A 57,671-nucleotide genomic window follows, 5' to 3' on the forward strand; every position below is an offset into this window, starting at 1 on the left:
CGAATGACCGCGTTGCGAAAGCAATGATGGATAACCTATCTTCTGAAACAGTTATTAACCGTGATGGCGAAGAAGAACAGCAAGAATCGTTCAACAGTATCTACATGATGGCCGACTCGGGCGCACGTGGTTCTGCAGCTCAGATTCGTCAGCTAGCAGGTATGCGTGGTCTGATGGCGCGTCCAGATGGTTCAATCATCGAAACGCCGATCACAGCGAACTTTAAAGAAGGTCTAAACGTCCTTCAGTACTTTATCTCAACGCACGGTGCTCGTAAGGGTCTTGCGGATACAGCACTGAAAACAGCAAACTCGGGTTACCTAACTCGTCGTCTAGTAGACGTTGCTCAAGACGTTGTAGTACACGAACATGATTGTGGCACGCATGAAGGTATCGACATGATGCCTCACATCGAAGGTGGTGACGTTAAAGTTGCACTTTCTGAGCTTGCTCTTGGTCGTGTAGTAGCTGAAGACGTTCTTAAGCCTGGTACTGAAGATGTACTGATTCCACGTAATACTCTGATTGATGAGAAGTGGTGTCAAATCATGGAAGACAACTCTGTAGACAGCATGAAAGTGCGCTCAGTTGTTACCTGTGATGCAGACTTCGGTTGTTGTGCACAGTGTTACGGTCGTGACCTAGCACGTGGTCACCTAGTGAACCAAGGTGAAGCAGTTGGTGTTATCGCTGCACAATCTATCGGTGAACCGGGTACACAGCTAACGATGCGTACGTTCCACATCGGTGGTGCGGCATCTACTGCAGCAGCAGAGAACAGCATCCAAGCTAAGACAACTGGTACTGTGAAACTTCACAATGCTAAGTTCGTAGTGAACAAAGATAAGAAACTGGTTATCACTTCTCGTGCATCTGAGATGACGATTATTGATGAATTCGGCCGTACGAAAGAGAAGCACAAACTTCCTTACGGTTCGATGCTAACCAAAGGCGACAACGCAGCAGTTACTGCTGGTGAAGTTGTAGCTAACTGGGAAGCGCATACTATGCCAATCATCACTGAAGTGGCAGGTCGTATCCAATTCGTAGATATGATCGATGGTATTACAGTTTCTCGTAACACTGACGATCTAACGGGTCTTTCTTCAAGTGAAGTGACAGACGCAGCAGCTCGCCCAGCAGCAGGTAAAGATATGCGTCCAGCTATCAAACTTGTTGATGAGCAAGGTAACGACGTAATGATCCCTGGTACTGATATGCCAGCTCACTACTTCCTACCAGGCAAAGCGATTGTAAACATCGAAGATGGCGCTGAAGTTGGCATTGGTGACACACTATCTCGTATCCCTCAAAAATCGAGCGGAAACAAAGATATCACCGGTGGTCTACCACGCGTAGCTGACCTATTCGAAGCTCGTAAGCCTAAAGAGCCTGCGATCCTTGCTGAGCACACAGGTACTGTGTCTTTCGGTAAAGAAACGAAAGGTAAGCGTCGTCTAGTAATCACTCGTGAAGGCGGTGACGCTTACGAAGAGATGATTCCTAAGCATCGTCAATTGAACGTGTTCGAAGGTGAGAAGATTGAACGTGGTGATGTAATCGCCGACGGTCCTGAAACTCCACACGATATCTTGCGTCTACGTGGTATCCACGCAGTAACTCAGTACATCGCGAACGAAGTTCAAGAAGTTTACCGCTTACAAGGCGTAAAGATTAACGATAAGCACATCGAGACTATCGTTCGTCAAATGCTACGTAAGTGTACAATCACTCATTCTGGTGACTCTCCGTTCCTACCTGGCGAACAAGTTGAGTACCACAATGTTAAGATTGCTAACCGTAAGCTAGAAGCTGAAGGTAAAGAACTAGTACGTTTCGAACGTGATCTACTAGGTATTACTAAAGCATCTCTTGCAACTGAGTCATTCATCTCAGCTGCATCGTTCCAAGAAACGACTCGCGTACTAACAGAAGCTGCGGTTTCTGGTAAGCGTGATGACCTTCGCGGTCTGAAAGAGAACGTAATTGTTGGTCGTCTGATCCCAGCTGGTACTGGTTTCGCATACCACCAAGAGCGTCAAAAGCAACGTGAAGAAGAGCAAGAAGGTCCTTCAGCTGAACAAGCTACTGACAATCTAGCAGCACTTCTAAACGCTGGTTTCTCTTCAGAAGAGTAAGCTCTACGAGTAGTTTCTAAGAGATAAGAAAAAGGCACCTTCGGGTGCCTTTTTTGTATCTGTCGTTTGGCTTAAATCGGATTAATCTTGCAGGGGCAGACTTGTATCTTTGATACAAGTTTCAAGTGAGTTATGTGTTTCATTTCTGGAATGGAGTTAATGACGTTACTGTCTCTACGGATTTATATAGAGAACCGTAAGCTGGGTGTGTAGGTTGCTGAGGTGCAGGAATGTGTGCGGATAGATAGCGAAAAGAGAGTATCAATGTGTTGAATACTATCAAGCTCTAGGCTTCTGGAGGCTGATGATGCTTGTGATTTTTAGACAAAACAAAAAGCTTGCACAGAGGCAAGCTTAGAAGATGTTAAGCCATTACGCTCCTGGTGGAACCGCTAGGCTGTCGGCAATTTGTTGTATCAGTTGGTCTTCAACCGCAAACCTAGCCTCAAGAATCTCACCTACTAGTGATAGCTCACTATCAAAGCTTTCTAATGTATCGCTTGCTTTAATGGCAGCATATTTATCGGTGAAGTTGAGTAGTGGATCTGTGGTAAGAACGATATGACCATAAGATTGGTTAATTTCGTCTGTTGCTTTGAAGCCAGTGGACTGCCATTTGTCCATCACCATGTCATAGATTTTGAAATGACCTTCGGAGATGTAATCAACAAGATGTTGGCTGAATTTTTGGAGCTCTTCTGGAGAAGGCAGTTCGGTGATTGCCGTTGCTTTCGACGATGAAGGCTGTAGAGCGGCAAGCTTACAATACTCAACGATTAGAGACTGTCGAGTTTCGAGCCAATGATCGATGACCTCATTAGAGCCACCCCATTGTTCTTGTATTTGTTTGAATTTATTTAGCATGACCATGTCCTCATGATCTGATCACAACCTTGTGATCAAGTAATTGCCTAAGCAAGGTCCGTTTTATTGGTAGCTACTAAAAGTAATAGCTTGAAATATTCTCTGCTACAACTCTAGTATGAAATTAGATTGCCAGTAAAATGAACGAACTGCAAGCAATGAGGCATAGGGATGTTAAAAAAAAGTGATAACAAAATGACAGATCAAGCTTATTGGTGCGTCGTTTCTGGTAGTGATATTTGGGTTAATAATGATCAGTTTCCTTTTGGCTCTGCTGAAGAGCTAGGACTGAGTGTTGAGCATGCAATCTGTATTGGTCAGCATCAAGGTCGTAAGGTGTATTGGCTCAACGATTGCGATGTGGAGATTGAACTGAGCATGGTCAGCTTAAGAGATTTGCTTCACTGGCCTGAATCGAGTTTTCTGATCGCAAGCAAAGCTATCCAGTATGGGCACATGACACAAAGTATGCGTTTTTGTCCTCAGTGCGGCGGTCGTAATCATCTCAATCATAATCAGGTGGCGATGCAATGTGGCGACTGCCGAACGCTTCATTATCCTCGTATCTTCCCGTGCATCATTGTTGCTGTACGAAACGACAACAAGATATTACTTGCGCAGCACCCAAGGCATAAAACGGGTATGTACACCGTAATAGCGGGCTTCCTCGAGGTCGGAGAAACCCTAGAGCGGTGTGTGGCGCGCGAAGTCAAAGAAGAAACGGGGATCGATGTGAGTAATATCCGTTACTTTGGTAGCCAGCCATGGGCGTTTCCATCGAGTATGATGATGGCCTTTCTTGCTGATTATGCTGGTGGAACACTCAAACCTGATTACAGTGAACTGTCGGATGCTCAATGGTTTGACGTAACAAGCCTGCCTGATGTAGCTCCAGTCGGAACGATTGCGAGACAATTGATTGAGAATACAGTCGATGAGGTGAGGAAAGACGGCGTCGCGGAGTAGGAACTAGAACATTAAATTACCTGTGATAGTATTTGGCCTATGGGTGGTCAAATGCTAAAAAAAAACCCTCCACAAGTGGAGGGGGTAAGTAAGATGTCGTTATGAGATGCTGAGTAGTGACTACTCAGTTGTTATAATTGTAATTTTCGCTAGCAAACAAATTTTTAACATGCTCCTGTAATTGGGTGCAAATTAAGCATGGATTTAAAAGTTAATAACTTGATCTAGGTTGCAAAGCACACAGCTTTTACCCTTCAATCAGTGTTAGAATACTTGCCATCAAAACTAGACAAGATTGAATTGGAATTTAACGGAATGACCGAATTAAAAAACGATCGCTATTTACGCGCACTTTTAAAACAGCCTGTTGATTACACACCGGTATGGATGATGCGCCAAGCTGGCCGCTATCTTCCAGAGTACAAAGCAACGCGCGCTGAAGCGGGCGATTTCATGTCTTTGTGCAAAAACGCTGAACTAGCATCAGAAGTAACACTTCAACCTTTACGTCGTTTCCCGCTTGATGCGGCAATCTTGTTCTCAGACATCCTAACTATCCCTGATGCAATGGGCTTAGGCTTGTATTTTGAAACAGGTGAAGGTCCTAAGTTTGAACGTCCTATCACGTGTAAAGCTGACGTAGAGAAGATTGGTTTACCAGATCCTGAAGGCGAGCTTCAATACGTAATGAATGCCGTTCGTCAGATCCGTAAAGATCTGAAAGGCGAAGTGCCACTGATTGGTTTCTCTGGTAGCCCTTGGACACTGGCAACTTATATGGTTGAAGGCAGCAGCTCGAAGGCGTTTACTAAGATCAAGAAGATGATGTACGCAGAGCCACAAACGCTGCATTTACTTCTAGATAAGCTGGCTGACACCGTTATTGAATACCTGAACGCGCAAATTAAAGCGGGTGCACAATCAGTAATGGTATTTGATACATGGGGTGGTGTACTGACTCCGCGTGACTACAACCTGTTCTCACTGCAATACATGCACAAAATCGTTGATGGCTTAATCCGTGAAAACGAAGGTCGCCGTGTACCGGTTACTCTGTTCACTAAGAACGGTGGCATGTGGCTAGAATCTATCGCAGCGACTGGCTGTGATGCAGTTGGCCTCGACTGGACAATCAATATTGCTGATGCAAAAGCACGTATTGGCGATAAAGTGGCTCTACAAGGCAACATGGATCCATCAGTACTTTACGCACAACCTGAGCGTATTCGTGAAGAAGTCGGCACTATCCTTGAAGGTTTTGGTGACGGCGGTACTGGCCACGTATTTAACCTTGGCCATGGTATTCACCTAGATGTGCCACCAGAAAATGCTGGTGTATTTGTGGACGCAGTTCACGACCTATCTAAGCCATACCATAAGTAATTCAGTCTGTGTTTTTAGAAAAAGCGCTGTCGAGAAATCGGCAGCGCTTTTTTATTATCTGTTTATCTGTACCCAATATCGGCTTAATCGTCGTTGATGTGCAGCTAATTAGGTATTTGGATCATGGTAGGCCAAATGCTCTGATACGTGCTTTCTGATATAGGGAATAACTTCACGCTCGAACCATGGGTTTTTGTTGAGCCAGATATTATTACGTGGTGAAGGGTGGGGAAGTGGCAAAAATTCTGGAGCCCAAGCCTGCCAGTTACGTACCGTTTCAGTGAGTGTGCTGGTGGCTTTATCTTTTAGATAATAGTTTTGCGCATACTGACCAATCAGCAAGGTCATTTGGATGTTGGGCAGTGATTGCAGTACTTTTTGGTGCCATAGCGCAGCGCACTCCTTTCGAGGCGGTAGATCGCCACTTTTTCCCTTTCCTGGATAGCAAAAGCCCATCGGGACAATCGCGACTTTTTGTTCGTCATAAAACGTATCGCTATCCATCTCTAGCCATTCTCTCAATCGCTCGCCACTGGCGTCGTTCCAAGGGATAGATGATTCATGAACCTTGATACCGGGTGCTTGGCCTATGATTAACAAGCGCGCGTTTGGGTGTGCCTGAATCACTGGGTTTGCACCGTGTGATAAATGAGGTTCACAAGCGGTGCATTGTCGTATCTCGGTGAGCAGTGATGAGAACATTAGTAGCCTTTATCAAAATCAATGGTGTTATTCAGTGTAAAACCATCTCGCCATTGTTGGTAATTATTGGCGAAGATCTCCACGACCTGTCTTGGCTCACTGAGAGCCGCAATGTGTGGTGTGATGGTCACTTGCGGCAACGTCCAAAACGGATGTTCTTGTGTGAGAGGTTCGCATTCAAAGACATCTAAGAAAGCGTGTTCAACCCATTTATTCTTAATTGCAAGCAGTAACGCTTTATTGTCTATGCTTTCCCCGCGACCCACATTAAACAGCAATACGTTAGAGCAGTAGCTTAAGGTGGTTTGATTGAGTAGTTGGTAGGTCTCATCCGTTGATGGCAGGGTGTTCACTACAATATCCGCTTGCTTTAGGGCAGCTTCTAATTCATTAATGTGGAAAGAGTCTTTGAAGGTTTCTTGCTTTGATGGGATACCTGTCCGGTTGACACCTATAGTGTGAATACCAAAAGCAGCAGCGGTTTTCGCTAAATGGCTGCCAATTGACCCTGTTCCCAAAATCACCATGGTTTTGTCGGTTAGGCTGGTATAAAGCTGCGGCTGCCAGTTTCGCTGTTGTTGTTGCTGGTGGTAATGAGTGAAGTGCCTAAAGTGGCTGATTGTGTAACCCAATACGTATTCGGCAATAGCAGGACCGAAGATGCCTTTGACGTTGGTCAATGTGTAGTCCTGACGCAAATTCGGTTGGGTTAATTTGTTGATTCCTGCATAGGTACTTTGCATCCAGTCTAGATTTTTAAACTCATTAAGTCGCTCCGTTATTAAAGGAGGAGCTGCTAGTACGATCTCAGCTAATTCGGGGTTTTGAGTGATTTCGAGGTCAGGTAACCCTTGGTTTATAATCAGTTGCGTATAGGTATCGTCATGCTCGGTAAGAATATAGAGCTTATTCGTGAAATTGTTCATCGGCTTACCTTTTCCCCCCAGGGTTTATCAAGTACACTTTCGCTGTCTTTTTCTGCAATTATTGAGTGACTATGCTTCAGAATCCACTGCAGGTTCGTCTTGAAAAGTTAGAACCTTGGCAACAAATTACTTTTATGGCGTGTCTATGTGAGCGTATGTATCCTAACTATGCCATGTTTTGTGAGAATACAGAATTTGCGGAAGCTCGAATCTACCGTGATGTTTTGGATAGCATTTGGGAAATCCTAACCGTTAAAACGGCAAAGGTGAACTTTGAGCGTCAACTTGAGAAAGTAGAAGAGCTATTCCCTAGCGCAGATGATTTTGATTTCTATGGTGTTTACCCTGCAATGGACGCATGCCAAGGCTTAGCAACATTAATCCATGGTCTACTTGATCGTGAGCATATGTTGGAAGCGGTAATTAAAGTGAGTCAACAATCGGTGAAGACGGTTGCTGAGCTTGAGTTTGCTCAAGGCGCTGAAGAAGTGACGAACGAAAACCAGAAAGAAAACGAAGCGGTATGTGAAGAGTGGGACGTTCAGTGGGCTATTTTCCGACCTCTACGTGAAACGACTGAGCGTGACCTAGAGTTGATCAAAGATCTACGCCACGAGCTGCGTGAAGACCCAGTGAGCAACATTGGCGTTGCGTTATAACAGATGTTGAGTTGTAGCGAATAGAATAAAAAAACAAAGGCTCCTAGGGAGCCTTTGTTGTATCTGACGGTATCAAATTGAGATTAAGCGTCTTTCTTGTCTTCTTTTTGAACCTTGCTTTCATCCGCTGACTTTGAGTCTGAGGTGTCGTTGTCTGCTAGAGTCTTTTCCTCTAGATCGTCCTCTTCATCGCGGTTTTCGATAACACCGTGTGTCTCTTTCCACGTTTCCCAGCGTTGGAACGCTAGCTCTTGCATGTCTGTGGTTTTATCTGCTTCGTCGACGATCTCTTCACCAACTAAGTGCTCAAATATGTCTTCAAGGGTGATGATGCCCTGAATTGTGCCGTACTCGTCCACAACCAAAGAAAGTTGCAGGCGGTTTGCCATCATTTGGTCAAAGGCCTTAGCCAAACCCATGTTGTTTAGTAATACGTGGATAGGGCGCATCACTTCACCCAGAGCCTTCTCACCACAACCCGCTTGCTGCAATCTAAACAGCTCCAGACGGTGAACAAAACCAATGATATTGTCAGTTTGTTCGCTGTAGACCAATGGACGTGAGAACGGCGTATCTTTGTGTTGTTCTAGGAATACATTGACGCTCATTTCGGCATCGACGCGGAATACAACAGGGCGCGGTGTCATCACTTGCGTCACGGGTACATCTTGAATACCTAGTAGGTTGCTCAGGATTTTTGATTCGCCTTCTGCAAACTCACCGCTCTCTTTTGCCAAAATAGCCATCGCAGATAGCTCATCACGCATTTTTGGTGCTTGGTGTCCGCGAGCTAGACGCTTGGTAATTTGCTCTGAGAACCAAACAAATGGTGTTAGGAAGAAGACCATCCAACGAAGCACATTTGATGATGCTGGAGCAAGTTGACGCCAGTATGTCGCGCCAATGGTTTTTGGAACAATCTCAGACAAAACCAAAATACCCAAAGTCAGTACGGCAGAGAATACACCTAACCATTGGCTACCAAAAACGACAGCCGCTTGTGCACCTGCCGTCGCAGCACCGATGGTGTGCGCGATGGTGTTGAGCGTTAAAATTGACGCGAGCGGGCGGTCAATGTCTGTTTTCAGTTTGTCTAATGACTCTGCTGCAGGGTGCCCATTTTGTTTTAGTTGAGCAATGTAGCTCGGACTAATACTCAAAAGTACAGCTTCCAAAACAGAACAAATGAAAGAAACTCCAATAGCAATGGAGACGTAAATAGTTAGCAGCAGCATGTTTGCCCTTAAATTAATTTGTACGCTTTAGCAGCGATTTAGCGTGGATTATAGAGAATAAGTAGTGGCTAGGTCATCATTAATTTTGCTCTCAGCCCCTTTTAAACAAGGGCTTGCCACTGAAATTCAGTAACAATTTGTGAGTGATTACTCATATTATGGCTAAAACTACGGCATTAGAGCTAAAGATCGACGACAAACCTTTGCCAGATGGGGCATTTATGTTTTAGAGTGAATCGAATTCAAAAATACAAAGAAGGGAAACCTAAAATGAACAAGACTCAATTAATCGACTTTATTGCTGAAAAAGCGGACCTTTCTAAAGCACAAGCTAAAGCTGCTCTAGAAGCGACTCTTGACGGTGTTACAGATGCTCTTAAAGATGGCGATCAAGTTCAGCTAATTGGTTTTGGTACTTTTAAAGTAAACCACCGTGCAGCTCGCACTGGTCGTAACCCAAAAACTGGTGACGAGATCCAAATCGCTGCTGCAAATGTTCCAGCATTTGTTGCAGGTAAAGCGCTGAAAGATTCAGTGAAATAATCTAAACTGTACCGAGGTAGTCGTATTCCACCTCGGTACAGGTTTTTATGAAAAAAGCATTTCTTCTCGTTTCACTATTATCTACATTTCTCATTGGCTGTTCATCAACCAGCCCTCGCAAAAACCTAGAGCAATTTGAAACTCACACCGGCGGCCAAGTCATGGGCGACGCGACAAGTTTCTACTGGGTTACAAACAAGCTAACACAGCCTCATACTTCAGCTGACTACGTCACTGTAGGCGATTACGGCTGGTACCAAACGGACTATGCTTGGTCGGAAGGTATACTTCGTGAATTTATTCGTGAAGGTGAGCAACGTAATTCTTCTAATGAGCTGGTTCCGTATAGTGTCCATGTGCGTTTTAATAAGTCAGGCGAAGCTGTATATCAGCAGTATCGTATTGATAGTAAAATTTTGCCTATCCAAGTTAAGCAACTTGAAAGCTACCAGAAAGAAGCCAAGTCGGTTTTAGAAACTACGATGAAGCAGCATGACGAAGGGCTCAGACTGGTTCAGGGTTACTGGAATGGTCGTTCTTTTGAAACATGTGCTGCTGGTGGTGAGTTTGATCGCTTTGAATTTAATCAGACCTTGCCAAGCTTCGTGATCGATCGATTGGCGTCTGTGGAAAGCTATGCGGCGTTTCTTGGCAGTGATTCACTAGGTAAGATGAGCGTAGAAGAGTTACTGATGCTGGCTGAAGACAGCCATGATTGTGTCGTTAGGCCGTCATTGTTGAAAGAATAGCGATCAACTAAAGGATTGAGGGTATTTGGCTTGCTGTAGGCCAAGTGCTGATTTGTCTGTACAGGTACAGATTCCTAGAGAGATTGAGTGATAAAAAGGCGCCTATCGAGGCGCCTTTTCTGTTGTTATTTGCTTGCGGTCATTCGAACATAAGCGAGTCGTAGACTGATTACTGTTCTTGCTCGCGCGCAATCGCACGGTAACCGATGTCATTGCGGTGGAACATACCATTCCAGCTAACTTGCTTCGTCAACGCGTAAGCGCGCTCCTGAGCTTCAGAAACCGTATTGCCCAGTGCCGTTGCACAAAGTACACGGCCACCGTTTGTCACAACGTCGCCAGCTTCGTTATTTGTCGTACCCGCGTGGAAAACCTTTTGGCCTTCAATTTCGCTGGTTGGCAGTGAAATAACGTCACCTTTTGCGTAGTCAGCAGGGTAACCGCCAGCCGCAAGAACAACACCGATAGAAGCGCGTGGATCCCACTTTGATTCAGCTTCGTCTAGCTTCTCATCGATAGCCATTAGGCAAAGTTCAACAAGGTCTGATTCCATACGCATCATGATAGGCTGCGTTTCAGGGTCGCCAAAGCGGCAGTTGTATTCGATAACTTTAGGTGTGCCGTCAGCATCGATCATTAGACCTGCGTAAAGGAAACCTGTGTAAGGTGCGCCTTCTGCATCCATACCACGTACCGTTGGGTAGATAACTTCTTCAAGGATACGGTTATGGATTTCAGGCGTTACCACTGGAGCTGGAGAGTAAGCACCCATGCCGCCAGTATTAGGGCCAGTGTCTTTGTCGCCAACACGTTTGTGATCTTGGCTAGTAGCCATAGGAAGCACGCTAGAGCCGTCAACCATTACGATGAAGCTTGCTTCTTCGCCTTCAAGGAACTCTTCGATAACCACACGGCTGCCTGCTTCACCAAAGGCGTTGCCTGCTAGCATGTCTTTGATTGCGTCTTCTGCTTCTTCAAGGGTCATCGCAACGATAACGCCTTTACCCGCCGCAAGGCCGTCAGCTTTTACTACGATTGGAGCACCTTGCTCGCGTACGTAAGCGATAGCTGGCTCAATCTCAGTGAAGTTTGAGTAGTAACCTGTTGGGATATCATGACGAGCTAGGAAGTCTTTAGTGAATGCTTTAGAGCCTTCAAGCTGTGCTGCCGCTTGAGTTGGGCCGAAGATTGGTAGGCCAACTTCGCGGAATGCATCAACCACACCAATAACCAATGGTGCTTCAGGGCCAACGATAGTCAGCTCGATTTTTTTATCTTGAGCAAACGCGACTAAACCTGCGATGTCTTCAACGCCGATGTTTACGTTCTCAAGTTTAGGCTCAAGCGCAGTACCTGCGTTACCTGGAGCAATGAATACTGTTTCAACGTTTGGGTTTTGTGCCGCTTTCCAACCAAGTGCATGCTCACGACCGCCGGCACCGATAATCAATACATTCATGTTTTATCCTTACATCAAAAATCGTCATTCTCGAAGTTGAGGAACGAAACTATCGGGAATCTTCTTAGTTCGTTGAATAGAGAGATTCCGTATTACGCTCGTGCCTCACTATACGGAATGACGATATCGAAAATATTAAGCTTTTAAGTCATGTTGATAGTTGAACCAACATGAGTAATGAATTCTTAAACCAATAAAAAAGGCTCTAGGAAAACCTAGAGCCTGTTCTGATTAGTGGCGGAAGTGACGCATGCCAGTAAAGATCATCGCCATGCCGTGTTCGTCTGCTGCTGCGATAACTTCGTCATCACGCATAGAGCCGCCCGGTTGGATAACACACTTGATGCCCGCTTCTGCTGCCGCGTCGATACCGTCACGGAATGGGAAGAACGCGTCAGATGCCATCACACAACCTTCAACTTGTAGACCTTCGTCTGCCGCTTTGATACCTGCGATTTTCGCAGAGTAAACGCGGCTCATTTGGCCTGCGCCTACACCGATAGTCATGTCGCCTTTCGAGTAAACGATCGCGTTAGATTTAACGTATTTCGCTACTTTCCAGCAGAATAGCGCATCTTTTAGCTCTTCAGTTGTAGGTTGGCGCTTAGAAACCACTTTTAGGTCGTCTTCAGAAACCATGCCTTGGTCGCGGTCTTGAACTAGCAAACCACCGTTAACGCGTTTCACGTCAAAACCAGTTGTCTTAGTTGTCCACTTACCACACTCAAGTAGGCGAAGGTTTTTCTTAGCCGCTACGATTGCTACTGCTTCATCAGAAACTGATGGTGCAATGATAACTTCAACGAATTGACGTTCAGTGATAGCCGTTGCTGTTGCAGCGTCTAGTTCGCGGTTGAAAGCGATGATGCCGCCAAATGCAGACGTTGGGTCTGTTTTGAATGCACGGTCGTAAGCTTCTAGGATGTCTTCACCTAGTGCTACACCACATGGGTTAGCGTGCTTAACAATCACACATGCTGGCTGGTCGAACTCTTTCACACACTCAAGTGCTGCGTCAGTGTCAGCGATGTTGTTGTAAGAAAGTGCTTTACCTTGAATTTGGCGAGCAGTCGATACTGATGCTTCTTCAGGGTTTGCTTCAACGTAGAAAGCGGCTGCTTGGTGGCTGTTCTCACCGTAGCGCATGTCTTGTTTCTTCTCGAACTGTTGGTTGAACGTGCGAGGGAATTTAGACTCTTCATCAGCCTTCTTTCCTTCTTCATCAAGTAGAGAGGCACCGTAAGATGGAACCATAGTGCCGAAGTAGTTAGCGATCATGCCGTCGTAAGAAGCGGTGTGCTCGAATGCTGCGATAGCTAGATCGAAGCGAGTCTCTAGCGTTAGAGATTTCTCGTTCGCGTCCATTTCAGCCACAACGCGCTCGTAGTCGTGTGCGTTAACAACGATAGTCACGTCTTTGTGGTTTTTCGCTGCAGAGCGAACCATTGTAGGACCGCCGATGTCGATGTTCTCAACAGCGTCAGCAAGGGTACAACCTTCTTTAGCAACGGTTTCTGCGAATGGGTATAGGTTTACAACAACCATATCGATAGGGTTGATACCGTGAGTTTCCATCACGTCATCATCTTGGCCACGACGGCCTAGAACACCACCATGAACTTTTGGGTGCAGAGTCTTAACACGGCCATCCATCATTTCTGGGAAACCAGTGTAGTCAGATACTTCCGTAACAGAGATGCCTTTTTCAGCAAGCAGGCGAGCAGTGCCACCAGTAGATAAGATATCTACACCACGGTTAGCAAGAGCTTGTGCAAATTCAACGATACCAGTTTTGTCTGATACGCTGATTAGAGCGCGGCGAATTGGACGAGCGTTATTCATGCTTCCATTTCCTCAAATTCATGGGGTTAAAATAAAGATATTTGCCAAAAAAGAACTTGTTTCTATCTTCTTAGCGTGGATTATCTTAGATACCAGTAAGAGATAAAATATTGGCCAGTTTTGGTAAAGACCTTTTGGGTTAGTCTTATGATTAAGCTATAAGATAACCAACTCCAAATTTGATGGCGCAGATTCTAACTAATTTATTACAAAAAAGCTCGCGCAATCGTTTGGCATCTAAAAATTAATTATGAAAAGTGCCATTTCAGCCTGAAAAGTAACGATAAGGTTAATTGTGGAATGGACGGAACAGTAGGAAAAAACATGTTTCAGATCGGTGAATTAGCGAAAAGATGCGGTGTGACAGCCGATACCTTGCGGTTTTATGAAAAAAGTAACCTGATTGCTCCTGCCAGTCGCAGTGACTCAGGATATCGCTTATATGATGAAAACAATCAGAAACAGGTGACCTTTATTCTTAAATCTAAAGCGTTAGGGCTGAGTTTAGATGAAATTAAGGAATTGCTCGAGATTCGCTTGGAAGCAACGCAGCACAGTTGCTCGGAAGTGAAGGCCATCACAACGGCAAAGCTGACACTTATTGATGAAAAAATCAGTGAACTTGGCAGAATACGCATGGCATTAAAGAAGATTAATGATGCTTGCTGCGGTCATGTAGATGACGATGCGAGCCATTGTTCTATCTTAGGTGCTTTGGCGAGCGAAGATAAACAAAGCTCATGCTGTGCAGTTGATAGTAAATAGCTGAAAAGGTCCCCGTTAGGGAGAGAGGTTTACTACGGTTAATAACCCTAGGAAGCTTGCAGTATTTTGGCTCTTAGTTGAGCGTCAATTTTTAAAGTGGGTAGGTTATTGTGGTAAAGCGTGACTTGGTTGCGGCCAGTCTGCTTTGAAGAGTACATGGCTCTATCAGCTTGAGCCAATAGTTCTTTTATGGTTTTAAGGTGTGGTGTGTATTCAGCAACACCGATGCTGACTGTTGGGTAGATGATGTGGCCGTCTACGGTGCATGGCGTTGATTCAATCGTTTTACGAATCGTCTCCGCAACGTAATAAGCTTCAATGGCACTGGTGTGTGTGAGAATGACACCGAATTCTTCGCCACCCAAGCGACCTAGATAATCATCGCAGTCTATTGACTGTTGGCACAAACTCGCGACTTGAACGATTACCTCATCACCAGAAAGGTGGCCAACTTGATCATTGATCTCTTTGAAGTGGTCTATGTCTATCATCAAACACGTTAAGCTTTGCTTAGGCGATTGACTGAACTCTTTTTCCAACCCAAGTAAAAAGGCACGTCTATTTAAAATCCCAGTTAGCTCATCGATTTCAGCGAGTTCTATAAGCTCAGCTTCACGTTGCTGTGCTCTAGTAATGTCTCGCTCTTGCCACAGCACGTATTGCTTTTCTGGCGAGAGATACAATGGCTTTAATGTCGATTCAAAATATCGATCGTCTGATTCTGCAGATTCTTCCCCTTGAGCGAAAAGTTGTTCAATAGAAAGCTGAAGTTGCTGACAGGGCGCAAGAGAGTATCGAATGTATTGAATTTCGCGATTGGAATAAGCTTGCTTTGCCGCCTCTAACAGCTGCTTTTCAACCGCGGGAGGCAACAGTTCTGAAACTGTATGGTGATTTGGATTGTCAAAGTTTTCAACAATACGTCCGGATGTATCCAACAGAAGATGACGATCAGGCAGTTCACGGATCAGTGTGCTAAGCCATTCTTCCCTTTTCATATCAAGCATGTAGCTTCCAGACGATTAGATTAATGGGTCATTATATCGGTAGTGATTACGTTATCAATCGTTACATCTCATTAATTGATTGATAATTGTTCGCTTGTTGACATAAAACCCAAAAAAAAAGCCGAGTTCAATAAAGAGCTCGGCTTCTAATTCAATAAATTACGAAAGAACGATTAGTTCATGCCGTATTTTTTAAGTTTCTTGCGAAGAGTACCGCGGTTAATACCCATCATGGTTGCTGCGCGAGTTTGGTTACCGCGAGTGTACTGCATGATAGTGTCTAGTAGTGGCTGTTCAACTTCAGCTAATACTAATTCGTATAACTCGCTGACTTCTTGACCGTTTAATTGAGCAAGGTAATTTTTCAATGATGCTTTAACTGAGTCACGTAGTGGCTTCTGCGTGATTTGGTCTTGTGATGTAACTGTAGTTACTGTCAATGCTTCTGAAGTCAGATTTTGTTCGAACATATTCGGTCTAGCTCTTCTCGTAATTATGGTGCAACGTTATCAAAAAAACCTTCTAGCGCTTCAAGCTGCAGATCACCTGCTTCGAATGCGTTGAAGGTACGGCGAAACTCACTCGCTTGTTCATGCTCTTTTAGATACCAACCCACATGCTTACGAGCGATGCGAGGGCCTAAAAACTCTCCATAAAATTCATGTAGAGCGAGCACATGACCAAGCATGATATCTTTCACTTCCGAAATCGGGAGTGGGTCCATCGTGGTGCCGTTTTCCAAATAGTGTAGGATTTCGTTAAAAATCCAAGGACGTCCTTGGGCAGGTCGACCTATCATTAAAGCATCAGCGCCGGTGTACTCCAGCACAAACTTCGCTTTTTCCGGACTATCGATATCACCGTTAGCGATAACCGGAATAGATACTGCTTGTTTCGCTGCTTTAATGTGTTTGTATTCTGCCTCACCTTTGTACATACAAGCGCGAGTTCTCCCGTGAAGGGCAAGAGCTTGTATGCCGCAGTCTTCGGCTATTTTCGCGATTTGGACACAGTTTCTATTGTCTGTATCCCAGCCTGTGCGCGTTTTCAACGTTACTGGAACGTCGACAGCATTTACCACAGCCTTCAGAATATCTTCAATGAGTTCTGGATGCTGAAGTAGGGCTGAGCCCGCAAGCTTCTTATTCACTTTTTTGGCTGGGCAACCCATATTGATATCGATGATTTGCGCACCGTTAGCAACATTGAATTGAGCAGCCTCGGCCATAAGCTGTGGATCTGCACCAGCGATTTGTACTGAACGAATGCCCGATTCGCCTTCATGTACCATACGCTGCTGAGATTTTGACGTTTTCCAAACTTTCGGATTGGAGGACATCATTTCACTGACTGCCATCCCCGCACCGTAACGAAGACACAACTCACGGAATGGTCTATCCGTTACGCCAGCCATAGGAGCGACGATTAGATTGTTCTTAAGTTGATAATTTCCGATTTTCAAAAATGTCATCACAGTTCTGTACCAGCAAGGGCGCGCATTTTACGCATTTTTTCGCTGCGTGAAAAGACTAATATTTGAGCATTTACAATTTGTTTTTGTAATTTGTTTAAATTTCAGTCAATTAGCGCCCAAAGTCTTACCTAGCCTTGCTTGCGACCAGAGATTCGACACCATTCTTGTTGTTCAATGATCGGATCAATGTGAAGCTCATCACGATAATAAGTCGCAACATCTTCCGCTTGTGTATCTAAAACACCCGACATTGCAAGTACACCATTTGGCTTCACTAGGCCTTTAATGATGCCAGAAAGGTCGCGTAATGGACCGGCAAGAATGTTGGCAACAACAACGTCAGCAAGCAAACCTTCTGGTTGATCTTGTGGCAAGAACACCTCTAGTTGCTCAGCAACGCCATTGCGTTGTGCGTTGTCTTTTGATGCAAGCAAAGCTTGAGGATCAATGTCGATCCCGATAACTTTTGCCGCGCCTAGTTTGATCGCAGCGATCGCTAGGATGCCGGAGCCACAACCGAAGTCGATCACGGTTTTGCCTGCAAGGTCTAAGCCTTCCAGCCACTCAAGACACAATGCTGTTGTTGGGTGAGTACCCGTACCAAATGCAAGACCAGGGTCTAGCATGACGTTTACAGCGTCAGGTTCAGGGATATCGCGCCAGCTAGGGCAAATCCATAAACGCTCACCAAACTTCATTGGGTGGAAGTTGTCCATCCATTCACGTTCCCAATCCTTGTCTTCAATTTGCTCTACTTTGTGAGCAAAGTCTGCAGGGAACATGTTGCTTGCTTTAATCTGTGCTAGAACGACACCAGTGTCAGTCTCAGCGTCGTAAAGCGCGAGAATGTCAGTATCACCCCAAAGGCGAGTTTCGCCCGGCAGAGGCTCAAATACAGGGGTATCTTGTGCATCCAGGAAAGTTATAGAAAGAGCACCAGTCTCTTCCATTAACATGTCGCCGATTTGTTCGGCATTTTCATTGGTCGCATTAAGCTTGATTTGAATCCAAGGCATGGCTGCATCTTCTATATGAGAAAAATTGGATGGGGAGTCTAGCAGAAAATATGAGCAAATTCACCAAAACACCGCGGATTATAAGAGGGATTAGCGATTGATTTTTTACGAGTGTTTAAAAACAAAAATGCCCACCGAAGTGAGCATTTATTACTGTTCTACAGAGAACGTATTACGGAAGACTAGCTTCTATTGCAAACCAAGCTTCTTCTCAAGGTAGTGGATGTTTGCACCACCGTGTTGGAAGTTTTCGTCGTTCATAATCGCTAATTGCAGCTCAGTATTGACGTTGATACCTTCAACAATCATTTCTGCTAGTGCGTTCTTCATACGTGCAATCGCTACGTCACGGTTCTCACCGTAAGTGATCAGCTTGCCGATCATTGAATCGTAATGCGGTGGCACTGTGTAGCCAGTGTAGATATGAGATTCCCAACGAACACCCATGCCGCCTGGTGCGTGGAAGCGCGTAATCTTACCTGGAGAAGGTAGGAAGCGAACCGGATCTTCGGCGTTGATACGACATTCGATTGAGTGGCCGCGCAGTTTAATATCATCCTGTGTGAATGATAGAGGCTGACCAGCAGCAATGCGAAGTTGCTCTTTCACTAGGTCGATACCCGTTACCATTTCAGTAATCGTGTGCTCAACCTGGATACGAGTGTTCATTTCGATGAAGTAGAACTCACCGTTCTCGTATAGGAATTCAAATGTACCTGCGCCGCGGTAACCAATCTCAAGACATGCACGAGTACAACGGTCACCGATGTATTTACGCATTTCCTCAGTGATACCTGGTGCTGGCGCTTCTTCCACAACTTTCTGGTGACGACGCTGCATTGAACAGTCACGCTCACCTAGGTGGATAGCATTGCCTTGGCCATCTGCAAGCACTTGTACTTCAATGTGACGAGGGTTTTCTAGGAATTTTTCCATGTAAACCATGTCGTTATTGAAACATGCTTTTGCTTCAGCACGCGTCATTGCGATAGCTTCTGTTAGTTCTTTTTCAGTACGAACAACACGCATACCACGACCGCCGCCGCCGCCAGATGCCTTGATGATTACAGGAAAGCCAATGCGCTTAGCGTGCGCTTTGTTTTTTACTTCATCATCATCAAGAGGGCCGTCAGAACCTGGTACACAAGGTACGCCAGCTTTTTTCATTGACGTGATAGCTGACACTTTGTCACCCATCATGCGAATGGTTTCAGCTTTAGGGCCAACGAAGATAAAACCACTGCGCTCTACCTGTTCTGCAAAATCTGCATTTTCAGATAGGAAGCCGTAGCCTGGGTGGATAGCAACTGCACCCGTTACTTCAGCTGCGCTGATGATACGAGGGATGTTCAGGTAGCTATCGATACCACGAGCTGGACCGATACAAATTGTTTCGTCAGCAAGTAGTACGTGCTTAAGATCGCGGTCAGCGGTTGAGTGAACAGCTACCGTTTTGATGCCAAGCTCTTTACATGCTCGCAGAATACGCAGTGCAATTTCACCACGGTTCGCGATTACTAATTTATCTAACATAATGAGTGCTCTCTATTATTCGATAATTACTAGAGCTTGGTCGAATTCTACTGGTTGACCGTCTTCAACTAGGATAGCCGTTACAACACCAGATTTGTCAGCTTCGATTTGGTTCATCATTTTCATTGCTTCTACGATACATAGTGTTTCGCCAGCAGTTACAGATTGACCAACTTTAACGAACGGTTTTGCATCTGGGCTTGGAGCGCCGTAGAAAGTACCAACCATTGGAGAAAGAACTTGGTGACCAGCAGGAACCGCAGGAGCTGCCGCTTCTGCAGCTACAGGTGCCGCCGCAGGTGCTGCTGCCGCTACAGGAGCTGGAGCTGCTGCATATTGAATAGGTGCTGCAGATACAGGGCTGTTACGACTGATTCGTACTGACTCTTCACCTTCAGAGATCTCTAGCTCAGAAATGCCAGACTCTTCAACCAATTCGATTAGCTTCTTGATTTTGCGAATATCCATTGTTTCTTTCTCTTTATCTGTTGATTGAACTTACTCTTTGACTGAGTAGGTTAGTAATAGTTCGTTGTTTTATTTACTTTGCGTTGAGCTTGTTGAGCGCCGCTGTCAAAGCAAATTGATAACCTTGTGCACCTAAGCCACAAATCACACCTTCTGCTTTATCAGACAGGTAAGAGTGGTGACGGAATGGTTCACGTGCGTGAACATTCGATAGGTGAACCTCAATAAATGGGATAGCAACACCAAGTAGTGCATCACGCAGCGCCACACTGGTATGTGTAAAGGCCGCTGGGTTGATAATAATGAAATCAACATTTTGATAAGCACTATGGATAGCTTCAATCAGCTCATACTCACGATTTGACTGTAAGTGAGATAGCTCAACATCGTGTGTTTTCGCTTGCTCGGTCAATGAGCTAATAATCTGGTCAAGTGTTTGAGAACCGTAGTGTGCAGGCTCTCTAAGGCCTAACAGATTAAGGTTTGGTCCATTTAAAACTAGAATGCGAAACTTTGTAGACATTGTGGGGCTATCTTCCTTTATCGTGTTTACGAACGTGAATGTTGCCATTTTATTGAAAATTTGGGGATAATTTCCAGTAAGAAAAACCCAAATTTAAAAATTAGAACCAGATTATAGCTAATTCAGCGCAAATCGCAGCAATTTACTGGTCTAATCTCCTATTGAGAGAGTGTGAGATTGTTACCAACTTAACAAAAAAGCGCCTTAGCCTTAATTTTGTAGAGGATATTTGAGATCAAGATCAGCCATAAAAAAACCGCCACATAGGTGACGGTTTAGAAAGAAGCTGTTTTAAATAGTAATTACGTAATGTGACGGGTTGCTTATGCCAGTTCCGCTTTCTCTGCTATTAGTTTATCAACCACACTTGGGTCGGCTAGTGTCGATGTATCGCCTAGGTTGCCAGTATCGCCAGTGGCAATCTTACGCAGTATACGACGCATGATTTTACCCGAACGTGTTTTTGGTAATGAGTCGGTCCAGTGCAGTACATCTGGCGTTGCGATTGGGCCTATCTCTTTGCGTACCCAGTCTTTCACTTCTTTATGAAGCTCTGCGGTCGGGAATTCACCATCATTCAACGTGATGTAAGCGTAAATTGCTTGGCCTTTAATATCATGAGGGATACCTACAATCGCAGCCTCTGCAATCTTATCGAATGCGACTAGAGCCGATTCAATCTCAGCGGTACCCATACGGTGACCTGATACGTTCAGAACGTCATCAACACGGCCAGTAATCCAGTAGTAACCGTCTTCATCGCGACGAGCGCCATCACTGGTGAAGTACATGCCTTTAAAGGTAGAAAAGTAAGTCTGTTCGAAGCGGTCATGATCGCCATGAACGGTACGCATCTGGCCTGGCCAAGAGTCAAGAATCACTAGGTTGCCATCTGTTGCGCCCTCAATGATGTTACCCATGTTATCAACCAGCGCCGGTTGAACACCGAAGAATGGACGCGTCGCTGACCCTGGTTTTAGGTCTGTTGCGCCTGGTAGCGGTGCAATCAAGATGCCGCCCGTTTCTGTTTGCCACCACGTATCGACAATTGGAGACTGCTCATTACCGATTGTTTTGTAGTACCACTCCCACGCTTCAGGGTTGATAGGTTCACCTACCGAGCCCATGACTCTTAGGCTGTCACGAGAAGTCCCTTCAACCGCTTCATTGCCTTTTGCCATTAGGGCGCGAATCGCGGTTGGAGCCGTATAAAGAATATTAACTTGATGTTTATCAACCACTTCACTCATGCGGCTTGTGTTCGGGTAATTCGGCACGCCTTCAAACAGGATGGTTTTCGCACCATTGGCAAGCGGTCCGTAAACAAGGTAAGTGTGACCGGTAATCCAACCCACATCCGCAGTACACCAGAAGGTTTCGCCTTCTTGGTAATCGAATACGTATTTGAAGGTCATGGCTGCATAAACAAGGTAACCACCTGTGGTGTGCATTACACCCTTAGGTTTGCCTGTTGAGCCTGACGTATAAAGGATGAAGAGTGGATCTTCCGCATTCATCTCTTCAGGTGGGCAATCCGCTGATACGTTTGCGATAGCATCGTGCCACCATACATCACGGTGTTCGTGCCAAGCAACATCGCCGCCAGTGCGTTTGAATACGACCACCTTCTCGATGTTCTTCACTTCAGGGTTAGTCAGTGCTTCATCGACGTTTTTCTTCAGTGGAACCGCACGGCCGCCACGCACACCTTCATCGGCAGTGATCACGACTTTAGAATTTGAATCGATAATACGACCAGACAGTGCTTCAGGTGAGAAACCACCGAATACCACTGTGTGAACCGCACCGATACGGGTACATGCCAGCATCGCAACTGCAGCTTCTGGAACCATTGGCATGTATAAACAAACCACATCGCCTTTGCGCACGCCTTGCTCTTTTAGAGCATTCGAAAACAGGCACACTTCTTTGTGCAGTTCATTAAAAGTTAGCGTTTTGTCATCCGCCGGGTCATCGCCTTCCCAGATGATAGCGACTTCATCACCGCGTTCAGCGAGGTGACGGTCGATACAGTTAGCCGATACGTTAAGCGTACCATCTTCAAACCAGCGAATATCAATGTGGCCAGGGTCGAAAGAAGTATTTTTTACTTGTGTGAAAGGCTTGATCCAATCAACGATTTTTCCGTGTTCACCCCAAAAGCCTTCAGGGTCAGAAACAGATTGCTGGTACATGGCTAGGTAAGTGTCATTATCCGCGTGTGTGGTTGATTTAATATTTTCTTTTACCGGATAAACGTGGGCTTCACTCATTGCATCTCTCCTTGTGCCTACATTCCTAATGAACTGGCAACTTCCTTTGTGTTCAGTTTCTAGGTCTATTACAGGACCATCTTTGTGTTATCACTCTCGGCTAGGACGGCGATTTCCACAATTAGACTTTAGGATGAGACGTTGCTTTTCACTTACAAAATAGCGAGTTAAGTTCATTTTTGAGATGTTGCTCTCTATGTGAAGCACCAGTAGTTGAATTAAGAGTAAGAAGAGTTGAAGCGGGGTAGGTCGCCATGTTTTAGGCGTACAAAGATCAGCGCCGCGGAGATAGCATCTTGTAATGCATCATGTTTATTGATGGGAATGGGTAAATCGAGCTGGCGACAGATGGCGTCCATACTGAGATCGAAGTAGGCATTGGGCAGCTGCCTTTCGAGTTTTTCTTGGTAGAGCTGGCTCACTTCGACTAATCGGTTAGGCAGTGGAAATCCAAGCTGTTTTAAACAGGCGCGGTCGAGGATTTTTTTATCATAGCGGATGTGATAGCCGACTAAAGGACGATTTCCGATGAAGTTCAGTAGCTCAATTAGGGCTTGTTTCTCTTCTATACCGTACTTTAGATCTTGGTGGCGAATGCGGTGGATTTTGATGGAATTGCAATCGAGCGATTGAGGTGCTCTGAGTCGAACTTCAAAAGGTTGGCTGGTGATGATTCGGTTACCGATGATCTTTGTCGCGGCAATAGTGACTAATTCAGCCTGATTAGGGTCGAGGCTGGTGGTTTCACAATCAAGAGATACGTATTCGTGATCAACAGGCGCTGCAAACAGAGGCTGATAAGGAGAGCCTTTGAGTTTGTGATGCCAGTAATAACGAACCAATCTATTCATCGCTCAGTCGTCTAATCCCTGATCTGATAATGGTAGCCAAGCCATTGCTTGAATTTCTTGACCACATGCAGGCTATGACGAAGCAGGTCTCGGTCTGCTCGCTCCATCAGTTTGACGTTGATTTTGTTGCTACTGTGCTGCTGAGAAAGCCTTTGGGCTAAGCGCCACTTAAAGAATTGCTTGAGAGCTTCGCTGAGGTTATCGGCGGTGCTCTGTTCAAGCACTTTCTTACTGACTAACTGCTCAATGCGTTCGAAGGTGTTGTTGACCGTGACACCATGCTCAAGACAAAGTGCTCTTACACCATGCACGATAGGGAAAATACCACCTTGTTTGATATCGAGCCCTGACTTGGATTGTTTAACATTACCAAACAGGGTGAGGGGTACCGAAAAGTTAAGAGCAGGGCGGCAGAATTCAGTCAGAATCAATTCTTGTCCTAGCATCAAATCACTTAGGTGTTGTTTGACCGGATTTAATAGTTCTCTGTTACCCGCAACGGCATGTGCATCCGCCATGATGGCAATATCTATCACGGTATCGGGCGTGGCTTTTTTTACCCAACGGGTGAGCGTTTGTTTCCACTCTTGTTGTGAATGAACCCATTTCGGGTTGTTAACCATCACGTTGCCTGGGCAGAGTGGGTAGCCCAATTGCTGCAATGTATGAGTTAGGTCGTTCATGGCGCTCTGGCATTGGTGCCACTCCAAGCCATCCTGAATTATCAGCGCATTATCTTGGTCGGTTTTAAGGATTTGCTCTCCGCGACCTTCAGACCCCAATACGATCAGGCAGCAGTGATTCTGTAATGCTGGTGGAATAACCAACTCAAAAGCCTTCTCTATGATCTGTTCATTTACGGCTGAAATTAGCTCCATGATGAAGCGCGTGCGAATGCCGTTACTGAGTAGGCTTTCGACCAGTTGACGTTGTTTGTTGGAGGCTAATGCCAGTTCTTCAATGCTGGTGGCTCGCGCAATACGCAAAGAAAGAACGTGAGAATGAGTAGAGAATGCACTCAAAATCTGCGTCATATCCACCATACCAACTGCATTTGGCCCGTCACAAACCATCAACCTTTTTACCCGGTTTCTGGTCATGGTAATCATGGCATTAAATAAGAAATCACCTTGGTTTACGTGCATTACCGGAAATGTTGCAATCTCGCCGACGGGCGCGTCCTGTGGGAAGTTCTCGAGCATTACAGCGTGCAATAAATTGGTTCGCGTGACGATCCCATACGGTAAGGAACCTGATCCAAAATCTTTTAGGCCTTGGTCGTCTAAATGCACCAGAGCCGAGTCTAAGCCTTGCTCTTTTAGGATTTGAGTGACTTGGTTGATGGGTTGCCCCGGCTCAAGAATCAGTGGTGGGTGATAGATCGACTCGTCCACTTTGGTCAATATAAACTCGGCAAGGTTCTGTTGCTGTTGAGCGGCCTCAATCAGAGCTTTCCGTGTCGACAGGTTACTATCAAAGTAGGCGGCAAATTGACCATTGGCGTGGTAAAGATCGAGAAAAACATCGGTAGGCAGTAGGTAGCTTAAGGTGTCTTCAAGTGCGATATATTGATGTTTGGTGTGAGGTTCAAACTGGCTGCGCACATCAAAAATATCGTCATTGGCGTAATGTGCGTAAATCTCACCATCACTGCTCGCGCGCTCTTCAACGGCTCCTTTGATCAGGATGTGCAGGTGTCTGCTCGGCCTATCGGCTTCCAGTATTACTTCTTGAGAGCGGTAATACACCACGTCTAATGAAGAGCGAAGCTTCAATTGCTCCGTATCGGACAGGCTATCGAAGGGTGGGTGCTGCATATTAAATTTATCAGGCATAAGCATCACAAGATGTGGGAGTCTTTAATCAGTCTGACAAAATACCAGCGAAGCTCCAGACGACTTTAGTCTAAATGCAGGCTAGATATCCTAGGCCAATTCAATATAGGAATGCTATCTCAGTAATAATTCCCTTTTTCATCGTATGCGAGATAGGCATAATTAGTGCCGCCTTTTCCGCACACTTTATAGGTTATTTATGTTTAGCCCTTCTCCTTACGGATGGATATCTCAGTATTTTCTTGGTTTCTTTTTTGCTTATGGCGTGTATTTGCCGTTTTGGGCGTTATGGTTTGAAGACCAAGGCGTTTCTGCGGGAGACATTGGTGTATTGATTGGTATTGGTTTTGCGACTCGCTGTGTTGCTAACCTTGTGATTACGCCGCGCATTCATAAAGTAGAGAATCTTTTGCCAGCTCTGCGCTGGTTGAGTTTCGCCTCATTGTTATTTGTTGGCTTCCACTTTTTCACTGGAGGCAGCTTTCTATTGATGCTGTTGGCAACAGTACTGTTTAACCTGTGCTGTGGGCCGGTTATCCCTCTTTCTGACGCAATGGCTAACCATTACAGTCGTCTTAAGATGCTTGATTATGGACGCACCCGTTTATGGGGATCGATTGCATTTATCGCGGGCTCTACCGTGGTGGGTTTTTTGGTTGCCAAGTTTGGCACAGACATGATTTTGTATACCGCGTTTGCTGGTGTGCTGATGTCATTATTATTGGCGATGAGAAATCCTAATGTGATGCCGGTGACAGACTCGGAGCAACAAGCGGTACGACCAAAATTAGGTGAGCTGCTACGTGAGTCTTCAGTGGTTAAATTTTTGGCCTTGATGGCGTTGCTGCAAGGTAGCCATGCGGCTTACTACAGTTTTAGTGCGATTTACTGGAAAGAAGCCGGTCACTCAGAAGCGATTATTGGTTATTTATGGAGCCTAGGTGTTGTTGCCGAGGTAGCTGTGTTTGCTCTCAGTAAGCGCTTATTTTCAGGCTGGTCAATGCGCACTCTGTTCGTGGTAGCCGCAATCGGTGTGATGGCTCGTTGGGGTATTACGGCATCAACAACGGCGATTTTCGCCTTAGTTATGGTGCAACTGCTGCATGGCGTGACGTTTGCTATGGCGCACATTGCAGCCATTCAATACATTCAATCAGAAGAACAGAATAAAATGGTCGCGCTGCAAGCTCTGTATAACGCGATCCCATTAGGTGCTGTTATCGCACTAATGACGACCTTAAGTGGTTGGGGCTATGAGCTTTGGGGGGCAAACATCTTCTGGGGTATGGCCGCGATGGGTGCTCTTGCTCTGTTCATTAAGTTGGACGAGAGAAGTTCAGTGGTTGAGATGAATCAATCAGGTTCGGAACAATTAGAATCTAACAGCAAATGCTGATAATTAGAGTCTGAAGCACAAAATTTAAGCGATTAGATTGAGTTAATGACCCATCCTTAGTTAAATGAAACCTCTCCCTTATGGAGAGGTTTTTTTATGGATGAAAAAAGGGTTTTTAATGCAAGGATGGATAGTAATTCCAGTCTCTTTAGCCTATTTGGGCGTGTTATTTCTGATCGCTTGGTATGGAGACCGGCAGGTTCGTTGGCTATCGCGTTGGCGTCCATGGATCTATAGCCTTTCGATTGCAGTGTATTGTACTTCTTGGACTTTTTATGGAACGGTCGGGCAGGCGAGCAATAACCCATGGTCCTTTTTACCCATTTATCTCGCCCCCATTCTGGTTTTTACACTGGGGTGGCGGATCTTGGCGCGGTTGATCCTGATTGCGAAGCGTGAACACATCACTTCAATTGCCGACTTTATCGCGGCTCGCTATGGAAAATCTCAAGGCTTAGCGGTGGCGGTGACCGTGATCGCTGTGGTCGGTATTCTTCCTTATATCGCGCTGCAACTGCGTGGTATCACCATGGGGCTAGATATTGTTGCGCCAAACCTAGCGGCTGATTTCGGTTATCAGGATTATCACGTGTCTTGGTTTGTGGTCGGTGCTTTGGCCATTTTTACCATGCTGTTTGGTACTCGGCACATCGATAACACTGAGCATCACCGTGGCATGATGATGGCTGTAGCGTTTGAATCCATCGTTAAGCTTGCAGCATTCCTGATTGTTGGCCTGTTTATTATCTACCTGGCGATGAGCAGTGACAAAATTGATTTGTTTGATGTAGCGGCTTCCACCTACGAATCGCCCAATATTCCGACCTTAATTATTCATACCGTTTTGACCATGTTGGCGATTGTCTGTCTGCCACGCCAATTCCACACCATGGTGGTTGAGAACGAACGTCCTCAAGATTTGCATACTGCTCGCTGGTTGTTTCCACTTTATCTGATTTTAATGGGCCTGTTTGTGCTGCCAATTGCTTGGGCAGGACAAGGGCTGCTTACCGACATGCCAGCTGATACTTACGTGATCAGTGTGCCAATGGCAGAAGGTGCTAATCACATAGCTTTGTTGGCTTTCCTCGGAGGTACTTCGGCGGCGAGTGGAATGGTGATTGTCTCAACCATCGCATTAGCGATCATGGTATCAAATGATTTAGTGATGCCACTGTTATTGCGCCGTATGCGCCTAACTCAAAGAACCCATCGACATTTTTCAGGCCTGTTATTGGTGATTAGACGCGGGTTGATTTTACTGCTGTTACTGGGGGCTTGGCTGTTCTATCAAGCGCTCGATACCATTCACTCCCTGTCGGCGATTGGCTTTCTTTCCTTTGCGGCGATTGCTCAATTCGCGCCAGCACTTATTGGTGGTTTGTACTGGCGTCCGGGTAACCGCAAGGGGGTTTATGTTGGCTTAATGGTGGGCTCGTTGATTTGGCTTATCACCCTGATGAGCCAAACCAGTATGCTGGCAGGCGATAGCGAAAGTAACTTACTGCTGTGGATTATCACGCCGCCGGAACTGCTGAGAAGTTGGGATGTTAGCAGCTCAAATTGGGGCATAGTGCTGAGTATTTTACTCAATACCTTGTGCTATGCCGTGGTTTCGATGGTGACCAGACCAAGCTTAAGTGAGCGTTTACAATCGGCTGCTTTTATTGGCACACCATTACCAGAGAATGAGAACATCAGCCTCTATCAGAGCCGTGTGACGGTCGCTGAATTAGAGATGCTGGCGTCACGTTTTGTGGGGCGTAAGCGTGCTAAAAGTGCTTTGCAGAGTTATTGGCAGCAGCACGGACAGCCGCTACTTCCTAACCAACAAGCGCCCGCAAGCCTGATTCGACATGCAGAACGTGTGCTCGCTGGGGTATTCGGTGCATCTTCCGCTAAGTTAGTACTTACTTCCGCTCTACAGGGAAGAAATATGCAGCTTGAGGAAGTAGCAACCATCGTTGATGAAGCTTCGGAATTGTACGACTTCAGTCGTGGTTTACTTCAAGGAGCGATTGAACATATAGGCCAAGGCATTGCAGTAATAGACAAACAGATGAGGCTGGTGGCGTGGAATCAGCGTTACCTTGAACTGTTTGAGTTCCCTATGGGTCTGATTCAGGTTGGGCGACCCATTTCAGATGTGATTCGCCATAATGCTGAGCAAGGTTTGTGTGGCCCGGGCGACCCAGAAGATCACGTTCGACGCCGTGTTTATCACCTTGAACAAGGCACTCGGCACACCTCTTCTCGTATTCGTCCTGATGGTCGAGTGATTGAGGTGCAAGGTAACCCAATGCCAAGTGGTGGCTTCGTCATGAGCTTTACCGACATCACGGTTTTCAGACAAGCAGAGCAAGCGCTAAAAGATGCCAATGAAAGCTTGGAATCGAGAGTCCATGAGCGAACTCAAGAGCTCGAAAAGCTCAACCAACGCTTAGTTAAAGCGACGCAAGTCTCTGACCAAGAATCGCAGTCTAAGAGTCGTTTTCTTGCTGCCGTGAGTCACGATTTGATGCAGCCGCTCAATGCTGCGCGTCTATTTGCTTCTTCCCTTTCTGAGGTGGCAAAAGAGCAAGAGGAGAAGCAACTTTCCTCTCATATCGAAAGTGCGTTGGGTGCGGCTGAAGACCTGATTGGCGACTTGCTTGATATCTCTCGATTGGAGTCAGGAAAATTAGAAACCAACATTCACGCAATTGCTGTGCATGATGTGCTGACCAATTTGAATGCTGAATTTAGTGCTTTGGCAACGCAGCAGAAGATCCAATTCCAGATGATCCCTTCGTCATTGTTTATTCACTCGGATCCTAAATTATTGAGACGTGTGATTCAGAACTTTTTGACCAATGCCTTTCGCTACAACCCGGAGGGTAAAGTAGTCCTCGGTGCAAGACGAGTGAATGGTCAGGTTCGAATTGATGTGTGGGATAACGGAACCGGTATCGACGAAGACAAGCAACAAGAGATCTTCGAAGAATTTACTCGTGGTAGCCAAGTGCGTGCTGATCAGGGGTTAGGGCTAGGATTAGCCATCTCCAAAGGCATTGCCCATGTGCTTGGTCATCAAATATCGATGCGTTCATGGCCGGGTCAAGGCAGCGTATTTTCCATCACCTTAGCGAGAGCTGAAAAGGTGGCTCCGGTTGTGCAAGCTTCTACGCCAATGGCGACCAGCGACATCGAGCATCTGAAAATACTGTGTGTCGATAATGAGCGAGAAATCTTGGTCGGTATGGAGAACTTGATTGGTCGTTGGGGCTGTGAGGTTAAGACCGCCGTCGACTTAGTCGAAAGCTTGCAGTGTCTCGATGATGATTGGCAGCCTGATGTGATTTTCTCGGATTACCGTCTTGATAATGGCAGAACGGGGCTTGAAGTGTTGCAGCAGTGCCGCTTGCGCCTTGGTGACTCTTTTGAAGGTGTCATCATCAGCGCCGATAGAACCGATGATATGTTGGCTGCGATAAAGGCCAACAGCTTCAGCTTTATTGCCAAACCAGTGAAGCCGCTAAAACTCAGAGCGGTCTTAAATCGGGTGAGCTAATTAGGAATAATCAGCTCGAATTTCTAATTAATGAACGGATGTAGAAAAGGCCTCGGATGAGGCCTTTTTTGTTTCAGTAAGGATCGTTAATGCCTGTTCGCTTTTTAACTAACTAGATAAATAACTAGCTAGCTAACCTGCAATACCACCCTGCGTCAGTGTGGTTGGGTTGAGCAGTTTGCTGAGTTCTTCTCGGCTAAGATCGGTTTCTCTTTCTGCCACATCAAGAATCGGTAAGCCTTCTTTGTAGGCCTTCTTGGCAATATCTGCTGCTTTTAGGTAGCCAATCACAGGGTTGAGCGCCGTCACTAGAATTGGGTTCTTTGAAAGCGCTAAATCGAGATTGTCTTGGCGCACGGTGAAGGTAGCAATCGCTTTATCAGCCAGTGCGACTGAGCTGTTTGCTAACAACTCTATGCTTTCTAGAACGTTATGAGCAATAACCGGCAGCATCACATTCAATTGGAAGTTACCCGATTGGCCAGCAATCGTGATCGTGGTGTCATTACCAATCACTTGCGCTGCTGCCATGGCTGCAGCCTCTGGAATCACAGGGTTGACCTTTCCTGGCATGATAGACGAGCCCGGTTGCAGCGCTTGTAACTCAATTTCCCCTAAGCCAGCCAGCGGGCCTGAGTTCATCCAGCGAAGATCGTTTGAGATCTTGAGGATCGCAACTGCTGCAGTTTTAAGCTGACCAGAAAACGCAACGATCGCGTCTTGGCTGCTGAGGTTAAAAAAGAAGTTTTCACTCGAGGTAAAACTGATCTTTGTCGATTGAGACAGGTTACTTGCAAACTTATCGGCAAAGCGTGGGTCGGCATTGATCCCCGTACCAACCGCTGTGCCACCTTGAGCAAGCGCTTTGATTGCTGGCAAGCTGCTTTCTATCGCTTGCTTGGCATGTTCAATCTGAAATTTCCAACCGCCTAGCTCTTGAGCAAAGGTAATCGGCATCGCATCCATTAGATGAGTACGGCCAGTTTTGACTACCTCAGCAAGTTCATGTTGTTTGACGGTAAGTGCCGCAGAAAGGTGGGTAAGTGCAGGCAACAGCTTATTTTCTGCCATCAAAGCGACACTGACTTGGATTGCTGTTGGCACGACATCGTTACTGCTTTGACCCATGTTGACGTGATCATTGGGGTTCACGTCGCCTTGCAGGCTTCTTGAAGCGAGTGTCGCAATCACTTCGTTAGCATTCATGTTAGAGCTGGTGCCAGAGCCCGTCTGATAGACATCAATAGGGAATTGCTCGAGGTGTTTACCCTCAATGATCTCTTGGCTGGCTTCGGCAATTGCGTTCGCAATATCACCTTCTAATAAGCCTAATTGAGCATTGGTATCGGCTGCTGCCTGTTTAATCAGCGCCAATGCTTGAATAAAGCTGGTTGGCATCTTGTGTGAACTAAAAGCGAAGTTATCTGCTGCACGCTGAGTTTGTGCTTGGTATAGCGCCTCGGTAGGGACTTTAACTTCGCCCATGCTGTCTTTTTCAATCCGAAATTGTAGGGTCATCTTCTATCCTTGTTAGCCAAGTGGGGCTTGGACTTGTTGTAGTGTTTGACTGAGATTCAAAAAACGCGCTTGTCCTTGCGGTTGCTGGCAGTAGTGGCGTTTCAAATAAAATAACGGTGAGTGAATAGAGTCTAGGCAGATATGACGAAAGGCGAAACTACGGTCAGGAGACTCAATCGCTTCAATCAAATGAAAGAAAACTTGGCGCAGATACAGCTCGCACAACAAGATGTTTTCTTGGGCGGCATGCTTTTCATAGTAAGCCGAAAGCGTGAGTGCACACTCGATATACTCTCGAATTACAAACGGCTCATGGCCTTGAACTTGTTCTAATGAAGCAAAGCGATCTTGTGCTTTGTAAAACCTCGAATAGAGAACCTGCTGCTCTTTCATCATCTGCATCTCATTAATGGATGTTAATGATAATTATTATCAAATGAGATTTTAAAAACAACCCTTTGTTTCTTTTTTTTATAAAATGAGCAGGAAAAGAAAAAGCCGATACATGAAGTATCGGCTTTCTTAGAATCAGTACCTAATCCCTACAATGTAAGTACTGATTCTTTTTCTAAGTGCTTACTACCTAGTGACTAAGTAGCGAGCTTCTTAATGGTCGTGAGCTTCACCTGCACCTTTCGGGTAACGGATGTTCTCAACCATATCTTGTACATCTTGTGGTACTTCAGCCGTTACTTTGTTTACAGCAATTGATACTACGAAGTTTAGACACATACCTAGCGTACCGATGCCTTCTGGGCTGATACCAAACCACCAGTTTTCCGGTGTGCTTGCTGCTGGGTTAATGAACTTGAAGTAGATGATGTAGCTTGCTGTGAAGGCAATACCTGACAACATACCTGCAATTGCGCCTTCCTTGTTCATCTTCTTGTAGAAGATGCCTAGGATAATCGCTGGGAAGAAGGATGCTGCGGCTAAGCCGAAGGCAAACGCTACTACCTGTGCTACAAAGCCTGGTGGGTTAATACCCAAGTAACCTGCACCGACAATTGCGATCATGGCAGCCAAACGAGCGGCTAACAGCTCCTGCTTGTCGGTCATGTTTGGTCTGAAGCCTTTCTTCAACAAGTCATGTGAAATCGACGTTGAGATAACCAGTAGCAGACCTGCGGCTGTTGATAGTGCGGCTGCTAGGCCACCGGCTGCAAGCAGTGCTACAACCCAGTTTGGTAGTTTCGCTAGCTCTGGAGAAGCCAGTACGATGATGTCACGGTTAATCTTCATCTCGTTGCGCTCATCGCCCGAGTAGAACATTTTTCCATCGCCGTTCTTATCTTCCCAACCAACTAGGCCAGTGTTTTCCCAGTTTTTATACCAGCTTGGCGCATCTGTTGCTGCGACACCTTGCATGTCTGGGCCGTTAATCGTTTCGATCATGTTTACACGAGCGAAGGCTGCAACGCCTGGTGCTGTTGTGTATAGCAATGAGATGAACAGTAGTGCCCAACCTGCTGAGATACGAGCATCACGTACTTTTGGTACCGTGAAGAAACGAATGATTACGTGTGGAAGACCGGCAGTACCGACCATTAGAGCCGCACAGATGAAGAAGACATCTACCATGCTCTTGTTACCTTCGGTATAGGCGGTAAATCCGAGCTCTTCTGTTAGTCCATCCAGTTTATCAAGTAGGTATACATCTGTACCTGATAGCGTTGAGCCCATACCAACTTGTGGAAGTGGGTTACCCGTCATCATGATTGAGGTAAAGATTGCTGGAACAAGGAAGGCGAAAATGAGGACACAGAATTGAGCTACCTGCGTATAAGTGATGCCTTTCATGCCACCCAGTACTGCGTAGAAGAACACAATACCCATACCAATGATGATGCCTAGGTTAATATCAACTTCTAGGAAACGAGAGAATACAACGCCAACACCACGCATCTGGCCTGCAACGTACGTGAACGATACGAAGATTGCACAGAATACCGCTACCATACGTGCTGTTTTCGAGTAGTAACGTTCACCGATGAAATCAGGAACCGTAAACTGACCGAACTTACGTAGGTAAGGTGCTAAACATAGCGCAAGTAGTACATAACCACCTGTCCAACCCATTAGGTAAACCGCACCGTCGTAACCAACGAATGAGATGATACCTGCCATTGAGATGAATGATGCTGCCGACATCCAGTCAGCGGCTGTTGCCATGCCGTTTGCGACTGGGTGTACGCCGCCGCCTGCAACGTAGAATTCACTCGTTGTTCCAGCGCGAGCCCAGATTGCGATGCCGATATATACTGCAAAAGTAATACCGACGAGAATAAACGTCCAAGTTTGAATATCCATGTTCTAGCCTCTAGTCTTCCTGTACGTTGTATTTTTTGTCCAGCTTATTCATGCGAACAACGTAAATAAATATCAACGCCACGAAGGTATAAATTGAACCTTGTTGAGCGAACCAAAAACCTAGCTTAAATCCGCCAAATTGAATGGTATTTAGGACATCCACAAATAAGATGCCAGCGCCATAAGACACCACAAACCATATTGCGAGTAGTGTTCCCATTATTCCCAAGTTTTCCTTCCAATAGGCTTGAGCATGTTCCGTAGATTCGAACGCCATTGCCTTCTCCTTTATTCCGTTTCGTAGAAACCGTTTTTGTTAAACCGTTTATGTAAAATATCCGTGTTAACGTAATGTTACGACTTAGAATGTAGCAAGGATAAGTCAAGGGATCTGTGCAACTTTAGTCGGGATGGTATTAGCGCTAATCTACTGAAATATGGGAGCTAGGAGACATAACCATAGAAAAGCGTGATGTTGCAGTGATGTTAAATTAGCCAAAGGTCTAACAAAAATGGATGAATTAGAGTGCGAGTCATAAAATTTAACAACTAAATGACTGAGAAACGGTATTTAGTCCTGCCTATGACACGAAGCGAAACATAAGTTTGTTATAGTAACTGCGGTACTTTTAACGGCCGTGCCTTGCTTAACGGCAGAAGATCAACAAGCTAGTGGCAAAAGATCAATAGGCTTAAAGCTCGAGTTTTATTCTTTGGGGGAACGAATTGGACGCAATAACCATTAACCACTTATTTTTGACTGGTGCCGTACTCATCGCCATCAGTGTGCTTTTTTCACAAGTGTCCTCTCGATTGGGCGTTCCGATTCTTTTGATCTTTTTGTTCGTTGGTATGTTAGCGGGCGAAGATGGCCCTGGGGGCATTAATTTCGATGATTACTCACTGGCCTACTTGGTGAGTAACCTTGCGCTTGCTGTGATTCTGTTGGATGGCGGGATGCGAACCAAGGTCGCAAGCTTCAAAGTGGCTTTCTGGCCGTCACTATCACTAGCCACAATAGGTGTGGCATGTACCGCAACCCTAACGGGCTTAATGGCGGCTTGGCTGTTCGATCTGTCACTGATGCAGGGCATCTTGGTTGGCGCTATCGTCGGTTCGACTGATGCAGCTGCGGTATTTTCTCTGTTGAAAGGGCAGAGCCTCAATGAACGTGTTGGCTCAACCCTAGAGATCGAATCTGGTACCAACGACCCAATGGCGGTCTTCCTGACGGTCACTTTAATCGCGCTACTCGGAACCCCAGATGCCGAGATGGGAATGAACTTCCTACTGAAAAGTTTCACGATGCAGTTTGGTATCGGCACCCTTGTTGGCATCGGTGGTGGTTGGGTGTTATGGAGCCTAATCAATCGAGTGCAGCTGGCTGATGGTCTGTATTCGATTCTCGTGCTCAGCGGTGGTGTGGCTCTGTTTGCGTTCTCTAACATGCTTGGCGGCAGCGGTATCTTGTCGATTTATCTAGTGGGCTTGTTCATTGGTAATCGTCCGACGCGCTCTCGACACTCTATTCTCAATGTTCTTGATGGCATGACGTGGCTAAGCCAGATCGTGATGTTCTTGGTGTTGGGTTTGTTAGTGACGCCATCGACATTGATGGACATTGCACTTCCTGCGTTGGCATTGGCCTTCGGTATGATTTTATTTGCTCGCCCGCTGTCTGTTTGGTTAGGTTTACTGCCGTTCAGAAGCTTTACCACCAAAGAACGTTGGTTTGTTTCCTGGGTGGGTTTACGTGGCGCAGTACCGATCATTTTAGCGGTTTTCCCGATGATGGCTGGCCTACCTAATGCTCAGCTTTACTTCAATATCGCCTTCTTCGTGGTTATGGTTTCGCTGATTGTTCAGGGCGGCAGTCTAATGAAAGTCGCAAGACTCGCTAAAGTGACTCTACCACCGATGCCAACACCGATTTCTCGTACCGGTATGGAGATTTATCCGACCAGTGAGTGGGAGATGTTTGTCTACAAGCTGAAAGAGGAAAAGTGGTGTGTTGGTGAACCGCTCAAGCGTTTATCGATGCCTGAAGGGACGCGCATTACCGCACTGTTTCGACAAGATGCCATGCTCCACCCATCGGGCAGTACCGTGTTAGAGGCGAACGATATCTTATGTGTGCTTGGTCAAGACAAAGACCTAGACAGCTTAAGTGCGCTATTCAGTGAGGCACCTCTAGCAGAAGAAGCGGCACGATTCTTTGGTGATTTCTTCTTGGATGTTGAGCTATCGGTTGCTGCCGTGAGTGATTGTTATGGTATTGAACTAGGCTCGGAAGAAGAGCGAGAAATGACGCTAAAACAATTGGTGGATCAGGAGCTTGGTGCACACCCTGTCTTGGGTGATAGTTTTGAATGGCATGACATCACTTGGGTGGTTGCAGATATCGATGATCATAAAGTCGTCAGGTTGGGGTTATGTTTACCTAAGACGACTTTAGAAGAGGGTATCAATGAAGTTTAATTGTGGACTTCTTGTAGCAAGATAACCGCCTGAGTTCGGTTTTTCACATCCAGTTTACGGAAGATGGCCGTCATATGTGCCTTGATGGTCGCTTCCGAAACATTCAATTCATACGCGATTTGCTTGTTCAGCAGGCCGTCCGATAGCATCCCTAATACCTTGTACTGCTGAGGCGTCAGTGTGGAAAGCTTTTCCGCAAGGTCGCTACAGGCTGCGTTGTTGGTGATCAGGCCTTCTGGGAAGAACGGGTCGCCATTAAGCACTTGATTCAGTGCACTGACCAATTCTCGCATATCACTCGACTTAGGAATAAAGCCAAAGGCACCGTGGCTCTTCACCTGAGTGACCACGCTAGCATCCTCGCTGGCAGAGATCACTACAATCGGTAAATCTGGATATTCAGCGCGCAGCTGAATTAAGCCAGACATCCCATTGGCACCCGGCATTTTAAGGTCGAGAAGCAATAGGTCGGGTTCATCTTCTTTTTTTAGTAGGGTCAGTAAGGCATCGAGGGAATCAGCCTCAAGCAGGTTCGCACCGCTGATCGCCATGTGTACTGACTGAAACAGGGCGTTGCGAAAAAGAGGGTGGTCATCAGCAATGATGATGGTATAGGTCGAGTCCATGACGTTCATACTTTTAACAATTTAGTTAATATTTATTATCATCCTGATTGAGTATGTGAACAATATTTATGCATTAAAAGTCTGAACCATATCGACTTTTATCCCCAGAATAAGAAAGCGTTACTCTGAATAACAAAAAAGCCGCACAGCCATCTCGTTACGAAGGGGCGGTGCGGCTTTCGTTTAAGCGGATATTCTGTTGAATATTGCCGTTATAGCTGGTGGTCTTGCATGTGTTTTAAGAATACATCTGCAGGCATAAAACCGGTGACACGAGCATTTGGAACATGGTTGCCCTCGCCATCCCAGAACTCTATGGTTGGCAAGCCGAGTACCTGTAATTGTTTAAGCAGTTCAATATCTTGAGGCATGTTTCTTGTTACGTCAGCCTGAAGAAGAACAAAGTCAGAAAGCTTATTCTCGACATCAGCTTGATGGAAGGTGTACTTCTCAAACTCTTTACATGCGACACACCAATCAGCGTAGAAATCGAGCATCACTGGTTTGCCGAGTTTTCTTGCTTCGATGAGTTGGATTTCTAACTCTTCGACCGTGTTGACGCGAGCAAATTGGATTTGTTGTTCAATCACTACGCTCTTTTCTGCGAACCAGTAATTCAATGCAGGTTGCGCTGAAGCGAACAGGCCGAGCATTGCGATGATACCCACAGCGCTCTGTTTCCAACCACCGAATGGCAGTGCATTCTTGCTGTGGTAAAGCCAACCAAAGGCGATGAAGCCTAATCCAGACCAAAGCACGGTTGCCCACAATTCAGGAATAATTCGCTCTAGCAGGAAGATAGGCGCTGCCAGCAAGATAAAGCCGAATACGATCTTCACTTTGTCCATCCAACTGCCTGCTTTTGGCAGTAGCTTATTACCAAACACCGCAACCAAAATCAGCGGAATACCCATACCCATGGCTAACGCATAAAGAGCAATCGCTCCGGTTAATAGGTCGCCACTTTGAGCGACATACAGCAGCGCACCTGACAGTGGAGCAGTAGTACAAGGTGAGCACACCAAGCCCGAGATAGCCCCCATCGCGAACACGCCCAAGGTATTGCCACCTTGTTGCTTGTTACTTTGGTTGTTGAGCCAAGTTTGGATGCTGCTTGGCAGTTGTAGGTTATAAACGCCGAACATCGACATCGCCAACGTTACGAACAGAACACTCAGCGCGATTAATACGTAAGGATGCTGCATCGCAGCTTGGAACTGCATGCCTGCTGAAGCAACCACTAAACCCAATAAGGTGTAGGTCAGCGCCATGCCTTGCACGTAGATGAAGGACAGCATCAGCGCACGACCTTGGCTGAGCTTGCCGCCACCCAATACAATACCCGTCAGAATTGGATACATAGGCAGGACACACGGCGTAAAGGCTAAGCCAACACCCAGTGCTAAGAATAATAATGGCGTCCACCAACTGTCACCGAGTTTATCGGCTAAGCCTGCTTCTTTTGAAACGGGAGCATTGGTTTGTTGAGTGGTATTACTTGCTGTGTCAGCTGCAGGAGAAGAGGGGTGTACTGAATTATCAGCTTCACCAGCTGCATCATAAGAACCTTGTAAGACATCACTGTTTTGTACATCACCACTGCTTTGCTCATTACTGCTTTTTATATCCCCAGGATTCGTCGCAGTAAACGGTTCAATGTCGATTACTCGAGTCTCTGGTGGGTAGCAGAAACCAGCGTCCGCACAGCCTTGATACTTAACGATCAGCTGTGAACCATCTTGGTAACTCTGTAGAGGAACTTGCACGAATAACGGCTGAGTATAGATGCTCACCTCACCGAAGAATTCATCTTGGTGTGGTTGGCCATCTTCCATTTCAACATTGCCGATAGCGAGATTTTGGCCAGTGAACGAGAGGCTGTGTTGATAGAGGTAGTAGCCCTCTTTTACTTGCCAGTCGAGAAGGACCTTGCCGTCTTGCTGGTAGTAATTGAAAGGGAAAGCTTGGTCTACAGGGACAAAACCGTTGTTATTGCCTCCGAAGCTTGGCTCGGCGTTGTCGTTTCCAAAAAGCGCCCACGCAGGCTGAGTGAACAGGGAAACACAAACAAAAAGTAATGTGGCAAGTCGTCGCATACTATTAGTCATCAAAATGGAGTTGAAGGTATCTTAACTCAATCAGACCGTAATAGTTTGTGATTAGTTTCATCTGAAAACAAATATCCGCTAGGGCGGGTGGGCTATTTTCTGGGGCAATCGAGAGAGTGCGCGCCGCTCAACATGAGTTGTCAGTCCTTGCCAATAAGACATTTAAGCAACACCCAAGCGTGCTCTTACGACTTGTTCGCAAGCATCAATATTCGTAGTGTCTTTCGGAATAATTAACACCGTGTCGTTGCCACCAACAGTTCCGATAATCTCGGTATGTGGGTCGATATCAACCAATCTTGCGACTAATTGTGCGCAACCAGGGTTTGTTTTTACGATCACCATTGCTTGGTTGTGAGTAATTAATTCGATTTGTGATGAGATTGACGCATCGACACGTACCGGTGCGCTTTCTACGGTGATGCAGTAAACCTTTTTCCCACAGGCGTTCTGAATTTTGACAACACCTAGTTGTGACAAAATGCGAGACACAGTCGACTGGCTAATACCTGTATAGCCAATGTCGACGAGTTTCTCTCGCAGCTGGTTCTGGGTTGAGAAGCTTTGCTGTTGTAGTAAGCGTTTGCACGCTGCAGTCAGTGTTTTATCTTCAGCTGAATACAAGCAACCGTGCTCAGTGATTTGGTTCATGAACAACTCCTTTAAGGCCAACATGTGGATATCGCTTGTCCATAGCGCAGAACGCACTCCCAAAGCCGTAGAGTACGATTGTTAATTAGGGCTTACCGATGAATCCCGAAATAAATAGGAAGGGTATGCGTGATGTATGATCTTCTATTCATTCAGTCTACCACTAAAGAATAGTTATCTTTTTGAAGGTGATCACCAAACAAAATTCTGGTTATTTGCTTTTTTTGTGGAATTTTATTCTTTTGGTAAGTGGATATTTATTCCGGGTTAGGAATAAATATCCATGTAGTTTGAGCGGTTTCTTTTACGAAGGTAAGAGCGCTAAGGGCTAGCGGATTTCACTCATGATCTCGCGAGAGAATACTTTTTCACAATAGTGACATTTTAGTTGTACGTTTTCGTGTTTTAGCTGCACTTTAAAGTTACTTTCAACGGGTTCACCGTGCGAAATACAGTTGCTATTCGGGCAAGTGTACACACTGGTGATTTGGTCTGGCAGCACAAGTGTCAGCTTGTTAACGACCTTGTACTCCTCAATCTGATTCACCGTTGCCTGCGGCGCATACAGAGCCAATTGGTTGGCTTGTTCCTTAGTCAGAAAGATGTTCTCAATCTTGATGAGGTCTTTATTGCCGAGCGCAGATGATGGCAGATTTAATCCCATTGTGATGCGTTGTTCTGTTTTGTGTAGCTTAAACAGTTTAAGGATTTTGATACCAAGATGAGCAGGGATGTGGTCAATCACGCTGCCGTTACGGATCGCTTCTACTTGTAGCTGAGTTTGTTTAACCATGACTGTTTCTCCTGCTTATAAAGTGTCGTTAAGAACTAGGGCCAATAGAGCTTCGCGAGCGTATACACCGTTTTCAGCTTGTTCGAAGTAGTAAGCGTGTGGCGTTTTATCTACGTCGGTTGTGATTTCGTCGACACGTGGTAATGGGTGAAGCACTTTCATGTTTTGGCGTGCCTCTTTCAAGGTATCGGCGGTTAGAATGTAAGCCGACTTCATGTGCGCGTATTCTGACGCATCAAAGCGCTCTTTCTGTACGCGAGTCATGTATAGAACATCCAGCTCAGGCACCACTTCTTCAATGCTGCTGTGGGTACTGTATTGGATCCCCATCTCTTCCAATTCTTCACAGATGTAATCAGGCATCGCTAACACTTCTGGCGCGATAAAGAAGAAACGCACGTTATTGAATTTTGATAGTGCTTGCGTCAATGAGTGTACGGTGCGGCCATATTTTAGGTCGCCGACGAACGCCACATTAAGGTTATCGAGCGTGCCTTGCGTTTCGTAAATCGAGAACAGATCCAATAAGGTTTGCGTTGGGTGTTGGTTGGCACCGTCGCCACCATTCACAATTGGCACACCGTTAGAAAATTCAGAAGCCAAACGTGCTGCGCCCTCTTGTGGGTGACGCATCACAAAAGCATCAACGTAAGAAGAAATAACCTGCACCGAATCGGCAAGTGTTTCGCCTTTTTTCGCTAGCGATGTGTTACCGCCATTATCAAAGCCGATGACGGTGCCGCCAAGGCGTTGAACTGCGGTTTCAAATGAAAGGCGAGTACGAGTTGAAGGCTCAAAGAAGCAGCTCGCAACGACTTTATTTTTCAGCAGCTCAGGGTTTGGTTCAGCCTTGAGCCTTGCTGCGGTATCGACGATAAGCTCCAGTTCATCACGAGATAGCTCTGGAATGGAGATGATGTGCTTGTTAAATAACGAATGCGCCATAACGGGTCTTCCTTCTATGCATACAGTCAAATTGCGGATAAAAAAAAGCCCCCTAAAAATAGGAGGCTTCGAAACGATCAATAGAGAAAAATAAAAATGACACCAACGCCACTTTAGGGCGTGTTGGTTGACAATCATGTGCGACAAAATTGCGGTTCATTTTTTGCTCTCTTAAGACAAATTGCGGAGGATTATACTCAGATAAAAACGCCATGCAATACTTTCTGTAAAGTATTCATTTAATGGATTTTTATGCGAAATAACATCCATTTTGTTCTCCCATTTAAGCCTTTGTTGGAACTGAGAGTTGCAGGCTTTTTCAGGAAATAATCTCTTCAACCACATGAAAAAAAATGCGAGTTTTATTCAAGGTCAAAATCCCAAGAACGCCACCCGCATTTCCCTGTCATTGCACTTAACTTATCAACGTACTTCGAACAAGTGAGTGCTTAGCTTCTTAATTTTTTACTTCTTAACTGCTTAATTTCTTAATTGCTTAGCTGCCTAATGTCGCAACCATTACTGCTTTGATGGTGTGCATGCGGTTTTCTGCTTCATCGAACACGATAGAGTATTCAGACTCAACCACTTCATCTGTTACTTCAACGCCGTCTTTTAGCTGTGGATATTCAGAAGCAAGTTGTTTACCTACTGTTGTATCTTCACCGTGGAAAGCAGGTAGGCAGTGCATGAATTTCACATGTGGGTTGCCCGTTGCTTTGATCATGTCCATGTTGACTTGGTAAGGCATCATTAGATTGATACGCTCAGCCCACGCTTCTTTCGCTTCGCCCATTGATACCCAAACATCGGTGTATAGGAAGTCACAACCTTGCACGCCTTCTTGAACATCTTCTGTTAGTGTAATTTTGCCGCCAGTGTGCTCTGCAATCTCACGACACTCAGCTAATAGCTCTTCTTGTGGCCAGAATTGTTTTGGAGCAACAAGGCGAATATCCATACCCATTTTCGCCGCGCCAACCATTAGAGAGTTACCCATGTTGTTGCGAGCATCACCTAGGTAAGCAAACTTGATTTCATGCAGTTGCTTGCCACGGCCGTATTCCGTCATAGTTAGGAAGTCAGCTAGGATTTGTGTTGGGTGGAATTCGTCAGTCAGGCCATTCCACACAGGAACGCCAGCGTAAGCGCCTAGCTCTTCAACGATTTCTTGACCAAAGCCGCGGTATTCGATGCCATCGTACATACGTCCTAGAACGCGAGCGGTATCTTTCATTGATTCTTTGTGGCCAATTTGAGAGCCAGATGGGCCTAAGTAAGAAACTCGAGCACCTTGGTCGAATGCCGCTACTTCGAATGCACAGCGAGTACGAGTTGAGGTTTTCTCAAAGATAAGCGCAATGTTTTTGCCAGTCAGTGTTGGCTGTTCGTAACCGTTGTACTTCGCTTTTTTTAGCTCCATAGAAAGATCTAACAAGTGTTGAATTTCGCGTGGAGTGAAATCTAGTAGTTTTAGGAAGTTACGATTGCGTAGGTTAAAAGCCATGATGTATTCCTTCTTAGATTTAGGCGCTTCCTTGTTACAGGGAAATAAAATTCAAGAAAGCGCGATTAAATTTTTAGTTAAAGTTGTTCGGTTTTGTTTGTTTCGTTTAATTCTGTTTTCGCAAGCTTTAAGTTTTCAAGATGATAAAGCTCACGAATGCGTTAACCTTTGGTGATATTGGTGCCAGCTTGGCCTTGCAGTATTTGCAAACCATCTTCGAGTGCGCCGATACCAACGACTTTGCCGCCTTGCTGAATGAACTCGCACGATGCTTCAATTTTTGGCCCCATTGAGCCTGCATCGAATTGGAATTGCGCCAGTTCACTTGGTGTGGTGCTACGCAGTGCGTGTTGAGTCGGTTTGCCCCAATCAAGGTAAACAGCGTCCGCATCGGTCAAAATAAGCAGCGCATCCGCATCCAATTGTTTTGCTAAGAAAGCTGCAGACATGTCTTTGTCGATAACTGCTTCAACACCGACTAATTTGCCATTTTCTTTTTTCACTGGGATGCCACCACCGCCAGTACAAATTACGAGGTGACCTGCATCGATAAGTTGAGTGATCGCTTCGTGTTCAACAATGCCGGTAGGTCGTGGGCTTGGCACTACTCGACGGAAGTGTTGGCCGTCTGGTTTTACGATCCAGTGGAATTTCTCCGCTAACTCACGCGCTTCTGCTTCTTCGTAGATCGGGCCAATTGGCTTGGTTGGATCTGCGAATGCAGGATCATTTGGATCAACGGTCATTTGCGTCAACATGCATGAGATGTTGCGGTCAGGCAGGTAGTTTTTGAACTCCTGCATCAGCATGTAGCCGATCATGCCTTGAGTCTCACTGCCCAATACATCCAATGGATACGGGTTTACTTTTTTGTACTCCAAACCTTGTAGAGCAAGTAAGCCAACTTGTGGTCCATTGCCGTGCACTAGAACCACGTTGTACACTTTCGCGATTTCAGAGATAGTTTTAACAGCAGTTTCAATATTACGGCGTTGAACATCGGCTTCTAACGGTTCACCGCGACGAAGTAGGGCGTTCCCACCGAGTGCAACAACAACAGTTTGCTTAGTCATAATTGTGTTCTCTCATTTTGGCCAAGCTGAGATTATTCAAGATTGTTCAACTTGGCCGTTTTCGTCTTAGTGATTAGATACCATCACGCTCAATTGGGCAGCTCATGCAGCGTGCGCCACCGCGACCGCGACCAAGCTCATCTCCTGGAATCGGAAGAACCGTGATGCCTGCTTTGTCGTATTTTTCGTTGGTGTATGTGTTGCCTTCGTAGCCAATAACAACGCCAGGTTTAACGGTAAGAACGTTGTTCGCATCGTTCCACTGTTCGCGTTCTGCATGGAAATTGTCGCCACCTGTCGTGATTAGATTTAGCTTGTCTACGCCAAGTGCTTTTTCGATAGCTGTTACGAAGTAGCCTTCTTCTTTCACTTTCACAGCGCCTGATTCATCGCCAGTTAGGTTCCAGCACTGCACGTCTTTACTTACCACTTCTGGGTAAACAGAGAAGGTATCTTCGTTCATGTGAGTCATCACGGTGTCTAAGTGCATGCAAGAACGGTGTTTCGGTAGTTGCATTGCGATAACTTGTGTCGCTTGACCGTGTTTGAATAGACTAGACGCTAAGTGCTCAACACCTTGTGCTGTTGTACGCTCAGACATACCGATAAGTACCGCGCCACGGCCAAGAACAAGAACATCACCACCTTCGATCGTTGAGTTGTCGTAGTTGATGTTTTCTTCATCGCCGAAGTATTTAATGAAGTCTTCGCCTGCGAATGTTGGGTGCCAGCGGTAAATAGCGCGAACGTGGTTTGTTTCACGTTGACGAGCAGGTTTTGCCATCGGGTTGATAGATACGCCACCGTATACCCAGCAAGATGTGTCGCGTGTAAATAGGTGGTTTGGTAGAGGCTCGATAATGAAGTCAGTTGGTGCGTGCATGCCTTGCATCATTGAAGATGATTTCATTGGCATCTCAGCGTAAGACAGACCGCCCGTTAGGATTTTTGCTAGCTCTAAGTTTGGTAGGTCGCCCAAGTAGCAGCGCACATCATTTGCAAATGTTTTACCTAAGCGGTAATCAGACACTTGATGATTCAAAAGCCAATCTTTCGCTTCTGGCACTGCTAGTGTGTCTGCTAGTAGGTCAGTAAGAAGAAGAACTTCAACACCTTGATCACGTAGCGTTTTAGTAAATGCATCATGCTCTTTACCTGCGCGCTCAACAGCCAGTACGTCATCAAATAGTAAATCGTGACAGTTAGAGGGTGTTAGGTGAGTCAGTGCGCGTCTTGGGCGGTGAACTAGAACGCGGCGCAATTGACCTATTTCAGAACCTACATAGAACTTACTCATGATCGTCTCTCTCTTATATATTTGAATTACTTTTATCGCTAAGAGTAATTATTTATTTTCAGTGGAGAATAATGAATTACTTTATTCATATCTCTTGTCTGGAATTAATATTACGCCTGCTAGTCAGGTATTCTTAGAGATCTATCACAAATCGTTTTTTATCCCGCAGCCCTTTGTAATTAAGGGTTTTAACAAACTTTATGCACTTTTAGTTATGACAATTACATTCTAAATAGTTAGCTGTTAGGGAACTTTATGCACGCTTTTTTGATTAACCTTCCTAGAATCAAAATTGTTAGGGATTATATGCATAATGGTTTTATTGATAGGAATGTGCTTAGCTTGGAAGTATGCAATGTTTCTATTTAGATATTTAATTTTGAATGTGGAATTAAATATTTTTTAACAAATTAAATGCGAATAAAGCTGTTGTGATCACATTTTATAATGGGGTGTTTTACGTTGTTTTTCTATAAAAATAGGTGATATTTATCCTTTTGTTATTACTAACTAAATAACTTAAAATATAATTAACTCGAATATATGACTAAATATTTCTCTAAAAATATTGGTCGGTGATGGATGGTTAATTATTAGCTTCAACGTCAATGTTAAAACGTTGATTTTCTCTTTATAGAAGGTCCCCTTAGTTCGTTTAATACCAATAACAGTAAGCCGTTAAGCCGTTAAGCCGTTAAGTAAGCAAGTGGTCAGAAATAGCGTAGGAAAAGGCGTGGGAATAAGGTGTAAGTTTTTGAACAGTAGTTAATCAAAAATCAAAAATCATAACGCAGTTATCGCGCGTTCTAACCAGTCAAGGGAACCCGTTAGTTATTGATTGGTATAAGCTTTGCCACTGGGGCTGGCGATAGAGAAGCTTTAAATGAAGCGTGTGCAGATCGTGAGGCTGTTTCGGGGGACTGGCTCTGTGCTCGATAGCGATAAAAAAAGCCGCTAGAAGGCGGCTTTGAACGAGAAGGTGATGCGTTGGTTTTAGATAAGTGCACCAATACTTAGTACAGCAATGCAGAACACCATTAAGATACCGATCAATGGCATTACCCATTTCACCCAGCGCACATAAGGGACACGAGCGATAGCAAGCCCCCCCATAACTACTGCTGAGGTTGGAGTCATTAAGTTAACCAAACCTGATGCCGATTGGTAAGCGGTTACTACTAGTTCACGTCCTACGCCAGCAAAGTCAGCTAGAGGAGCCATGATTGGCATGGTGAGTACCGCTAGACCAGAAGATGATGGCACTAGGAATGAAAGCAAAATTTCTAGGAAAAACATTACATTAATAAAGATTACTGAAGAAAGGCCAGTCACCATTTGTTCAGCAGAGAAGAGGATTGTATCAGTGATCATACCGCGGTCCATTACGACGACGATACCACGTGCGATACCTATGATAAGCGCAACGCCCAGTAGATCACGAGCACCATCAATGAAGCTCGTTGTGAACTCTTCTTCACTCATGCGGGCAATCAAGCCGATAAGAATTGTTGAACCTAGGAACATTGCAGAGATTTCGGCCATCCACCAACCAGCAACAGATACACCGTAAATCATTACACCGAATGAAGCTGCGAAGATAGTTAGAATGATTTTACGGGTTGTTGTGAAATCAAGAAGCTCACCCGTTTGGTTTCCAAGGAAGTGTGCTTTGTTTTCTTCGTATTTATCGTAAACGATCGATTTGGATTGGTCTGCACGCACCATTTTTGCATAGCGCATGACATAGCCAACACAGATAACCCAGCCGATAACTAGCATCATAACGCGTAGAACTATACCGTCAGTGAAAGGGATACCCGCTGCGTTTGCCGCGATAACTGTTGCGAATGGGTTAATAGTAGAACCTAAAGTACCAATCCCAGCACCTAGTAGAACGGTTGCTGCTGCCACTAGTGGGTCAAACCGAGCGGCCATCATTACAGGTACTAGCAGCGTATAGAATGGCAGTGATTCTTCCGCCATGCCGTAGACGGTACCGCCAGCAGCAAACAATGCCATCAGTATCGGTATCATCAACTCTTCTCGCCCTTCTAGGCGAGCGGTTACACGTTCGATACCTGCATCGATTGCACCGGTTTTCGTTACTAGGCCAAGGAAGCCACCGATAACTAGAATGAACAGTGATACATCAATCGCAGCAGCTTCATAGCTGTTGTGATCGTAGAAACCATCGATTGGAGCCATCAGTACATCAACAACACCTTGTGGGTTACCTTCAGTCGCTTTGTAAGTGCCAGTGATAGGTACTTCTCGACCTAGCTCATCGTTCATTTCTCGGTCGTATTGGCCTGCTGGAACAATCCAGGTAAGCAGAGCGACGAACGCAATCAGAATAAATAGAATGGTGTAGGCAGAAGGAAATTTAAAGTTGGCAAAGAAGCCGCCTTTTTCTGCCTTTTTAATCGTTTCGGTAGTCATAGCCATCTCCTTTCACGTCAATGCCTCCAGGCAGATCAGTGTGAATTCGCGAGTCAAAAATAAATAGCTGATCCTAAAAAAGGTGAATCAATAAATTTAATAAAATTCGAATTGATTATTTAATTTAATAATTAATTAAAACAAACGTTTACATTTTTGATTTTTTTAAATTAAATCAGATATTAGACTTGAACTTTTATTTATCTGTTGGGTATTTTAAATCTCATTTTTAACTCTAACCTAGCGGCTGCTCACATTTTTATTGTACTAATTTATTGCTCAATAATTACACTAAAAGTTATCAGGGTATTAGTGTGATTAAATTGGTTATCTATGCTGATGGTTTATCTACGATTCTTTTATTTTAGGTTATCTAGAGTGTGTAGAGAATAAATGTGTGGAATTTTATGCAAAATTATATTTTATAATGTTTATGGATTAATTAATTAATGTTTGATTTATATCAAATAAGGATAAAAGGATGGGGGCTGTAAATTAAATGGTTAACATTAAGTTGCGGATATGATGGGGGTTAGAAGAGGAAAAGAGCGATATTTTTGAGGAGAATAAAAGAGAAGTGGTGTCACTTCTCTTTATCCAGAACGAAAGTCTATTCGATTAGATCATGACATTCGATAGCAGCAGACCAAACGCAATGCTAAATACCATACTTAGTAAGCCTGGGAGCATAAAGCTGTGGTTGAAGATGTACTTACCTATATTCGTGGTACCCGTTCGATCAAAGTCAATTGACGCGATGATAGGACCGTAGTTTGGAATAAAGAAGTAACCATTAACCGCAACGAAGGTTGCAATAATAATTGCTGGCGGAAGCCCTAAAGCAATCGCCACAGGTACAAGAACTGCAGTGGTTGCACCTTGGCTGTTTACCATTACTGATAGAGCAAATAGTGCGAATGCAAATGTCCACGGTGCAACTTCTACTAGGCCCGATACCGCTTCTTTGACCATTGCAGCATGGCCACCAATGAAGGTATCGCCTAACCAAGCAATACCGAAAATAGCAACAATCGCACGCATACCAGCGTGGAATACAGAACCTTGGCTAATTGCATTTCCGTCTGGTTTACAGATTAAAATAATAAGAGCAGCAACCGTTAGCATGACGATTTCAATAGTGTGTGCCATACCCATCGGTGAGCCATCAAACTGAGGGCGAAGTGATGGGAATGCCCCCATTACAACAACCGTCAGCGCACCAAATAGGAACATACCGACTGATTTTTTCGCTTGTGGTGTGATGGTAATATTTTCAACCGATTCCTCTTGTTCCATCTCTTTACGGAATTCAGGATCTTGCATGCGGCGTTGGTATTCAGGATCGTCTTTGAGCTCTTTACCTAGTTTGTTGACAATGACACAAGCACAAGCAAGGCCAAGGAAAGTACTTGGGATAGTGACGGAAAGAACATCAGCTAGCGTGATGCCTTGTGGTTCCAAGAAGGCAACCAAAGCGACAACCGCTGCCGCAATTGGGCTTGCAACAATCGCAAATTGTGATGCGATAACGGCCATACCTAGTGGGCGCGCTGGGCGGATACCACTACGACGGCTCACTTCTGCAATAACTGGAAGAACCGAGTAAGCAACGTGGCCAGTACCTGCCATCATTGTGAAAAAATAGGTTACTAAAGGAGCAATGAAAGTGATGTGGCGAGGGTTTTTACGCAAAATCCCAGAGGCAATCTTGATCATGTAATCCAAACCACCAGAAGCTTGCATTGCGGCTGCGGCAGCCACTACCGCCATTATCATTAACATTACGTTGATTGGTGGGCTGGTTGGTTGAATCCCGAAAATGAAACTTAGTACTGCAAGGCCAACACCGCCCATAACGCCGAGGCCTATCCCCCCGATACGAGCACCGATCAGGATACATCCCAATACGACGAATAGCTCAAGTAAAAACATGAGTGACTCCTAAAATATATATAGTTATTAATAATTTTATTAAGCAAGAAAAAAGGCTCTGGAAACAGAGCCTTTCTTTGTTCATCCGTTATTCGTAGCGTTTTGCTTTATACTGAGGATGCATCAGATTTTCAACAGAGAAAATGTCATCAAGTTCTTCTTCGCTCAATAAACCGCGCTCTAGAACTACATCACGAACACTCTTACCTGTTTCAGCACAAATCTTACCTACAATGTCACCCTCGTGGTGGCCAATGTATGGGTTTAGATAAGTAACGATACCGATAGAGTTAAATACGTGAGATTCACATACTTCTTTGTTTACAGTAATGCCGTCTACACACTTGTCGCGTAGGTTCACACATGCGTTTGTTAGAATGTCTAGAGACTCAAACATGCTTTGTGCGATAACCGGTTCCATTACGTTCAGTTGAAGCTGACCGCCTTCTGCTGCGAAAGAAACCGTGTTGTCGTTACCTAGAACTTTAAAGCAAACTTGGTTTACTACTTCAGGTACAACTGGGTTTACTTTAGCAGGCATGATTGAAGAACCCGCTTGCAGTTCAGGTAGGTTTAGCTCGTTGAAGCCAGTGCGTGGACCTGAAGAAAGAAGACGTAAGTCGTTACAAATCTTAGACAGTTTAACCGCTAGGCGCTTAAGTGCGCCGTGCGTCATTACGTATGCGCCACAGTCAGACGTTGCTTCGATAAGATCTTCAGCCGCTACACACTCTAAGCCAGTTACTTCCGCTAGGTGTTTCACTGCTAGGCCTTGGTAACCCGGTGCTGCGTTCAGACCAGTACCGATAGCCGTTGCGCCTAGGTTAACTTCAAGCAGTAGTTTTGAAGTGTATTCTAGGTTTTTGATTTCTTCGTTGATGGTTACAGCCCAAGCGTGGAACTCTTGGCCAACCGTCATAGGCACAGCATCTTGAAGTTGAGTACGACCCATTTTCAAAATTGTGTTGAATTCTTGGCTCTTAAGCTCAAATGCACCTTTTAGGTATTCGATAGCATCGATCAGTTTACGAACGCTGTTGTAAACAGAGATGCGGAAGCCCGTTGGGTAAGCACAGTTTGTAGATTGGCTGCGGTTTACATGGTCATTTGGGTTGATGAACTCGTATTGGCCTTTTTCTTTGCCCATAAGTTCAAGAGCCACGTTTGCCACAACTTCGTTAGCATTCATGTTTACAGAAGTACCAGCACCACCTTGGAATACATCCGATGGGAACTGATCCATGCACTTGCCAGTGTCTAGAATAAGGTCACAAGCTTCGATGATGTATTTAGCTACTTCGCTTGGGATTACACCTAACTCTTTGTTTGCTAAAGCCGCTGCTTTCTTTGTCATCACCATACCGCGAACGAATTCAGGTACATCTGAGATCGTTACATTTGAGATGTTGAAGTTTTCAACTGCGCGTAGAGTGTGGATGCCGTAGTAAGCATCAGCCGGAACATGACGTTGACCTAGTAGATCTTCTTCGAGACGAGTAGCTTGAGGAGCTTCAACTTGAGCTTCTGATAGATTAGCCATAACAGGATCCTTAGAGAATTATTCTGATTATATAGTTAGTTATTAGCCTATTCTGTGTGCAAATACTCCGTTCGCTAGAATATTGGGCTGATAAATCCGTCCTGACTTATGTGGCACATGATACTGTACTTAGCGCATAAAAATATTAAGTTGATCACCTTTTTCGGTTTTGTTTCGTCAATATTTTGCAAACTTATTCCGGGTCAATAAACACGCTTATTTACAGGATAAATTTGAGATTGATAGGGCTTTCAGCGTAAACTGGATGTAACAAAGGAGGGCGTGTGTTTCCTATCTTATTATTACTATTTATCTTCGTACCCATCATTGAGATTGGGCTATTTATTCAAGTTGGTGGCTTCTTAGGATTGTGGCCAACTATTGCGTTGGTTTTGATTACTGCATTTGTTGGTGCATCGCTTGTTCGTAGCCAAGGCATTCAGACACTTATGTCTGTGCAAGGTCGATTACAACAAGGCGAAATGCCAGCACAACAGATTCTTGAAGGCGTGATGCTTGCGGTTGCAGGCGTATTGCTGCTGACTCCGGGATTTATGACGGACGCACTCGGTATGTTGGTATTGTTACCAGCACCAAGAGCGATGATTGCCAAGAAAATGATGGAAAAAATGGTGGTGACCAATATGTCTGGTGGTTTCCATGCGGGTGGACAAGCTGGTTTTGGCCAGAGCCCATTTGGACAAGACCCATTCAATTCAGGTCCATCTGACCAATCAAAAGACGGCAACACCTTTGAGGGTGAGTTTGAGAAGAAAGACGACGACAACGATCGTAACCGCTTAAACTAATCCGTTTTTTATCTTCTTTGTTTTTCTCTCTTCTTTATATAGAGAGGGGAAAACAGAAAAGGCTCTTACCTTTATCCTTCGCAAGAAAGTGATAATGGTAAGAGCCTTTTTTATTGCATGTTACCTGCTATTTACGATTACTAGCTGGAACAGGTAACAGGCCGTGCGAGCGGTTATTTACTGAGATTAATTTACTGAGATTGGGTTATACCGCGCCTTCAAAACCCATTTGTCGCCAAGCTTCGAACGCAATGATGGCCACTGCGTTTGACAGGTTCAAGCTGCGTGCTTCTGGCATCATTGGAATACGAATGCGTTGTTCCATTGGCATGCTTTCGATGAACTCCGCAGGCAGTCCTCGAGTCTCAGGGCCAAACATCAACACATCACCTTGTTGGAATTTCGCATCCACGTGGTGACCAGTAGTTTTGGTGGTGCAAGCGAAGATGCGGAAATCACCCTCGCGTTCATTCTCTAGATACTCAAGGAAGGCTTCTAGATTCTTGTGACGCTTAACTCGCGCAAGGTCGTGGTAATCCAAGCCCGCACGACGAACTTTCTTCTCTTCAAAATCAAAGCCAAGCGGCTCGATAAGGTGCAGGTTTGCGCCGCAGTTAGCTGATAGGCGAATGATGTTACCCGTGTTGGGCGCGATTTCTGGTTCGTATAGAGCGATATCAAACATGTTGGTTCACAAGAATAATCAAAGATAGCCAGAGTATACGGTGGCAAGCTGAGTGAGTACAGTTCGCCACCCTCAGCTTAAGCTTGGTTCGTTAGTGCCTGCGCGTAGTTTTCAGATACTGCATTCCAATTCACTACGTTCCACCATGCATTGATGTAATCAGGACGACGGTTTTGGTAGCTGATGTAGTAGGCGTGTTCCCAGACATCCAGTGCAAGAATCGGCTCACCGTTGCTGGCGATGGTATCCATCCAGGGGTTGTCTTGGTTTGAGGTCGAGATGATTTTCAGTTGTCCTTCTTCTACTACCAACCAAGCAAAGCCTGAACCGAAGGTATTGATTGCCGCTTGAGCAAACTGATCTTGGAACGTCTCGAAATCTCCGAAAGTACTTTGGATCGCGTCGCCAAGTTTACCTGCCGGTTCACCCCCGCCATCTTGAGCCATGCAGTTCCAATACAAGATGTGATTATAGTAACCACCACCATTGTTGCGAACTGCCGGGCTGTGCTGAGAAATATTAGCGAAGATCTCGGTCAGAGATTGCTGCTCAAGTTCACTGCCAGAAATCGCCGCAACAAACTTATCGTAGTAGGTTCTATGGTGCTTGCTGTAATGCACTTCCATCGTCTTAGCGTCAATGTAAGGTTCTAGGGCATCGTAAGCGTAGGGTAGATCAGGAAAAGAGTGTGACATGGTAAATCCTCCGTAATTAGAGGACTTACCATAATGATAATGGAAATCATTATCAACTGTGATCTTTGTGGGGGTATTACACAGGCAGGATAGGCAGGGTGATTTTGAGTTGTAATCCACCGAGTTGACTACGGCTTGCCGTGATGGTTCCACTGTGTTGGCGAATCGCACTCTCTGTAATCGTTAGGCCAAGCCCAGTGCCACCGGAGTTACGATCTCGAGCGGTTGAAACTCGGTAGAAGGGTCTAAAGATAGAATCTAGCTCATCATCAGGTACACCATCACCGTTGTCATTGACGCAAATCGTCAGCCGATCTTGGACAACATCGAATTGCACATCGACTTGGTCTTTACCGTAGTAGATAGCATTGCGCGTAATATTATCCAAGGCACTCATCAGCAGCTTAGGGTTACCCGAAATAGAACGCTCTGGGATCTCTGAAAACGTCAGTAATTTACCCATCTGTTCAGCTTCAAATTCTGCATCTTTTAAAATCTCTTCCCATAAGCTCGAAATAGGCTGAACCTCACGAGTAATATGGCTGTCGACCTGCATGCGTGATAGCGTCAGTAGTTCACTGATCATTTGCTCTAAACGCTGAGCTTCCATATCGATACGTTCTAACTCTTGGCTCTCACCTTGTTTACGAATCGCAAGTGCATTCGCCATGCGTAGGCGGGTTAATGGCGAACGTAGCTCGTGTGAGATATCTGAAAGTAGGCGTTGTTGCCCTGAGATCATCTGGTTCACTGCTTCGACCATTTGGTTAAAGCTCTCACCCGCTTGTCTGAATTCTGAGGTGCCTTTTTCGAGTGTTGGATCGACCTCGAATTGGCCTTTCGCCACACGTTGTGCTGCGCGTTCAAGCCTACGGGCTGGTTGGCTTAATGCCCAAGCTAACCATAATAGCAGTGGGGTACTTGCTAGCATTACCGCAAGCAATAACTGTAAAGGTCTATCAAATAAGCGCAGCAAAAATGGAGGAGGTTGATTCCACTTTACTCCGGCGTACATCAGTAATTCTTCTCCAGCGAGTGTGATAGGGACTGGCCCTGCGACCATGTAATGTCCGTATAACTTTTGCTTGGGTAATTCAGGGTTATCTATCGAGGTAACAAAATTACGAATCGCTTTAAGTTTGTAATTTGAGTGTCTTTTCGATGTAAGGACTGCGCCTTCAAGGTCGGTTAGGTAAATACGAGCACGAGAATCCTTGCGGCTACGCGGTGCCTCAAGTTGGAACACTATTTTTCCCAGGTTAGATTCTTTGGCGTAGCGTTTTTCTGTGAATTTAGCGATACGTTCGAGTTTATCGAGATGATCGGCAGGCACATCGCGCGCCACTCGCGGGTCTAAATGGGGAAGTGATAGTACCGACAAAAGCACCAGTAACATGGTGAACCAAAAGATAGCAAAGATACGTCCATATAAGCTGGTGATTTTAGGGATACGCATTAATCTTCCTCTACCAATAAGTAGCCACGGCCTCGTAATGTCTTGATGCGAGATTTACCGTCACTGCGTTCTGGGATTTTTTTACGTAGGTTGGATATGTGCATGTCTATCGCACGGTCAAACGCTGCAAGCCTTTTGCCCAGCACATCCAAACTCAACGCTTCCTTGGTGATCACTTGCCCTGGGTTCTGGATTAGGTGACTCAGCAAAGCGAACTCGGTGGTGGTAAGATCGATAAGCAGGCCATTACAATAAGCTTCTTGCTTGCCGGGGAACACTTCAATGTCTTGATATTGAATCTTATCACTGGCTGCTTTAGGAGCGGTGTTGATCTGCGTTCTACGTAAGATGGCACGAATACGAGCGAGCAGCTCTCGGTCACTGAAAGGCTTTGGCAAGTAATCATCTGCGCCAAGCTCAAGGCCAATAACACGGTCGATCTCTTCGCCTTTTGCGGTCAGCATCAATACTGGTGTTTCCCAGTTTTCTCTCAGTTTCTTTAGCGTTTCCATACCGTTAAGGCGCGGCATCATCACATCCAAAAGAATCAAATCTATCTCATCATTGATAGCTTCCAACCCCGCATAGCCGTCATTGGCTTCGGAAACAGTGAATCCCTCAAAGCTCAGTATGTCTTTAAGTAAGCCGGTTAGCTCGGTGTCGTCATCAATAAGAAGAATGTTCGCCATTGGGAAGCCTTAATTGGTTATTTACACGTTAATAATACTGCTAATTATTCGTCAACTTTCACTCTTTACGATTCTTTACGCTTTCTAAACGTCACTTTACGAGGGAAAGACTAATCTATATCTAAGCGCTGAAAACAAACGCAACACATGACTGATTATACCGAATTGAGGCAACAATTATGAAAATGACTAAGAAACTTGTACTAGTAGCTGCGGCACTTCCACTAATGTTAGGTACAGCAAGCGCGTTCGCATATGGCGGTGGCGATAAAGGTGACCACAAAGGCATGCACGGTAAATGTGGCGGCTTTGACAAAAAAGTGATGCGCCAACTGGATCTGACGGATGCTCAAAAAGCAGAGCTAAAAGAGATGCGTGAAGCGAACCGTGCTGAGATGAAAGCAAAGCATTCAGGTAATAAAGCGGACAAGATGGCGCAGATGAAAGCGCACCACGAGAAAGTTCAAGATTTAGTTCTAGCCGATACCTTTGATGAAGCGGCGGCAAACGACCTAGCAAGCCAAATGGTAGAGAAGCAAACAGAGCGTCGCGTAACCATGCTGAAGAAGCAACATCAAATGATGAGCGTACTAACACCTGAACAGAAGACTCAACTGAAAGAAATCCAGCAAGATCGCATGGCTAAATGTGCGGACAAAATGGAAAAACGCATGAACAAAGACAAGTAATTCATGGTTTGAAAAAGCTGGATTGATTGAAAGTGTTTAGAAAGAAGCGGCCTAGTGCCGCTTTTTTTGATCTTTAAAATGAATGTATTAGATCCTAGCTGTCATATTCAATCGGTGTTTTGCGGGTTATACTTTGTGCTATCAGTCACTTTATAGCCAATTTATGAAACAAGAATACGCACGTTTAGTTACGCTCGCCGCTTGGGCTGCCACCATCATTGCCTCCATATTATTGGTTGTGAAGGTTGCGGCGTGGTGGGTGACAGGCTCAGTCAGTTTATTAGCTTCTGTTGTTGACTCACTGTTGGATATCGCCGCTTCTGTCGTCAACCTTGTGGTGGTTCGTTACTCTTTGCAGCCAGCTGATAAAGAACATACCTTTGGTCATGGTAAGGCCGAATCTCTTGCTGCATTAGCACAAGCGATGTTTATTTCTGGTTCCGCTTGTTTCCTTATTCTTAACGGTATTGAACGTTTCTTCCGACCGCATGAGCTGAACTCTCCAGAGGTTGGTATCTACGTCAGTTTATTCGCAATGGTCATGACCTTCGGTTTAGTTCGATTCCAAAAACACGTTGTCAGCAAAACGGGCAGCCAAGCGATTGCGGCTGACTCTCTGCATTATCAATCTGATCTTTATATGAATGCGGCTATCATGCTGGCGCTAGCACTGAGCTGGTTTGGTATCGGTCAAGCAGACTCGGTATTTGCGATTGGTATTGGTATCTACATTCTTTACAGCGCTTATCAAATGGCGATGGAAGCGGTGCAATCTCTACTTGATCACAAGCTACCTGATGAAGAACTCAAGCAGATTAAAGAGACATCGTTGAGTGTGGAAGGGGTACTTGGCGTACATCAATTAAGAACGCGCCGTTCAGGTCCTGTTCGGTTCATTCAATTGCATTTAGAACTCGAAGACAATATCCCACTGATTGAAGCTCATCGCATTTCTGACGAAGTAGAGGATAAGCTGATCTCCGTTTTCCCTGATGCTGATGTATTAATTCATCAAGATCCGTATTCGGTGGTATTTGGACCAGAGAAACAGCAGAAATTTCACTCATGGTAACGTGTCTAAAAATTAGGTAGCAAATGGCAAGTGAATGGCTTTTGAACTAAAGTGAGTAAAAATTGCTAACTCAAAGGTGATTCAAAAATCACCTTAGTAACAATTAATGTTGATTCTGATGTGAATCAACAAAGTTATTGAGTAAAACTGTAATACTCTTACAGAAGTAGAAATGTTACATAATTTTACGTGATTTAAGTGC

The 57,671-nt window shown here is 45.3% G+C and carries 48 protein-coding genes (1 of these 48 cut by a window edge); 13 read left to right on the top strand and 35 right to left on the bottom strand.

What is annotated here, in order from left to right:
* Positions 1–2,138, top strand: the 3' portion of a protein-coding gene (gene rpoC, locus K08M4_RS00835; protein WP_086048567.1) for a DNA-directed RNA polymerase subunit beta'. The gene continues 2,065 nt to the left of window position 1, outside the view; the window shows 2,138 of its 4,203 coding nt (coding positions 2,066–4,203); its start codon lies off the left edge, out of view; it ends in the stop codon at positions 2,136–2,138.
* 372 nt (positions 2,139–2,510) lie between these two features.
* On the opposite strand, the gene rsd is transcribed toward rpoC, so the two are convergent.
* Positions 2,511–3,008, bottom strand: a complete 498-nt coding sequence (gene rsd, locus K08M4_RS00840; protein ID WP_086048568.1) for a sigma D regulator — start codon at positions 3,006–3,008, stop codon at positions 2,511–2,513.
* Between the two features lie 165 nt (positions 3,009–3,173).
* On the opposite strand from rsd, the gene nudC reads away from it, so the two are divergent.
* Together nudC and hemE are read left to right on the top strand one after the other, a co-directional pair.
* Positions 3,174–3,968, top strand: coding sequence for an NAD(+) diphosphatase (gene nudC, locus K08M4_RS00845; protein ID WP_086048569.1), 795 nt, complete (start codon positions 3,174–3,176; stop codon positions 3,966–3,968).
* Positions 3,969–4,283: 315 nt separating this feature from the next.
* Positions 4,284–5,351: a uroporphyrinogen decarboxylase gene (gene hemE, locus K08M4_RS00850; protein ID WP_004729761.1), complete on the top strand. Its 1,068-nt coding sequence runs from the start codon at positions 4,284–4,286 to the stop codon at positions 5,349–5,351.
* 108 nt (positions 5,352–5,459) lie between these two features.
* Here hemE and K08M4_RS00855 read toward each other — a convergent pair whose 3' ends face one another.
* Together K08M4_RS00855 and K08M4_RS00860 are read right to left on the bottom strand one after the other, a co-directional pair.
* The gene (locus K08M4_RS00855; RefSeq protein ID WP_086048570.1) at positions 5,460–6,053 is read right to left on the bottom strand and encodes a uracil-DNA glycosylase family protein; all 594 of its coding nucleotides are present in this window, start codon (positions 6,051–6,053) and stop codon (positions 5,460–5,462) included.
* Entirely contained in the window at positions 6,053–6,979 is a 927-nt protein-coding gene (locus tag K08M4_RS00860) for a D-2-hydroxyacid dehydrogenase (protein WP_086048571.1), read from the bottom strand. The genes K08M4_RS00855 and K08M4_RS00860 overlap by 1 nt, the downstream gene beginning before the upstream one ends.
* Positions 6,980–7,050: 71 nt before the next feature.
* Here K08M4_RS00860 and K08M4_RS00865 point away from each other — a divergent pair, with 71 nt between their 5' ends.
* Positions 7,051–7,638 carry a YjaG family protein gene (locus K08M4_RS00865; protein ID WP_017055908.1) on the top strand — a complete coding sequence of 196 codons (588 nt, stop codon included), beginning with the start codon at positions 7,051–7,053 and terminating at the stop codon, positions 7,636–7,638.
* An 83-nt stretch (positions 7,639–7,721) separates the two neighbouring features.
* Here the strand turns inward: K08M4_RS00865 and K08M4_RS00870 are convergent, their stop codons facing one another.
* Positions 7,722–8,873: a CNNM domain-containing protein gene (locus K08M4_RS00870; RefSeq protein WP_086048572.1), complete on the bottom strand. Its 1,152-nt coding sequence runs from the start codon at positions 8,871–8,873 to the stop codon at positions 7,722–7,724.
* Positions 8,874–9,143: 270 nt separating this feature from the next.
* On the opposite strand from K08M4_RS00870, the gene hupA reads away from it, so the two are divergent.
* Together hupA and K08M4_RS00880 are read left to right on the top strand one after the other, a co-directional pair.
* Positions 9,144–9,416 carry a nucleoid-associated protein HU-alpha gene (hupA, locus tag K08M4_RS00875; protein ID WP_086048573.1) on the top strand — a complete coding sequence of 91 codons (273 nt, stop codon included), beginning with the start codon at positions 9,144–9,146 and terminating at the stop codon, positions 9,414–9,416.
* Positions 9,417–9,463: 47 nt separating this feature from the next.
* Positions 9,464–10,165, top strand: a complete 702-nt coding sequence (locus tag K08M4_RS00880) for a DUF1481 domain-containing protein (RefSeq protein ID WP_086048574.1) — start codon at positions 9,464–9,466, stop codon at positions 10,163–10,165.
* Between the two features lie 169 nt (positions 10,166–10,334).
* On the opposite strand, the gene purD is transcribed toward K08M4_RS00880, so the two are convergent.
* Together purD and purH are read right to left on the bottom strand one after the other, a co-directional pair.
* Complete coding sequence (purD, locus tag K08M4_RS00885; RefSeq protein ID WP_086048575.1) at positions 10,335–11,624, bottom strand: phosphoribosylamine--glycine ligase; 1,290 nt, start codon at positions 11,622–11,624, stop codon at positions 10,335–10,337.
* Positions 11,625–11,855: 231 nt separating this feature from the next.
* Complete coding sequence (gene purH, locus K08M4_RS00890; protein ID WP_086048576.1) at positions 11,856–13,466, bottom strand: bifunctional phosphoribosylaminoimidazolecarboxamide formyltransferase/IMP cyclohydrolase; 1,611 nt, start codon at positions 13,464–13,466, stop codon at positions 11,856–11,858.
* A gap of 324 nt (positions 13,467–13,790) precedes the next feature.
* Between purH and zntR the strand changes: the two genes are divergently transcribed.
* Positions 13,791–14,231 carry a Zn(2+)-responsive transcriptional regulator gene (gene zntR, locus K08M4_RS00895; RefSeq protein ID WP_086048577.1) on the top strand — a complete coding sequence of 147 codons (441 nt, stop codon included), beginning with the start codon at positions 13,791–13,793 and terminating at the stop codon, positions 14,229–14,231.
* Positions 14,232–14,278: 47 nt separating this feature from the next.
* On the opposite strand, the gene K08M4_RS00900 is transcribed toward zntR, so the two are convergent.
* The 10 genes from K08M4_RS00900 to K08M4_RS00945 form a co-directional block, all read right to left on the bottom strand.
* The gene (locus tag K08M4_RS00900) at positions 14,279–15,238 is read right to left on the bottom strand and encodes a GGDEF domain-containing protein (protein WP_086048578.1); all 960 of its coding nucleotides are present in this window, start codon (positions 15,236–15,238) and stop codon (positions 14,279–14,281) included.
* 173 nt (positions 15,239–15,411) lie between these two features.
* Complete coding sequence (gene fis / locus K08M4_RS00905) at positions 15,412–15,708, bottom strand: DNA-binding transcriptional regulator Fis (RefSeq protein ID WP_004729744.1); 297 nt, start codon at positions 15,706–15,708, stop codon at positions 15,412–15,414.
* A gap of 23 nt (positions 15,709–15,731) precedes the next feature.
* Complete coding sequence (dusB, locus tag K08M4_RS00910; protein ID WP_009844689.1) at positions 15,732–16,700, bottom strand: tRNA dihydrouridine synthase DusB; 969 nt, start codon at positions 16,698–16,700, stop codon at positions 15,732–15,734.
* 140 nt (positions 16,701–16,840) lie between these two features.
* Complete coding sequence (gene prmA, locus K08M4_RS00915; RefSeq protein ID WP_086048579.1) at positions 16,841–17,728, bottom strand: 50S ribosomal protein L11 methyltransferase; 888 nt, start codon at positions 17,726–17,728, stop codon at positions 16,841–16,843.
* Positions 17,729–17,917: 189 nt separating this feature from the next.
* Entirely contained in the window at positions 17,918–19,261 is a 1,344-nt protein-coding gene (gene accC / locus K08M4_RS00920) for an acetyl-CoA carboxylase biotin carboxylase subunit (RefSeq protein WP_017083824.1), read from the bottom strand.
* A 15-nt stretch (positions 19,262–19,276) separates the two neighbouring features.
* Positions 19,277–19,729, bottom strand: coding sequence for an acetyl-CoA carboxylase biotin carboxyl carrier protein (gene accB / locus K08M4_RS00925; protein ID WP_004729736.1), 453 nt, complete (start codon positions 19,727–19,729; stop codon positions 19,277–19,279).
* Between the two features lie 73 nt (positions 19,730–19,802).
* Positions 19,803–20,252 carry a type II 3-dehydroquinate dehydratase gene (aroQ, locus tag K08M4_RS00930; RefSeq protein WP_009844692.1) on the bottom strand — a complete coding sequence of 150 codons (450 nt, stop codon included), beginning with the start codon at positions 20,250–20,252 and terminating at the stop codon, positions 19,803–19,805.
* Between the two features lie 323 nt (positions 20,253–20,575).
* Positions 20,576–22,525: an acetate--CoA ligase gene (gene acs, locus K08M4_RS00935; protein ID WP_017108601.1), complete on the bottom strand. Its 1,950-nt coding sequence runs from the start codon at positions 22,523–22,525 to the stop codon at positions 20,576–20,578.
* A gap of 218 nt (positions 22,526–22,743) precedes the next feature.
* Positions 22,744–23,376 (bottom strand): 3'-5' exonuclease, encoded by a 633-nt coding sequence (locus K08M4_RS00940; RefSeq protein WP_086048580.1) that lies wholly within the window; start codon positions 23,374–23,376, stop codon positions 22,744–22,746.
* Between the two features lie 11 nt (positions 23,377–23,387).
* Positions 23,388–25,217, bottom strand: a complete 1,830-nt coding sequence (locus K08M4_RS00945) for a DUF294 nucleotidyltransferase-like domain-containing protein (protein ID WP_086048581.1) — start codon at positions 25,215–25,217, stop codon at positions 23,388–23,390.
* Between the two features lie 193 nt (positions 25,218–25,410).
* Between K08M4_RS00945 and K08M4_RS00950 the strand changes: the two genes are divergently transcribed.
* A complete protein-coding gene (locus K08M4_RS00950) occupies positions 25,411–26,607 on the top strand; it encodes a 3-phenylpropionate MFS transporter (RefSeq protein WP_086048582.1) in 1,197 nt (398 codons plus the stop codon).
* A 118-nt stretch (positions 26,608–26,725) separates the two neighbouring features.
* The gene (locus K08M4_RS00955) at positions 26,726–30,157 is read left to right on the top strand and encodes a hybrid sensor histidine kinase/response regulator (RefSeq protein WP_086050370.1); all 3,432 of its coding nucleotides are present in this window, start codon (positions 26,726–26,728) and stop codon (positions 30,155–30,157) included.
* A 132-nt stretch (positions 30,158–30,289) separates the two neighbouring features.
* Here K08M4_RS00955 and K08M4_RS00960 read toward each other — a convergent pair whose 3' ends face one another.
* The 4 genes from K08M4_RS00960 to K08M4_RS00975 form a co-directional block, all read right to left on the bottom strand.
* Positions 30,290–31,675 carry a class II fumarate hydratase gene (locus tag K08M4_RS00960; RefSeq protein ID WP_086048583.1) on the bottom strand — a complete coding sequence of 462 codons (1,386 nt, stop codon included), beginning with the start codon at positions 31,673–31,675 and terminating at the stop codon, positions 30,290–30,292.
* Between the two features lie 12 nt (positions 31,676–31,687).
* Entirely contained in the window at positions 31,688–32,071 is a 384-nt protein-coding gene (locus K08M4_RS00965; protein ID WP_086048584.1) for a hypothetical protein, read from the bottom strand.
* A gap of 210 nt (positions 32,072–32,281) precedes the next feature.
* Positions 32,282–33,985: a sodium:solute symporter family protein gene (locus tag K08M4_RS00970; protein ID WP_086048585.1), complete on the bottom strand. Its 1,704-nt coding sequence runs from the start codon at positions 33,983–33,985 to the stop codon at positions 32,282–32,284.
* Positions 33,986–33,995: 10 nt separating this feature from the next.
* Entirely contained in the window at positions 33,996–34,262 is a 267-nt protein-coding gene (locus K08M4_RS00975) for a DUF4212 domain-containing protein (RefSeq protein ID WP_004729726.1), read from the bottom strand.
* A 449-nt stretch (positions 34,263–34,711) separates the two neighbouring features.
* Between K08M4_RS00975 and K08M4_RS00980 the strand changes: the two genes are divergently transcribed.
* The gene (locus K08M4_RS00980) at positions 34,712–36,463 is read left to right on the top strand and encodes a potassium/proton antiporter (RefSeq protein ID WP_086048586.1); all 1,752 of its coding nucleotides are present in this window, start codon (positions 34,712–34,714) and stop codon (positions 36,461–36,463) included.
* On the opposite strand, the gene K08M4_RS00985 is transcribed toward K08M4_RS00980, so the two are convergent.
* The 11 genes from K08M4_RS00985 to aspA form a co-directional block, all read right to left on the bottom strand.
* A complete protein-coding gene (locus tag K08M4_RS00985) occupies positions 36,460–37,089 on the bottom strand; it encodes a response regulator transcription factor (RefSeq protein WP_012604978.1) in 630 nt (209 codons plus the stop codon). The two genes, K08M4_RS00980 and K08M4_RS00985, sit on opposite strands and share 4 nt — an antisense overlap.
* 212 nt (positions 37,090–37,301) lie before the next feature.
* Positions 37,302–39,185 carry a protein-disulfide reductase DsbD gene (locus K08M4_RS00990; protein ID WP_086048587.1) on the bottom strand — a complete coding sequence of 628 codons (1,884 nt, stop codon included), beginning with the start codon at positions 39,183–39,185 and terminating at the stop codon, positions 37,302–37,304.
* A gap of 174 nt (positions 39,186–39,359) precedes the next feature.
* Positions 39,360–39,848, bottom strand: coding sequence for an arginine repressor (locus tag K08M4_RS00995; protein ID WP_009844705.1), 489 nt, complete (start codon positions 39,846–39,848; stop codon positions 39,360–39,362).
* A 328-nt stretch (positions 39,849–40,176) separates the two neighbouring features.
* Positions 40,177–40,641: an aspartate carbamoyltransferase regulatory subunit gene (gene pyrI / locus K08M4_RS01000; protein ID WP_065207424.1), complete on the bottom strand. Its 465-nt coding sequence runs from the start codon at positions 40,639–40,641 to the stop codon at positions 40,177–40,179.
* Positions 40,642–40,656: 15 nt separating this feature from the next.
* A complete protein-coding gene (gene pyrB, locus K08M4_RS01005; protein ID WP_086048588.1) occupies positions 40,657–41,586 on the bottom strand; it encodes an aspartate carbamoyltransferase in 930 nt (309 codons plus the stop codon).
* Between the two features lie 496 nt (positions 41,587–42,082).
* Positions 42,083–43,093 (bottom strand): ornithine carbamoyltransferase, encoded by a 1,011-nt coding sequence (gene argF / locus K08M4_RS01015; protein WP_086048589.1) that lies wholly within the window; start codon positions 43,091–43,093, stop codon positions 42,083–42,085.
* Positions 43,094–43,254: 161 nt separating this feature from the next.
* The gene (gene arcC, locus K08M4_RS01020) at positions 43,255–44,166 is read right to left on the bottom strand and encodes a carbamate kinase (RefSeq protein ID WP_086048590.1); all 912 of its coding nucleotides are present in this window, start codon (positions 44,164–44,166) and stop codon (positions 43,255–43,257) included.
* Positions 44,167–44,239: 73 nt separating this feature from the next.
* Positions 44,240–45,463, bottom strand: coding sequence for an arginine deiminase (arcA, locus tag K08M4_RS01025; protein ID WP_086048591.1), 1,224 nt, complete (start codon positions 45,461–45,463; stop codon positions 44,240–44,242).
* Positions 45,464–46,456: 993 nt separating this feature from the next.
* On the bottom strand, positions 46,457–47,902 hold the full coding sequence (locus tag K08M4_RS01030; protein WP_086048592.1) for a YfcC family protein: 1,446 nt from the start codon (positions 47,900–47,902) through the stop codon (positions 46,457–46,459).
* Positions 47,903–48,520: 618 nt separating this feature from the next.
* Complete coding sequence (locus K08M4_RS01035) at positions 48,521–49,834, bottom strand: anaerobic C4-dicarboxylate transporter family protein (RefSeq protein WP_086048593.1); 1,314 nt, start codon at positions 49,832–49,834, stop codon at positions 48,521–48,523.
* 88 nt (positions 49,835–49,922) lie between these two features.
* Positions 49,923–51,374 carry an aspartate ammonia-lyase gene (gene aspA, locus K08M4_RS01040; protein WP_017083812.1) on the bottom strand — a complete coding sequence of 484 codons (1,452 nt, stop codon included), beginning with the start codon at positions 51,372–51,374 and terminating at the stop codon, positions 49,923–49,925.
* Positions 51,375–51,658: 284 nt separating this feature from the next.
* Between aspA and K08M4_RS01045 the strand changes: the two genes are divergently transcribed.
* A complete protein-coding gene (locus K08M4_RS01045) occupies positions 51,659–52,183 on the top strand; it encodes an FxsA family protein (RefSeq protein ID WP_004729712.1) in 525 nt (174 codons plus the stop codon).
* 205 nt (positions 52,184–52,388) lie between these two features.
* Here the strand turns inward: K08M4_RS01045 and K08M4_RS01050 are convergent, their stop codons facing one another.
* The 4 genes from K08M4_RS01050 to K08M4_RS01065 form a co-directional block, all read right to left on the bottom strand.
* A complete protein-coding gene (locus K08M4_RS01050; protein WP_086048594.1) occupies positions 52,389–52,868 on the bottom strand; it encodes a tRNA (cytidine(34)-2'-O)-methyltransferase in 480 nt (159 codons plus the stop codon).
* Between the two features lie 77 nt (positions 52,869–52,945).
* Positions 52,946–53,563 carry a superoxide dismutase gene (locus K08M4_RS01055; RefSeq protein ID WP_086048595.1) on the bottom strand — a complete coding sequence of 206 codons (618 nt, stop codon included), beginning with the start codon at positions 53,561–53,563 and terminating at the stop codon, positions 52,946–52,948.
* A gap of 76 nt (positions 53,564–53,639) precedes the next feature.
* Positions 53,640–55,019: an envelope stress sensor histidine kinase CpxA gene (gene cpxA, locus K08M4_RS01060; RefSeq protein ID WP_017096534.1), complete on the bottom strand. Its 1,380-nt coding sequence runs from the start codon at positions 55,017–55,019 to the stop codon at positions 53,640–53,642.
* The gene (locus K08M4_RS01065; protein ID WP_086048596.1) at positions 55,019–55,708 is read right to left on the bottom strand and encodes a response regulator; all 690 of its coding nucleotides are present in this window, start codon (positions 55,706–55,708) and stop codon (positions 55,019–55,021) included. The genes cpxA and K08M4_RS01065 overlap by 1 nt, the downstream gene beginning before the upstream one ends.
* 179 nt (positions 55,709–55,887) lie before the next feature.
* On the opposite strand from K08M4_RS01065, the gene K08M4_RS01070 reads away from it, so the two are divergent.
* Positions 55,888–56,397, top strand: coding sequence for a CpxP family protein (locus tag K08M4_RS01070; protein ID WP_086048597.1), 510 nt, complete (start codon positions 55,888–55,890; stop codon positions 56,395–56,397).
* 163 nt (positions 56,398–56,560) lie between these two features.
* Positions 56,561–57,469, top strand: a complete 909-nt coding sequence (fieF, locus tag K08M4_RS01075) for a CDF family cation-efflux transporter FieF (RefSeq protein ID WP_086048598.1) — start codon at positions 56,561–56,563, stop codon at positions 57,467–57,469.
* Positions 57,470–57,671 lie beyond the last annotated feature (202 nt).

Source organism: Vibrio syngnathi (assembly GCF_002119525.1).
Taxonomy (GTDB): domain Bacteria; phylum Pseudomonadota; class Gammaproteobacteria; order Enterobacterales; family Vibrionaceae; genus Vibrio; species Vibrio syngnathi.

Bases quoted from the DNA above. Each gene is read 5' to 3' on its own strand.
- rsd (WP_086048568.1), bottom strand. From the start codon at position 3,008: ATGGTCATGCTAAATAAATTCAAACAAATACAAGAACAATGGGGTGGC.
- nudC (WP_086048569.1), top strand. From the start codon at position 3,174: ATGTTAAAAAAAAGTGATAACAAAATGACAGATCAAGCTTATTGGTGC.
- hemE (WP_004729761.1), top strand. From the start codon at position 4,284: ATGACCGAATTAAAAAACGATCGCTATTTACGCGCACTTTTAAAACAG.
- K08M4_RS00855 (WP_086048570.1), bottom strand. From the start codon at position 6,053: ATGTTCTCATCACTGCTCACCGAGATACGACAATGCACCGCTTGTGAA.
- K08M4_RS00860 (WP_086048571.1), bottom strand. From the start codon at position 6,979: ATGAACAATTTCACGAATAAGCTCTATATTCTTACCGAGCATGACGAT.
- K08M4_RS00865 (WP_017055908.1), top strand. From the start codon at position 7,051: ATGCTTCAGAATCCACTGCAGGTTCGTCTTGAAAAGTTAGAACCTTGG.
- K08M4_RS00870 (WP_086048572.1), bottom strand. From the start codon at position 8,873: ATGCTGCTGCTAACTATTTACGTCTCCATTGCTATTGGAGTTTCTTTC.
- hupA (WP_086048573.1), top strand. From the start codon at position 9,144: ATGAACAAGACTCAATTAATCGACTTTATTGCTGAAAAAGCGGACCTT.
- K08M4_RS00880 (WP_086048574.1), top strand. From the start codon at position 9,464: ATGAAAAAAGCATTTCTTCTCGTTTCACTATTATCTACATTTCTCATT.
- purD (WP_086048575.1), bottom strand. From the start codon at position 11,624: ATGAATGTATTGATTATCGGTGCCGGCGGTCGTGAGCATGCACTTGGT.
- purH (WP_086048576.1), bottom strand. From the start codon at position 13,466: ATGAATAACGCTCGTCCAATTCGCCGCGCTCTAATCAGCGTATCAGAC.
- zntR (WP_086048577.1), top strand. From the start codon at position 13,791: ATGTTTCAGATCGGTGAATTAGCGAAAAGATGCGGTGTGACAGCCGAT.
- K08M4_RS00900 (WP_086048578.1), bottom strand. From the start codon at position 15,238: ATGCTTGATATGAAAAGGGAAGAATGGCTTAGCACACTGATCCGTGAA.
- fis (WP_004729744.1), bottom strand. From the start codon at position 15,708: ATGTTCGAACAAAATCTGACTTCAGAAGCATTGACAGTAACTACAGTT.
- prmA (WP_086048579.1), bottom strand. From the start codon at position 17,728: ATGCCTTGGATTCAAATCAAGCTTAATGCGACCAATGAAAATGCCGAA.
- accC (WP_017083824.1), bottom strand. From the start codon at position 19,261: ATGTTAGATAAATTAGTAATCGCGAACCGTGGTGAAATTGCACTGCGT.
- accB (WP_004729736.1), bottom strand. From the start codon at position 19,729: ATGGATATTCGCAAAATCAAGAAGCTAATCGAATTGGTTGAAGAGTCT.
- aroQ (WP_009844692.1), bottom strand. From the start codon at position 20,252: ATGTCTACAAAGTTTCGCATTCTAGTTTTAAATGGACCAAACCTTAAT.
- acs (WP_017108601.1), bottom strand. From the start codon at position 22,525: ATGAGTGAAGCCCACGTTTATCCGGTAAAAGAAAATATTAAATCAACC.
- K08M4_RS00940 (WP_086048580.1), bottom strand. From the start codon at position 23,376: ATGAATAGATTGGTTCGTTATTACTGGCATCACAAACTCAAAGGCTCT.
- K08M4_RS00945 (WP_086048581.1), bottom strand. From the start codon at position 25,217: ATGCTTATGCCTGATAAATTTAATATGCAGCACCCACCCTTCGATAGC.
- K08M4_RS00950 (WP_086048582.1), top strand. From the start codon at position 25,411: ATGTTTAGCCCTTCTCCTTACGGATGGATATCTCAGTATTTTCTTGGT.
- K08M4_RS00955 (WP_086050370.1), top strand. From the start codon at position 26,726: ATGCAAGGATGGATAGTAATTCCAGTCTCTTTAGCCTATTTGGGCGTG.
- K08M4_RS00960 (WP_086048583.1), bottom strand. From the start codon at position 31,675: ATGACCCTACAATTTCGGATTGAAAAAGACAGCATGGGCGAAGTTAAA.
- K08M4_RS00965 (WP_086048584.1), bottom strand. From the start codon at position 32,071: ATGATGAAAGAGCAGCAGGTTCTCTATTCGAGGTTTTACAAAGCACAA.
- K08M4_RS00970 (WP_086048585.1), bottom strand. From the start codon at position 33,985: ATGGATATTCAAACTTGGACGTTTATTCTCGTCGGTATTACTTTTGCA.
- K08M4_RS00975 (WP_004729726.1), bottom strand. From the start codon at position 34,262: ATGGCGTTCGAATCTACGGAACATGCTCAAGCCTATTGGAAGGAAAAC.
- K08M4_RS00985 (WP_012604978.1), bottom strand. From the start codon at position 37,089: ATGGACTCGACCTATACCATCATCATTGCTGATGACCACCCTCTTTTT.
- K08M4_RS00990 (WP_086048587.1), bottom strand. From the start codon at position 39,185: ATGCGACGACTTGCCACATTACTTTTTGTTTGTGTTTCCCTGTTCACT.
- K08M4_RS00995 (WP_009844705.1), bottom strand. From the start codon at position 39,848: ATGAACCAAATCACTGAGCACGGTTGCTTGTATTCAGCTGAAGATAAA.
- pyrI (WP_065207424.1), bottom strand. From the start codon at position 40,641: ATGGTTAAACAAACTCAGCTACAAGTAGAAGCGATCCGTAACGGCAGC.
- pyrB (WP_086048588.1), bottom strand. From the start codon at position 41,586: ATGGCGCATTCGTTATTTAACAAGCACATCATCTCCATTCCAGAGCTA.
- argF (WP_086048589.1), bottom strand. From the start codon at position 43,093: ATGGCTTTTAACCTACGCAATCGTAACTTCCTAAAACTACTAGATTTC.
- arcC (WP_086048590.1), bottom strand. From the start codon at position 44,166: ATGACTAAGCAAACTGTTGTTGTTGCACTCGGTGGGAACGCCCTACTT.
- arcA (WP_086048591.1), bottom strand. From the start codon at position 45,463: ATGAGTAAGTTCTATGTAGGTTCTGAAATAGGTCAATTGCGCCGCGTT.
- K08M4_RS01030 (WP_086048592.1), bottom strand. From the start codon at position 47,902: ATGACTACCGAAACGATTAAAAAGGCAGAAAAAGGCGGCTTCTTTGCC.
- K08M4_RS01035 (WP_086048593.1), bottom strand. From the start codon at position 49,834: ATGTTTTTACTTGAGCTATTCGTCGTATTGGGATGTATCCTGATCGGT.
- aspA (WP_017083812.1), bottom strand. From the start codon at position 51,374: ATGGCTAATCTATCAGAAGCTCAAGTTGAAGCTCCTCAAGCTACTCGT.
- K08M4_RS01050 (WP_086048594.1), bottom strand. From the start codon at position 52,868: ATGTTTGATATCGCTCTATACGAACCAGAAATCGCGCCCAACACGGGT.
- K08M4_RS01055 (WP_086048595.1), bottom strand. From the start codon at position 53,563: ATGTCACACTCTTTTCCTGATCTACCCTACGCTTACGATGCCCTAGAA.
- cpxA (WP_017096534.1), bottom strand. From the start codon at position 55,019: ATGCGTATCCCTAAAATCACCAGCTTATATGGACGTATCTTTGCTATC.
- K08M4_RS01065 (WP_086048596.1), bottom strand. From the start codon at position 55,708: ATGGCGAACATTCTTCTTATTGATGACGACACCGAGCTAACCGGCTTA.
- K08M4_RS01070 (WP_086048597.1), top strand. From the start codon at position 55,888: ATGAAAATGACTAAGAAACTTGTACTAGTAGCTGCGGCACTTCCACTA.
- fieF (WP_086048598.1), top strand. From the start codon at position 56,561: ATGAAACAAGAATACGCACGTTTAGTTACGCTCGCCGCTTGGGCTGCC.